Origin of the sequence: Burkholderia sp. 22PA0099, from assembly GCF_047497165.1 — a bacterium.
Lineage (GTDB): Bacteria > Pseudomonadota > Gammaproteobacteria > Burkholderiales > Burkholderiaceae > Burkholderia.
In genome coordinates this window covers 972661-1030331 of the sequence record NZ_CP163164.1, presented here as the reverse complement: position 1 = coordinate 1030331, position 57671 = coordinate 972661, and the positions used below count along the sequence as shown (strand labels likewise).

Here is a 57671-nt window from a genome sequence, read left to right as displayed (position 1 = left end):
TCTGCGCACGCTGCCGCTCGGCGATCCGGCCCGCGACATGGTGCGCGTGACCCGGCGTATCGGGATGGAGGCTGACGGCACGCTACAGGGCAGTAGCCAGATCGACAGCGAAGGCGTGTTCGACCTCAAGGCGCGCAGTGTATTCGCCTCGCTGCCGCCGGGCATGGAGACTCAGGTCGCGGAGCGCATACTCGCCCTGACAGGGCAGGACGGCACCGGCACTTATCATTACACCGCCGTGCGAGATCTCACCAAGCCCTTCGTCTATAGCTCGGAGTTCCGCCTGCCCGAGTACGCGCTGCTACCGGGGCCGGGCGCGATCCCGGTTCCGGCAGGCCTTGGCAGCTTCAATGACATCTCTGCGACGTTTGAATCCGCCGGCCCGGAGTCGCGGCAGTTCCCGATCGCGGTGCCGGCAAGACACGTGATCGAGACCACCGTCCTCACCTTGCCGGCCGGTGTACGGGTTCCGCGCCTACCGACGGCGGTCTCTCTGAACTCGCCGCTGGGAAGTTACAAGGCCAGCTATCGTGCCGACCGCGATGTCGTGACCGTCACGCGCGAACTGCTGTTGCAGCCTTCGGGCCCACTGATCGAGCCTGTCGATTACCCGGCGTTCCGCAAGTTCGCGCTGCTGGTCAAGCGCGACTTGCGAACGCAAATCGTCTATTGAAAATAGGGGGTTACAGTGAGTTCCCGTTTTGCACGGCCCCCTTTCATGATGACAATTGAATCTTTTTTGTTGACAAGAAATATTCAACACATCGTCCAACATGGCGCATTGACTTAATCATCGGCAAGCGCCGGAAACCTTTGCCGCAAGGCGCTCAGGCGCACGAACTTGGTCTTTAGTCAGGGCTCTCGTAGGTGCGCCATAACGCTGCCGTTGAGGGCGAGGTCGCCATGCGCATACACGTTAAATCGATCGGACTAGGCCACCACCGTGACGCTATTTCGCGAAGAAGCCCGGAAAACGCAGCAGGCTCCAATGATCGGCAAGATCGTATTGATCCGGCCCATGTCATTCGGCATACTGACCACTTTTCCACGTGCTCGACTATCGCTCTTGTCGCATTCTTTACATGGGGAAGCTACACGCGTCGTACAACGGTTGACGGTGTAGTCACCCCGAGCACCGGGTTGGTTAAGGTATGGATGCGCAACATGCTGGAAGATGAGTTCTACCGTCAGTTGCAACGTTCAAAAACAAGCCTATGAGCGGGTGCGGTGCGATTGTGCATCATGCCGGTCGCATCGCACGCATCGCTCTCCTCAGAACCGCGTACGCAGCCCGACAGTCGCCACCACCTGCGTGGCCGAACCCGATGCGCCACCCGCCGTATCGATCAACGCCACGTAATGGTGCCCGCTCACACGCTGATAAATCCCTTCGAGATACACGTCGGTGCGCCGCGACAGCGAATAGACCAACTGCGTGTCGATCTGCTGCCATTTCGGCGAACTGCCGTAGGACGCCGAGCGTGTCACGTGCCCGGCCGTGAACACATAGGCCAGCCCCAGATCGAGATGGTGCGCGAGCCGGTAGCGGCCGTTCAACTCGTAGTTGTCGAAACTGACCTGGCCGTTCGAGGAACCGAACGCCTGGCTGCCTTCGAACTGGCTGTGCGAATAGACGAACGCAACGGAACCGGCGCCGGCCTGATAGCGCGCCGCGCCCGCCACCACGCGCTGCACGCGCGCGGCGAGCTGGAAGCCGGCCACGCCGTTCGCGCTCGATTCGGCGGTGTCCAACGCGCCGGCCGTGTTCGTGCTGTTGGTGCCGTCCATCTGCAAATAGCCGGCCGCCAGCGAGAGCGGCCCGTTCGCATAGCGCGCGCCCGCGCTCCACGCGCGGTTCGCGCTGAAGCCGGTGCTGTTCGAAAACGCATAGAGGCCGCCGAACTGCAGCCCCGAGAAATTCGGGCTGGTGTATTTGACGGCGTTGCTGAAGCGTAGCAAGTCGGCCATGTTGTCGTTGTCGTACGGGTGCGCGAAGCTCGATTTGCCGAACGAGCCCGATTCTGCCGACAGCGGCGCCACGTAATCCACCACCGAATCGTATTGACGGCCAAGCGCGGCGAAGCCTGCGTTCGGCGTGCGAATGCCGACATAGGCTTCGCGGCCGAACAGGCGATTGTCCTGGCCGAGCTTGCCGTTCTGGAGGTTGAAGCCGTTTTCCAGCACGAACACGGCGCGGTAGCCGTTGCCGAGATCCTCGCTGCCGCGCACGCCGAAGCGGCTGCCGTTGATGTTGCCGCTGGTGGCTTGCAGCAGCGCGCCGTGTTGCCCGCTCTTGGCAACGTTGTTGGTGTACATGAGGCCCGCATCGATCAGGCCGTAGAGCGTGACCGAGCTTTGTGCATGCGCGAATGGCGAGACGAAGCCCGCGAGGAGCACCCCGGTCTGAATGATTTTTTTGAACATCTGGATGAATTGTCGCTTTAGCGTGTGAGGTGAAAACGGATGCTAAAGACGTGAAATTCGATTCCCAACGTCAGGCTTCGGGAGTCCAAATGAATGAAGTTCGGGTATGGATTGCAGGATGGAATGGATAAGGATATGCGCTCGCGTGATATGGAAATCAGGTGCGAGAGGTGCTGAAAATATCCTTGTCATTCAAATGGATCTGCGAGTTTCAAGCTGTGAATTGCAGGCCGGCGAGACGCGATCGCTTTTAAAGCGCGCTACGTCATTCAGCTAATTGCAATTCTCAATTCCAGATGGCGTGTGGCTGAAATTCGTCACGTTAATGCCATTCAGGCGATACCCAGCGCCTGCAATATCGGCACATGCATGTCGGCGAAGCGTTGCGCTTTCTCTTGCAGTGCCTGACTGCTCTCCTGCCCATCGAGCGCCGCTTCGGCAAACGCGGCCCATTGCGTCGGTTCGCTGAAACCGCGCTGCCGCGCCAGCAGGAACAATTGCGCCACGCGCGGCACCCGCACGCCCGACCCGGACACCGGGCTGACCAGGAACTGCACGTCGCCGCGTTGCGGCGCCTGTTCGCAGATGGCGGCGTTCAGTTGGGCCGATGTGCTCCGCGCGGCGGCAATTCGTGCGTCATCCTGAACGTTCAGCAACACGCCGCTGCCTACCAGCAACGTGACGGCCTTGACCACACCATCGAACGTCAGCCCGTGCGCGTGCCGTTCGATCTCGGCGAGGCTCGTGGGGCGATGGCCGGCCAACGCATCGAGGATCGGCCCGTAAGTGGCTACTGGCAATGCAGCCTCGCCGAGCGCGCCGCGCACCTTCAACTGCACGGCTTCGCGCGGCAGTGCCAGCATCACGCGTTGCGCGCGCAGCGCGGCCTCGCGTGCTTCCGCGCCGAGCGCCGGCGCGCCCTTGATCCAGTAATCGCGACGCATCGAGCGCAGCGTGCAGAAATCGCGCGTCGTCTCGCGCACGACGGGGTCGTCGATCTCCGTCAGCAACGCGCGTTGCGCGGGCGTCAGGTTGATCTCGTCGACGTGATCGCGATAATCGGCCGAGCCCGCATAACGCAGGCCGCACGCACCGAACGTGGCGGCCACTTGCGAGAACGTCAGCGGCTGCCAGTCGCGATTGAAATACTCGTGGGCAAGGTAGTGCGCATCGTCGTCGGACAGCGCATCGATGCGCGCGGCCAGTTGCGGGTTCGCTTGCGCATAGCCGGGTTGCGCGGCCATCACGCGCTGGAGGAACGCCACCGATTGGGCGACCTGCGACAACGCGCGTGTTTCGTCCGACGCCTCGCCGGGCGATGCATGTTGCGCTCCGGCGTGAAAATGGCTGCGCAGCAATTCGCGCACCGGCAGCATCGCGGCCCAGCCCGGCTCGGTGTTGTAGCTGACGTACACCACGCCACCGTGGTTGAGCTTGCGTTCGATGAACTCGGCGAGGCAGGCGCGATGCTCGTCGGCCACCCAGCTCCAGATGCCGTGCAGGCCGATGAAGTCGAAGTTCGGCAGATCGTCGCGCGCGCAGAACGCCGCGAAGCTGTCGGCGCACAACGTGGCCTGCGAGCCGGCCTGCTGCGCGAGTTGCTGCGCGAAGCGCGCGTGCGCGGCGTTGAAATCGGTGCCGAACCAGCGGCTGTCGGAGCCGGCCGCGTGCAGGTTGACGCTGACGCCGTGGCCATAGCCCAGTTCGCAGGCGGTGCGCACCGTGGGCGGCGCGAAGCCCGATTGCAGCAACGGCAGGGGCAGGCGCAGCGGATTCAGTTCATCGCAATAGCCGTAGGTGTAGGCAATCCCGTCGATGTTGCCGGCTGTCCAATCGCTCACGATCCGTTCCGCTTCCCTGAAGGCGCACCCGGCGCCAGGGCCGGGCCGGCGTGAGCCGAAGCCTCTCACGGCGCGGGGCGGCTTGTCCATCGGCGTTGCGAGGGTGTGGATTTCCGCGCGAATCCGCGCCATGGCGGTGGGCCTTCAGCTTGTCATAAGGCGGGCGCGTCTATACACGCAATTCACGCCGAACGAGCGGCGCTTCTTCGAGCAGATCCTGCGGCCGCAGGTGGAGGCGGGGCGGATGGTGTCGGCGGAACGCGTCGCTTACCTGACGGCCGTGAAGCCGGGCGGCCGAGGTGGCTGGCCGAGGCGTGCGCCGCGTTCAACGCAGCGCGATCTGCGCCGCGTCCGCGGCGAGCGCCGCCTCGAACAGCGGCTTGCCCGGCCCGGCCAGCCACGCGTCGAAGTCGAGCAGCGGGCCGAACTCCTGTTCGAGCGCGGGGATATCGGCGCGCCCGGCCAGCCGCCCGTCGTCGAACAATTCGGCGAGGCGGCCCAGGAACGGGTTCTGGGCGAGCAGGCTGTCGGGAAAGCGCGCGTAGCGGATCGGCCGCCCGGCGGCGCGGCTCAGGCTCGCCTGCAGGCTTTCGGCCGTCAGCTGGTCGCCGGCGATTTCGAGCGTGCGGCCCGCGAAGCGCGCCGGCGCGGCGAAGATCTTCGCGACGATCCGGCCGATGTCCTGCGCGGCGATCGTCTGACCGGCCTGGCCCGGCCGCAGGAAAAACGTGTAGGCATCCTGATCGAGACCCATGCCGGGCAGCATCAGCAGTTCCATGAAACCGGCCGGGCGCACGATCGTGCTGGTCAGCGCGAGGCCGCGAATGTGCGCCTCGATGGCCGACTTGCTGTCGAAGTGCCCCATGCCGGTTTTCTCGGGGCCGGCCGCGTTGACCGAGGTGTAGACGAGGTGCTGCACGCCCGCTTCCACGGCGAGATCGGCGATGGTCGTGCCGTAGCGCACTTCCTGCTCGTCGCTCACGTTATAGGCCGCGCCTTGCCCCGAACTCGGCTGCACGCTGAACACGCCGTACGCGCCCTGCATGGCAGTCCTGATCGATTCGAGATCGGCGAAATCGCCGCGCACCAGCTCGATGCCGCGCGCAGCCAGCGCACGCGCCTTGTCCGCCTGCGGATCGCGCACGAACGCGCGCACCGCCCAACCCTGTTCCTTCAGCGCGGCGGCCACCGCGCCGCCTTGCTGCCCCGTCGCGCCGAATACCAGCACGACGCCGTGCGTGCGTTCCCGATCGATTGCCATCTTCGTATTCCTCAGTGTCAGAGGTCGTTGATGGTATACATTTGATACCTGAACGCAATTACGCACCTGAAGGCTACCTGGTAGCCCGGAGTATCCCGCCCATGGCCTCGCTGTCCCCGGAAGACCTCGAACTGAACCGCCTCGTGCTGGAGGAGATCACCAGCAAATGGACGCTGCTGGTGCTCGGCTGCCTGTGCGCCGGGCCGATGCGTTTCAACGCGCTGCGCCGCGCCAACGAGGGCATCACGCAGAAGGCGCTGACGCAGTGCCTGCGCCGTTTGGAAGCGAACGGCTTCATCACGCGCACGGTGGTCAGCACGGCGCCTGTTGCGGTGTCCTATGCAATCTCGCCGCTCGGGCGCTCGCTGGAGCCGCATCTGCAGGCGATCCTCGGCTGGACGGTGGCGCACCGCGAGGCGGTGATGGCGGCGCGGCAGGCGTTCGCCGCGCAAGGGGGCGGGTAGGCGGCCGGGCGCCCGGTTGCGGGCGTATGATCCCCGGGGCCGTCATGGCGCCTTCAACATCCGGACGATCGAGTGCGATGGTCCGGATCTCGCGAGCACGATCTCTGTCATGGATTTGTCCGTTTCCTCCCGCGATGCCACGCCCGCCGTCGAGGCCGGCCCGCGTGCCGGCAAGTGTCGGTTTGCCTTCGTTCTGCTGAACGATTTCACGCTCGTCGCGTTCGCGGCGTTCGTCGACGTGCTGCGCCTCGTCAGCGATTCGGGCGACCGCAGCGGCCGGGTGCGCTGCGACTGGACCTTGCTGACCGAGCAGGCCGGCCCGGTGCGCGCCAGTTGCGGTGCGCAGATCGTGCCCGACGGCGGGTTCGGCGAGCAACCCGATTACGACTACGTGGTGGTGGTGGGCGGCCTGCTCGGCGGGCGCAATCGCGCCTCGCGCGCCACGCTGGCGTTTCTCGCGCGCTGCGCCGGGCGCGGCGCGACCGTGGTGGGGCTGTGCACCGGCAGCTTCGCGATGCTCGAAGCCGGGCTGCTCGACGGGCGAAAGATCTGCGTGAGCTGGTTTCACGCGCAGGATCTGCTCGAAGCGTTTCCGTCGCTCGATCCGCAGCAGATCGTGTCGGACCGCCTGTTCGTGGCCGACGGCAATCGCATCACCTGCGCGGGCGGGCGCGCGTCGGCCGACGTGGCCGCGACGATCCTGCGCCGGCATGTGGACGCGTTCGTGGTGGACAAGGCGCTGCGCATCCTGCAGATCGCGCACCCCGACGACGGCAACGCGCCGCAGGCGCCCGGCGGCCGCTTGCCGGAGCGTTGCCATCCGAAGGTCCGGCGCGCCGCGCTGATCATCGAGCAGCACATCGCCACCGGCATTTCGCCGGCGCAACTGGCCGAGCGGCTCGACCTGTCGGTGCGCCATCTCGAACGGCTGTTCAAGGAATCCACCGGCATGGGGCCGCGCGCCTACTGCAAGCAGATGCGCCTGCAGTTCGCCGCGTGGCTGCTGGCGCGTACCGACAAGCCGGTCGCCGACATCGCGGTGCGTTGCGGCTTCCCGAGCGGCTCGCACCTGAGCCGCGAATTCCGCGCGCATTTCGGGCTGCCGCCGGTGCGCTACCGTGCGCAGGGCACGCAACGGGCGCGGGACGCCGGGGATGCGCCGGCCGCGCACGACTGGCGCGATGTCTATCCGGATCGGATCGAATTCTATTGAGCGCGGCTCGGTGCGTGCCCCCGCTGCCTTCTATCGCGACGGCGCGGACCACGCCACCGCGTCGTGCGGATGCAGGCTTTCCAGATGCCGGACCTGCACACGCGCATCGTCCTGGTCGTGCAACGCGGCCTGGATCCGGCGCGCGGCATCTTCCACGAACATCAGGTTGCCGCCGTTGAGCGCCGCGAAGGCCTGCTCGTCGGCGCGCTTCACGGCCGTCTGCACCGGCGTGCCGACGGCCGCCTCGATGCGCTCGATCAGCGCGAGCAGGCCGAGCTTGGGCGCATCGCGGTCGGTGCCGACCGAGACGCGGGCCTCGCTGCGCTGGCTGTGCGGCGTGGCGAGCGTCGCGTGGCGGCGCAGCCAGGCACTCACGGTGGCGGGGTCCACCGTCGCCTGCCCTTCGAACGCCTGCTGGAAGCCCTGTTCGATCAGTTGCCGCGACAGCGCGGCCGAGCACGGGCAGGTCGACGAATAGCCCACCGTCACTTCGCTTCGCAATGCGAAGCGTCCACCGGCCAGTTCCGCATCGATGCGCACCGGATACGATTTCCAGCCCGACAGCCCTTCGGTGACGAGCGCCGGGCGGCGCGTCAGCAATTCGGCATGCAGGCGCAGCCGCGCGTTGCGTGTTTCGCAGTCCCGATGGCTGTCGATCATCGCCTCGAGCAGCCGCCGCAGGCCGGCCGGCGAGAGCGGGCCGGCCTCGGCGTGTTCGTCGAGCAGCCGGTACAGGCGCGACATGTGGATGCCCTTCACGTGCGGGGCGGGCAGATCGACCTGCAGATCGGCGCGCGCATGCAGCGTGCGCCGGTAACCGGGTTCGTCGAGCGTGACGGGCACATCGATGCCGCGCATGCCCACCCAGTCGAGCGGGCCGAGGTTGGGGGCGAGGTCGGTCAGGGAGACGTCGGGAAGCGCTTCGTTCATACGGAGAACCAAAGGGTGGGGCGGCCCCACCGGCTCACGGCATGGGGCGCGCGTTCAAGTCAGGGCCAATCGGAAAACGGGCTGGGCCAGGCGGCCCAGGCTTGCGGGCCTTGCGCCATTTCCGCGTCGGTCAGCAGGCAGGCGTCGAAGCGGGCGCGCAGCGCGGCCTCGTCCATCTCCATGCCGATCAGCACGATTTCCTGGCGCGCGTCGCCCACGCGGTCGTCCCATTTCGCGCGGATCAGCGCGACGGCTTCGGGGTCGTCCGGCCAGCGTTCGTCGGGCACGGCGGCCCACCAGTAGCCGGCCGGGCCATGACGCGCCACCGCGCCGGCCTGCGACCAGTTGCCGGCCAGCGTCGGATGGCTGGCCAGCCAGAAGAAGCCCTTCGAGCGCACCACACCGGGCCATTCGCTTTCCACCAGCGCGTGGAAGCGCTGCGGATGGAACGGGCGGCGCGCGCGGTAGACGAAGCTGCCGATGCCGTATTCGTCGGTTTCGGGGCGGTGCATGCCGCGCATTTCCTGCAGCCAGCCGGGCGCCTTCGACGCCTCGTCGAAATCGAACAGCCCGGTGCCGAGCACGCGGTCGAGCGGCACCTTGCCGAACTCGGCCGCCTCGATGCGCGCGCGCGGGTTGAGGCCGCGCAGGATCGCCGTCAGCCGTTCGCGGTCGTCGCCTTCGAGCAGGTCGATCTTGTTCAGCACGATCACGTCGCAGAACTCGATCTGCTCGATCAGCAGGTCGACCACCGTGCGGCGGTCTTCCTCGCCGAGCGATTCGCCGCGCGACTGCAGGCTGTCGCGCGAGCTGTAGTCGCGCAGGAAGTTGTAGCCGTCCACCACCGTCACCATCGTGTCGAGCTGGGCGCTTTCGTTGAGACAGCGGCCGTCCTCGCCCTCGAACGTGAACGTTTCGGCCACCGGCAGCGGCTCGGAGATGCCCGTCGATTCGATCACGATCTGGTCGAAGCGGCCTTCCTGCGCGAGACGGTCCACCTCTTGCAGCAAATCCTCGCGCAGCGTGCAGCAGATGCAGCCGTTGCTCATCTCGACCAGTTTCTCGTCGGTGCGCGACAGCTCGGCGCCGCCTTCGCGCACCAACGCCGCGTCGATGTTGACCTCCGACATGTCGTTGACGATCACCGCGACGCGCCGGCCTTCGCGGTTGTTGAGGATGTGGTTCAGCAGCGTGGTCTTGCCCGCGCCCAGAAAGCCGGACAGGATCGTGACCGGCAGCCGGGCGGGCGGGGAGGACGTGAGGGTGTCTTGACTCATCGTGGTATCTCGGGGAAAGGCGCGATGCGGCGGGCCGGGTTGCCGGTCACGGGACGATCCGGCGCCGGGTGATCGAAATGATACGTTATATCATCTCGGTGCGTGCGCGGAGTTTCGACGAGGGGGAATGGCGGGGGCGGGTGGCGGCGGGAGCCGGGCGGGCAACGGTGAATGCCGTTTGTCGCTGGTTCGCCGCGCCTGCGCGCGAGCGGTTCGACCCGGTAGGGATGCGCCGGCGGCCCGCGCGATGTTCGATCCGATCACATATCGAGCGACGCACGCGGCGGCGCGCCGTCAGCCGCCGTCAGCCGTCAGGCCGCGCGCACCAGCCGGTTGCCGCCGAGCGACTTGGCCGTGTAGAGCGCCGCGTCGGCGGCGGCCAGCATGTCGACGAGCGGCGGCACGTCGTGCTCGTAGCGCGCCAGGCCCACGCTGACCGTCGCCTGGATCGGCGTGCCGTCGCGATTGACGGTGACCTCGGCGGCGAAGCGTTGCGCGATGAAATCGCCGAGATCGTGGGCGCGCCGGGCATCGTAGCCCGACAACAGCACCGCGAACTCCTCGCCGCCGATCCGCGCCAGGATCGTGTCCGGCCCGAGCACCGCGCGGGCGACCGCGGCGAACGACTTCAGGACGTCGTCGCCGGCCTTGTGGCCGAAGCGGTCATTGATGCTCTTGAATTGGTCGAGATCGAGCGCCAGCACGGCGAACGGCTGCTTGCCCTCCGCCTTGCGGATCGCCAGCGCGCCTTCCTCGAAGAACCAGCGGCGGTTGCCGAGGCGGGTCAGGTAATCGGTTTGGGCCTCGCGCAGCAGGCGGCTGTGGGTTTCCTCGCGCACCAGCCGCAGCAGCGTCATCGGCAGGATTACCGAATAGAGCACGCCTTCGTACATCGTGATCTGGCTGGCCAGCAGCACCAGCGGCGAGCCGTAGCGTTCGGCCAGCATCGGCAGCAGGAGCATGCGGGCCGCGTACAGCAGCGCGTGCAGGCTCGTGACCACGATCGCGATGCGGCGCGTCTGGAATGCCTTCAGGCTGGCGCTGCGCAGCAGTTCGCGCGCGGTCAGCGCGCTGGCCAGGGCGATCGGGCCGGCGCTGATGTAGAACCACATCGCCTGCGGCCAGTGCGCGCCGACGATCAGCCAGGCCAGCGCGTCGAGCAGCAGCAGGCCGACCGAGAGCCGCAGCACCTTGCGCCCGCTCAGGGCCGCCACGCCACCCAGGATCAGCAGATAGCCGCCGAGCAGGATGAGATTGCTGATGGCCGCCCCCAGCACGCCCGGCAGCGCGGTGCGCGCGAGCACGATCACACATCCCGCGCCGAGCGTCGCGTACCCCGCTGCCAGGATCCGCAATGCCTTGCTGCGCTTGGGGTGTGACGCGTGTTCCCAGAACGTCAGGCCGGCACTGGCGAATAACGTTCCGATCGCGAGGAAATATAGGGTAAGAAGGTCGACGTGCATGACTGACGTGTAGGCCCGGGGCGGTGCTTCGCTGGGGCGAGGCGGCATTTTACGCCTAACGTCGGACAACTCGGAGAACGTCAAATTTGTTCAATTCGGGGCCGGCGCGGCGAGCGCCGCGGCCGGCCGCTGGCGGTCAGGGGAGCATCGGCGGCATGCCCTGCATGGTTTTCGCCCAGTCCTGCTTTTGCTTGGCGAGCCTGGCGATGTCGGCGGCTTTCTGGTCGTCTTTCTTGCGTTGCTCGTCTTCGGCTTTTTTGTCGGTTGAACCGAAGGTGTCGGTGTCGCGGGTGCGGAAGTAGAGCGTGTCGGCCAGAACGTGATCCTGCCAACTGGTCAGCAGGGTGTCGTGAACGAGCATGTCGAACATCGCCATGACGTCGGCGGGGAGGGGGTGCTTGCCGCCGATCCCTTCCTTCCAGGCGTCGACGAGCGCCATCTCGTCATCGGACAACAAGCCATATTCGAGCACGGACGCCGCGATTTGCGCGCCCCCCAAGCCGTAGGGGTCGGGAGGGGCGCTACGGAGTGATTCAGCCGTTTTCTTGCGCTGATCCTGCTTGCCGGCCTTCGCCACGAGCCGGTCGGCGTCGTTCTGCAAGCGCGTCCAGACGCTGGTGAAATCGCGCGGCGCGGTGCCGACGAGATTCTCGAAATGCGTTTCAGCGGCGTCGCGCTCGGCCTTCAGTTTGAGCAAGGTGGCCTGATCCTCCGGCGGGCGCGTCGAGATCATGCTCATGATGACGCCCTGGCGCTGCATTTCGGCGTCGAGTTTGCTCTTGGTGAGCTTGCGCTGATAATCGGCCGCCGCGTAATCGCTGCGCCATTTTTCCACCGGGTCCGAAATCGTCTTGCGGAACTCCGGGTCCTGATAGCGCACGGCGATCCAGCGCAGAAAGATCTTTTCGTGATCGAGGATATTGAGCCCGGCCTTGCGTGGGACGAGCGCCTGGTAGGCGTCGACCAGGTGGCGGATGCGGTATTGCTTGCCTTCGCAGGTGATGGGCGTGGCGATGGAGAACTTGTCGAACGTCAACGCTTTGCCGGCCGCCATTTCCTCCATCGAACTGATCGCCGTGCCGGCTTTCATGGCTTCCAGCAGCATGTCGCGCAGCGGGATGCGCATCAATTCGGCGTTGAAGCCGAGCGATCCCTTGACCGCGCCGCCGACCACATCGCAACTGGTGCCCGGATAGAGGAACTGTTCGCCGCGCGTCTTTTCGAGGCTGTCGAGGCGTTGGTAGCAGCGCTTTTCGTGCGCCGCCGCGAAGTGCACGCAGCGCTCCACGCTGGGGGGCACGTCCAGCGCGCGATCCTTGTAGTCCGTCTTGATCACGTTGATGAACGGCACCAGCCCGACCACCTGGCTCGCTTCTTCCGACATGACGGACGACACCGCGTCGAGCAGGCCAAGGAATTTGATCTTGATCTTGACGCCGTCGATGGCCAGATCGAGGTCGTCGGTCTGCTTGTATTGTGTTGCCAGTGCATTGACGAAGGTGCGTGCGAGCACACAGCCTCGATCGGCGCCGAACACCGACACTTCGATCACGCCGACATGAGGCATTTGTGCCCGCACGGCGTTGTAGGCCGCCTTGAACTGGTCCATCGCGGCGAGCAGGCGGGTATCGATGCCGGTGCCGAAGTACATCGCCATGAAGGCGTTGTCGCGGACGATCGGCACGTTCTCCATGATGATGCCCGCGAACAGGCTGCGCGCGACGGTGCCGAGCGCCTTGAGCGGATTCTTCTTGAGGGCGCCGATCGTATCGTCCTTGGCTCCCTTCAGCACGAGGCTGCCGGCCGCCTTCGAGCGCTGGAGCAGGCGTTCAGAGGATGAAGTCAGCACGTTGGTGATGCGTCGGGCGTCCGCTGGAATTCCCTTGATCTCCTTCTTGATATCCTCGAACGCCTTTTCGAGCGGGCGGAACGAGAATTCCTTGGCGGATTCCTTGAGCGCCTTTTCGGCACGGGATTTCACATCGGCTTTTTCGAGCGGATCCTTGACGCGGAAAAAGGACTTGCCCACCGATTCGGCAGTGGATTTGACAGTGCTGACTACCTTGGCGGTGGCCATCTTGGTTGCCGCGGCGGTCGCATTCTTGATGGCGCTGGCGTCGGAGTCCTCATTGAGCGGCGTGCCGAGGCCCGAGTAGTAGAAGGCGTACCAGAATTGATTGGCAGGACGTAGCGCTTCGTTGTTTTTGCGATGGGCTTCCCACAATCGACAAATGTTGGAGTATTGCGAACTTTCGGGGTCGTCGATATCGCGGTTTCTGCCGAATGCATCGAAGAAAAATCCCATGCGGATCACGGCTCCGCAGGGCAAGCATGTGGCCGCAGGATAGTTGGCGGCATTCTGCTTTGAAACTTGCAGTAAGACGGAAACCGGCGTTGCGTCGTCTGGATCGAGTTTGGATTGACCACCCATGCTATTTCTCCTGCGAGAGAGGAGGCGGAAGCAAGCCGTCCGGAATGGAGGGGACAGCTACAGGCGTGAATTTTCCGCTGGACAATTGCGATTTGACCTTGGGCGGCAATGTTTGAATGGCCTTGGCAAATGCACCGGGCTTGTCCTTGTTCGATTGCAGAATTTTCTGCACATCTGACTGCGTATCGAATCGATCGTTGACGAGCAGATTGAAGTAGGCGTACTGCTCCAGATCTTTCTGATCCGTCAGCCGATATTTGAGCCACGCTGCCGCGACCGCACGCGCCACATGACGGAATTGCTGATATTCATCTTCGCCGTTTCGCTTATTGACCTGGGCCTCGTATTGCCTCATCCATCTCATGACATCGACCATCGGCAGACGGGAAGCGTCATTCAACCCACCGGGAAACTGAAGCTCGACGTGATGATCCGGAAAGAAATGCACCTCCAACAGTCTTTCTCCGATGTGGTCTGGTGATTTTGTGGGCGGCAATGATGCTTTGGCTTCGGCGGAGAAGCGTTTCTTGTCGCCGGTGTGCCACTGATCGACATCGTAGTATTGCCACGTCACCGTAAATTCAGTGCCCTTCAACGAATAGCAACATGTGACGCCCCCACCACCGCCACCCGGCGGATCATCGCCGCCGCCCGTCGCCTTGTTGCCATAGGCATCCGTCACCGTGAAGCGGATCATGTTATAGGGCAGGTAGTTCTGGCCCATGACCGAAATGCCGCTATAAGTCGGCTCCGATTTCCCGCAAGCGGACAACGAGATCATCATCGCGCCAGCGACAAATGCTCGGGCCGACCAGTTCAATATTTTCCTTACATCACGCATTTGAATCGTCCTTCCGATAGATGTTCTGTCCGATGGCGCTCGACTTGATTCGAGCGCGCTCCGGCGTGCTGCCGCTGACGGTTTCGGTGCGTGGTTGAGGCAGCAAGCCATCGGCAATCTCCGGTACCGCAACAGGCACGAACTTGTCGTGCTTCAACTCGGCCATCACGTTCGGCGCCAGCGACCGAATCGCCTTCGCGAACGCCCCAGGCGTGCCCTTGCTCGCCTGCAGCATCCGTTGCACATCCGCTTGCGCGTCGAACCGCTCATTCACCAGCAGACTGAAGTAAGCGTACTGCTCCAGGTCCTGCAGATCCGTCAGCCGATACTTGAGCCACGCCGCAGCAACGACGCGCCCAACATGACGGAACTGCTGATACTCCTCTTCGCCGCTTTGCTTCTTGATTTGCGACTCATACTGCCTCATCCATCTCATGACATCGACCATCGGAATTCGAGACGCGTCGTTCAATCCTCCAGGAAACTGAAGCTCGACGTGGTGATCCGGGAAGAAGTGCACTTCCAGAAGTCTTTCTCCGATGTGGTCCGGCGCTTTCGTGGGGGACATCGATGCTTTGGCTTCGGCGGAAAAGCGTTTTTTGTCTCCTGCGATCCATTGATCGGCATCGTAGTATTGCCACGTCACCGTGAATTCGATGCCTTTCAGTTTGTAGCAACAGGCGACCCGGCCACCACCCTCACCCGGAGGATCATCGCCACCGCCACTTGCCTTATTGCCGTAGGCGTCCGTGACCGTGAAGCGGATCAGGTTGAAGGGCAGATAATTCTGCCCCATGACCGAAATACCACCGTACGTCGGCTCCGACTTCCCGCAAGCCCCCAGCGCCACGACCATCACCGCCGCCGCCACAACCCGGCCAACCACCGCCCCCGCCCTCAACCCGCACCACCCAACCGCGTCAACTCCATCGCATCCCGAATCGCATCCCACTGCGCGTCGCCAATCCCCGCCAGCGCCGCATCGACATCCATCTCCCCACGCTTGACCGCCGCGAGACACGCCTGCACATCGGGATGCTCATCGAACCTTGGCGACACATGCACACCGATCGTCACATACGACAGCACCTGCGCGGCGTCCTCGATCCCATAACCGGCCGCCCGTTCGAGCAACAACACAATCGCTTCGTACAACTCGACATCCGACAGATGATCGACCGACATCGCCATCGTTTCGCGAAACTGCAGCGCAAGCTTGTCGGGATACCCGAGCGCGATCAATCTCGCATGCTGCGTGTCGTCCAGATCAACGAGGCTGTCGCTGCCGATCACGCCGCCATCAGCGCCAACCGCCGCCTCGTTGCGCCACACCACTTCCTTGCGCCATCGATCGCGATACCGCAACGCGACGAACGGCGCGAGAAACCGCTGCGCCTGCGCATCGGACCACACCAGCCGCAGCCGCGCCAGCACATGGTTGTCGAAGAAGAACAGGAAGAACCGGCGCCCGCCCGGCAGTGTGTAGACGACATACTGCCGGCAATGCGCGTCGAGCCGGTCGAACGGCAGCGGCGACCACGCCCACGTCACGGCGTGCAGATCGACCAGGCGTGTCCACAGCTCGTGAAGCAGACGATGCTGCTCGCTGCCGGTGGCCAGCGCCTGCCGGTCGAAGGCGATCAGATGCGGGGCAATGTCGGGATACGCGTCGAGATTCGTCTCGCGCCACAGCGAGGCATGACGCACGCCGTGCGCGGCCGCGAGCCGCGCATCCAGGCCCGGATAACCGCGCGAATCGACGAACGCATACAACTGCAAGGGCAGGCCCTGCGCGGAGCGCTCGGCAAACCCGCCATGCAGGCTTTCCAGGAACGCGGGCCAGTCGTCGAGCCGCGCGGGCGATTCCTCAACGACATCCATCACCTCGGCCGCATCGGTTGCGTCCGCAACCTCGACGCCGTCCTCCTGCATCGCCGCCCCGGTTTCGTTCTGCTCGCTCATCAATCCGCCTCGACCATCGATTCGCGTCCGCTGTGCGCATTCAGCAAGCACTCCTTGCACGTGCCGCCCGGCAGCGCCGGCAGCGGATACGGCATGCTGGCCGGCCCGGCGAACGTGTGCTGCGCGCCCTTCACGTCGATGGTGCCGGGTGCGTGGATCTCGATGTTGCCGCCGCTGATGCGGATATAGGCACCGCCGGACGTCAGCAGCACGTCCTGCTTGGCGGCCACGTCGATGGTGGCGGTGGCGCTCACCAGCTTCAGCGTTTTCTGCGCGGTCAGCTCGATATTGTCGGAATGCGCCTGCACCTCGACCTTGCCCTTGCCGGCGAACAGCTTGATGCCGGCGTTCTGCACGAACAGGCTGAGGGTCTTGCGCACGCTGGCCACGAGCGATTTGCCGACGGCCAGCACCGTGCTCTGGCCGCTGACGAGGTTGATCTGCTCGGTGCCGGCCAGATGCACCGATTGCTGGCTCGACAGCGCGATGCCGGCCGGGCTGCCGAGCAGCATCACCGGCTCCTTGAACGCGTTCGCGCTGCCGGTGCCGCCGCCCGCGGTGTTGCCGCCGGAAGCGGAGCCGGCCACGCTGTTTTGCGTCGCGTCGGTGAACGCCTTCATGGCGTCGTGGCCCTCGGCGAGCGTCTCGGCCTGGTGCGTCTCGCTGACCTGCGACAGCGATTCGATCAGGCTCTCGGCATTGACGAGCTGCTGCTGCGATTCGCGCACGTCGAGCGGCTGGCTGTTCGCGGCCTTCGGATGGGTGGTGAGATACAGCCCCTGCGTGGCGCGCACGGCGCCGTAATCGTCGGTGCGCAGGTCGAAGCCGCTGCCGAGATAGCCGCCGCGCGTGTTGCCGTTCTGGTCGATCAGGTAGCCGAGATGCAGCAGCGAATTGGCGCTGCTGCTGGCGAGGCGCATGCGGTTCTGGCCGGTGGCGTCGTCGAGCACCATTTCGTTGTAGCCGCTGCCGGCGTATTCCTTCGAGCGGTGGCCGGACAGAATGCCGTTGCTGTGCCATTGCGGCTTCACCGCGCCGTTGTACACGCGATGCAGGCAGATCGGCCGGTCGCAATCGCCGCCGAGATAGCCGATCAGCACTTCCTCGCCGACGCGCGGCATATGCACGCCGCCATAGCCGCCGCCGGTGTCCGATTGCGCGACGCGCACCCAGCACGAGGCGCGCTCGTCGCCGTCGTTGAGGCGATCCCACACGAAGCGGATCTTGATGCGGTTCAGCGCATCGGTGTACACCTCCTCGCCCTGCGGCCCGACGACGATGGCGGTTTCGAGCCGCATCTCGGGCTTGGCGTGCGCGAACGGGCTGCGGTACGGCACGGCGGTGCGCTGCGCCTCGACTTCCACGCGATAGAAGCCGGTCGAGCCGTCGTCGTGCGTCACGGCGAACCCGCCGTCGCCGCTGTCGGCGCGCGCCTGCGCCAGTTGCGGCTGCAGGCTGTGCGGAAAATTCGCGTCGTGGTCGGACAGCGGCAGGTTGTTCTCGATGAACCCCTGCACGCGGATCGCGGCGAATTCGCGTTGCGAATCGGCGTCGCGATCGTGCTCGGGATGGCCGGTCAGCGTGAAGCGCCGGCCGGCATCGATGCCGCGCACGCCGCCCGCGCCCGTGAACCGCTTGGCGCGCGATTCCCATTCCTCCAGCCGGATGTTCGACAGCGCCTCGCCGCGATCCTGCGCGGCGAACGTGTAGGCCCCGGTGTATTCGTAGACTTCGGTTTGCTGCGGCAGGCTGCCCTGGTTGTCGCGCGTGGGCAGCGTGGTGCCCTTGGGGTTGGTGGCGGCGGCCGGCGATTTGTAGTCGAACGTGCGGGTGGTATGCGCGCTGCTTTGCAGCGTGCGCGAGCCGGCCCATTGCGTGAACGCGTCGGCTTCGCTGCCGGTGGCGATGCGCGCGAACGTGACGGCGGCCGGGGAAAGGGCGTCGAGCGAATGGATGTCGTCGGTGATCACGAACGTGTGCGACGCGCCGCCCGCATCGTGCCGCCAGAAGCCGAACAGGCCTTCCTGTTCCATCAGGCGGTGCACGAACTGCCAGTCGCTCTCGCTCTGGCGGCAATACGAGCGGCTCGGCAGCGGCTTCGACAGCGCGAACCGATAGCGGCCCTGCGCCTGCGGATGCGCGTCGAACACGGCGGCGAGGATGGCGTCGGTGCCTTGATCCTGCCAATAGCGCATGTCGCTGCGAAAGCGCAGGAAATGCAGCCACGATGCGACCGTCAATTGATAGCCCGACAGGCTGCCGTCCGAACCGAGCCGGCGCGCGGTATGGATAAAGCCATTGACGGGCCGGTACGACATGTCCGCCTGCTGAATCCACAGCGTGATTGACTGCGCGATCAGCGATTTCAGTTCGACATCGGGCGCGGCGGACACCATGTCGAGCGTCATGCTGAAATCGCGGCCCAATTCGGCGTGCGTGACAGCCCGGCGCGGAATCAGGGTGTTATCGGGCAGGCAGGGAATATCCGTCTTCAGCAGACGCCCCTGTTGAATCAGGCCGCCACGAATGGCCTGAGCCAAATCGGTCATGTCCATGCATTTCCCATCGTTTTATCGGTGGCGGGCGCGAGCTTCCCGCACACGTTCGGAGGTAGCGCTCCGAATGGCAAAGCGGCATTTTAGCGGGATTACGAAGGCCTGACGATGGCTGTCGATTCAATAAATGTCAAAACGCCATTTGAATCCGATCAAATGGCGTTTTGAATGGCGGCGAGCGCGAGATAACCTGTCGAATCGAACAGGCGAGTTGAAAACGATTTCGGCCGATATCGAGCGATTCAACGATGAAAATCGAATTCGGATTAAATTACCGATTAGCGGCATTCGATTAAAAAAATCGGTAATAAAGCCCGTCCGGCATTAATCCGCCCGCTTTGCAAACACCTCCTTGAACACCGGCATCGCCGAAAACACGTTCGGCCAGCCCGCGTAGTACGCCAGTTGCGTCAGCATTTCGGCGGCTTCGTCGCGGGTCAGGCCGTTATCCATCGCGCGGTTCAGGTGATACGGGATCTGCGCGACCTGGCCGTTCGCCACCAGCGCGGCGACTGTCACGAGGCTGCGGTCGCGCGGCGCGAGGCCGGGGCGCAGCCAGAGGTCGTTGAACAGCACGTCGGTGGTGGCCTGCACCACACCCGGCGCGGTCGTGCCGAAATTCTCGCCGACGGTGTGCGCGCGTTGGCGTTCGGCCGCCTCGTCGAGCGGCAGTGGCGGCGTATCGACGGGCGACAGTTGGGCCGCGCCGATGCCGCGTTCGCGGCATGTGTCGGCCAGCGCGCCGGCCGCGGCCGTGGCGTTGCCCCAGCCGCCGTAGAACGCCAGATGCGCGACGATCTCGGACAACTCGGCCGGCGTCACGCCGCGATCGAGCGCGAGCGGCGCCTGGCCCCGCAACTCGGCGGCCTGGTTGCGCGCGATCAGCACGGCAACGGTGACGATGCCGCGATCGCGCGGCGCAAGGCCGGGGCGTCGCCACACCTCGTCGAGCACGGTGGCGGTGTAGTGCGCGAGGGCGGGGGAGGCCGCGCCGAGGTCGGCGGGCGTGGGGGTGTCGTGCATGGCGTGAATCCTGGTGGGGGTGGCGCAGGCGCTCAGGGCCAGCGCCGTGCCGGCCGCCGCAAGATGCGCGGCAAAGCGCGCGGCGAGCCGGGGCGGGCGGCGTTCACTCGCCGAGATACTGCGCATCGCTGACCTGGTCGAGCCAGTCGACGTTGCGGCCGTCGAGCGCTTCCTGGATCGCCACGTGCGTCATGGCGGTGGTGGCGGTCGCGCCGTGCCAGTGCTTGTGGCCGGGCGGGCACCAGATCACGTCGCCGGCGCGAATCTCCACGCGCGGCTCGCCTTCGCATTGGGTCCAGCCGCAGCCGGCGGTCACCAGCAGCGTCTGGCCGAGCGGGTGCGTGTGCCAGGCGGTGCGCGCGCCCGGCTCGAACGTGACGCTGGCGCACGAGACGCGCGAGGGCGGCGGCGCGACGTTGAGCGGGTCGATCCGGACGGTGCCGGTGAACCAGTCGTCGGGGCCGCGCATCGAGGGCTGCGAACCGGCGCGCATCAGTTTCATGGGGCTTCCTTGCGAGTCATGGGATGCCGGCCAATGTACCGAGCCCGCGATCATGCGACTAGATGGCAAAATCGGCATGATCCTATGCGTGGGAGCATCAATTGAAAGAGAACCTCAACGACCTGCTGGCGTTCATGGCGGTGGCGCGCGAGCGCAACTTCACGCGCGCGGCGGCGCAGCTCGGCGTGTCGCAATCGGCGCTGAGCCGCACCGTGCGCCTGCTGGAGACGCGCATGGGCATGCCGCTGCTGGCGCGCACCACGCGCAGCGTGTCGCTCACGGCGGCCGGCGAGCGGCTGCTGGCGGTGGTCGGGCCGCATCTGCAGGAAATCGGCGTGGAGCTGGAGGCGTTGCGCGCGATGACCGACCGCCCCGGCGGCATGGTGCGCATCACCACCACGGATTACGCCGCCAACGCCTATGTCTGGCCGCGCGTGCAGCCCTTGCTGCGGCTGTATCCGGAGCTGGAGATCGAGCTGGTGAACGACTACGGGCTGACCGATATCGTGGCGGACCGCTACGACATCGGCGTGCGGCTCGGCGATCAGGTCGAGAAGGACATGATCGCGCAGCGCATCGCGCCGGACATGACGATGTCGATCGTCGGCGCGCCGGGCTACCTGGCATCGTGCCCCGCGCCGGCCACGCCGCAGGATCTGACGCAGCACAACTGCATCAACCTGCGGCTGCCGACGCGCGACTCGCTGCTGGCGTGGGAACTGGTCAAGGGGCGGCGCGCGTTGCAGGTGCGCGTGGCCGGGCAACTGACGTTCAACAACGTCTACCAGATGCTCGACGCGGCGCTGGCCGGCTTCGGGCTGGCCTACGTGCCGCACGATCTGGCCGAGCCGCTGGTGCAGGCCGGGCGGCTGGCCTGGGTGCTGGAGGAGTGGTATCCGACCTTCGTCGGCCACCATGTGTATTACCCGAGCCGCCGCAAGTCGTCGCGCGCGGTGGAACTGGTGGTGGAGGCGCTGCGCGAGGGCTACCGGCCCGAACGCGCCGAAACGCGGCGCGGCGGCGGCAAGGCGCGGCGTTGAGGCCCCGGTGAGGAACCGGCTCGCTCAGGCGTTCATTCCCCGATCAGATGCACGACGACATCGCGCTGATGCGCGATGCGCCGGTGCTCGAACAGGTAGATGCCCTGCCAGGTGCCCAGCACCATGCGCCCCTGCTCGACCGGGATCGACAACTGCACCTGCGTGAGCACCGTGCGCAGGTGCGCGGGCATGTCGTCGGGGCCTTCGGTGTCGTGTTCGTAGCGCGCCGGATCCTCGGGCGCGATCTCCTCGAAGTAGCGTTCGATATCGCGCTGCACCGACGCGTCGGCGTTTTCCTGGATCAGCAGCGAGGCCGACGTGTGGCGGCAGAACACCGTCAGCAGGCCGGTGCGGATCGATTGCTGCTCGACGAACGCGCGCACCTGCCGCGTGAAATCGATCAGGCCGCGCCCGCGCGTGGCCACGCCGATATGCTGGATTGCCTGTTTCATCGTGATGGCTCCGGTGGCGTTCAGCCGAGCGCGGCGAAGCCGTTCGCCTCGATCTGCGCGGCGGCGGTGGGGCGCACCACGCGCGCCACTTCCGCGCCATCGCGCAGGAACACCAGCGTCGGCCACAGCTTGATGCCGAACGAGCGGCCGAGCGGCCGGCCGGGGCCGTCCTCGATCTTCAGGTGGCGCACCTCGGGGTGCGCGGCGAACGCCTCGCGGATCGCCGGCTGCGCGCCGGCGCAGATCCCGCACCAGTTCGCGCCGAACTCGATCACGGTGGCGCCGGCCAGTGCGTCGACGGCGGCGCGGGCGGGGGCATCGGGCGTATAGGGCTGGATGGCGGTCATGTAGGCTCCTTGGAGAAAAACGCAATGCAATGCGGCCGCGTGGGGGCGCGGCCGCAAGCTTCCACTCTAGCGGAAACGGGCCGATGCCGTCGCAGGGCCGCCGGGCCGGCCCGCTCGCGCCGTGCATTTTGCCGGGGACGGGTTCGAAAAAAGTTATCGATGGTTTTCCGTATCGAACCAAAAGGCCTAGCACTGACAAGGCTTTGCTGCGCCGCATCCATTCGAAATAGACGATTGATGCGTGTCGGGGCGGATTGACGCCCGGGCCGCCATCCGCTTTGATACGCCTATTCGCGCCGCGGCGGCCGTTTCGTCCGCGCGCCTCACCACTGGAGCCGCGCATGGCCCGAATCATTGGCGGCATCGCCGCCTCCCACACGCCGACGATCGGTTTCGCGTTCGACAAGAACAAGCGCGACGATCCCGTCTGGGCGCCGATCTTCAAGAACTTCGCACCGCTGGCCGACTGGCTCGAACAGAAGCGCCCCGACGTGCTGCTGATGATCTACAACGATCACGTCACGTCGTTCTTCTTCGATCATTACTCGGCGTTCTCGCTGGGCGTCGGCCCGCAATGGACGGTGGCCGACGAGGGCGGCGGCGCGCGCGACCTGCCGCCGATCGACGGCCACCCGGCGTTCGCCGCGCACGTCGGCCGCTCGCTGATGGCCGACGAGTTCGACATGTCGTTCTTCCAGAACAAGGCGCTCGACCACGGCTGCTTCTCGCCGCTGTCGATGCTGTGCCCGCACGATCCGGCCTGGCCGGTGAAGCTGGTGCCGCTGCAGATGGGCGTGCTGCAACTGCCGATGCCGAGCGCGCGCCGCTTCTACAAGCTCGGCCAGGCGCTGCGCCGCGCGATCGAAAGCTATCCCGAGGATTTGCGCGTGGCGATCGTGGCCACCGGCGGCCTGTCGCACCAGGTGCACGGCGAGCGCGCCGGCTTCAACAACACGGCGTGGGACGCGCGCTTCCTCGACCTGTTCGAGCACGATCCCGAGCGGCTGGCCGGCATGACGATCGCCGATTTCGCGACGCTCGGCGGCTACGAAGGCGCGGAAGTGGTGATGTGGCTGACGATGCGCGGCGCGCTGCCCGCCAACGTGAGCTGCAAGCACCGCAGCTATTACCTGCCGTCGATGGCCGGCATCGCCACGGCGATCTACGAGGGCGCGGAAGACGACGCGCCCGACGCCGCGCAGGCCGAGCGCCAGCGCGCGCGCATCGCGGCCGAGCTGGCCGGCATCGAGAAGCTCGAAGGCACCTACCCGTTCTCGACCGAGACGGCGGTGCGCGCCTGGGGCATCAACGCGTTCCTGCACCGCATGGTGGAGCCGGCGCATCGCGAGGCGTTCCTGGCCGATGCCGAAGCCAGCTTCGAGGCGGCCGGCCTCAGCGAGACCGAGCGCGACCTGATCCGCCGCCGCGATTGGCGCGGCCTGCTGCATTACGGCGTGATCTTCTTCCTGCTCGAAAAGCTCGGCGCGGTGACGGGCGTCTCGAACCTGCATATCTACGCGGCGATGCGGGGCGAAACGCTCGAAGCGTTCCAGGCCACCCGCAACGCGCCCGGCGCGCTGTATTCGGTGGCCGGCAAGAGCGCCGGCGCGCTGGCGTGGGATCAAGCCAAGCCGGGCGACACAACGAAGCGAGACTGAGCGGCTCGCCGCGCAACGGTGCGCGGCGCCGCAATCCATTGATTAAGGAATCCGCATGATCATCGATATTCACGGCCACTACACCACGGCCCCGAAGGCGCTCGAAGCCTGGCGCAACCGCCAGATCGCCGCGTTCAACGACGGCACGCCGATGCCGGCCGCCTCGGAACTGCAGATCAGCGACGACGAGCTGCGCGAATCGATCGAATCAAACCAGCTCGCCAAGATGCGCGAGCGGGGCATCGACCTGACGATCTTCAGCCCGCGCGCCAGCTTCATGGCGCATCACATCGGCGATTTCGCGGTGTCGAGCGCGTGGGCCGCGATCTGCAACGAGCTGTGCTACCGCGTGAGTCAACTGTTCCCCGAGCACTTCGTGCCGGCCGCGATGCTGCCGCAAAGCCCGGGCGTGGATATCGCCACCTGCATCCCCGAACTCGTGAAGTGCGTCGAGCAATACGGCAACGTGGCGATCAACCTGAACCCCGATCCGTCGGGCGGCCACTGGACCAGCCCGCCGCTGTCCGACCGCTACTGGTATCCGATCTACGAGAAGATGGTCGAGTACGACATCCCGGCGATGATCCACGTCAGCACGAGTTGCAACGCCTGCTTCCACACCACCGGCGCGCACTACCTGAACGCCGACACCACCGCGTTCATGCAGTGCCTGACCTCGGACCTGTTCCGCGATTTCCCGACGCTGAAGTTCGTGATTCCGCACGGCGGCGGCGCGGCGCCCTACCATTGGGGCCGTTTCCGCGGGCTGGCGCAGGAACTGAAGAAGCCGCCGCTCGGCGAGCATCTGCTGAACAACGTGTTCTTCGATACCTGCGTCTATCACCAGCCGGGCATCGACCTGCTGACCAACGTGATCCCGGTCGCCAACATCCTGTTCGCCAGCGAGATGATCGGCGCGGTGCGCGGCATCGACCCGGAAACCGGCCATGCCTACGACGACACCAAGCGCTATATCGAAGCGGCCAGCATCAGCGAAGGCGAGCGTTTCAGCATCTACGAGGGCAACGCGCGGCGCGTGTATTCCCGTCTCGACACGGCATTGAAGAACAAGGGGCTTTGATCATGTACGAACTCGGCGTGGTGTATCGCAATGTCGAGCGCGCGGATGCGGACGTGGCGCGCAAGCTCGGCGAACTCGGCTCGGCCACCGTCCACGAGGCGATGGGGCGCGTGGGCCTGCTGCAACCCTATATGCGGCCGATTTACCCGCATGCGCGCGCGGCCGGCACGGCCGTCACCGTGCTGCTGCAACCGGGCGACAACTGGATGATGCATGTGGCGGCCGAGCAGATCCGGCCCGGCGACATCGTGATCGCGGCCGTCACGGCCGCCTGCACGGATGGCTATTTCGGCGATTTGCTGGCCACCAGCTTCCAGGCGCAGGGCGCCGTGGGCCTGGTGATCGACGGCGGCGTGCGCGACGTGGCCACGCTGGAAGAGATGAAGTTCCCGGTGTGGAGCAAGGCGATTTCGTCGAAGGGCACCATCAAGGCGACGCTCGGCTCGGTCAACGTGCCGGTGGTGTGCGCGGGCGCCTACGTCACGCCGGGCGACGTGGTGGTGGCCGACATCGACGGCGTGGTGTGCGTGCCGAAGGCGATCGCCGCCGAGGTGCTCGACAAGGCGCTGGCGCGCGAGGCCAACGAGGGCGCCAAGCGCGAGAAGCTGGCTTCGGGCGTGCTCGGGCTCGACATGTACAGCATGCGCGAGCCGCTGGCGAAGGCCGGCCTGCGCTATGTCGATTGAGCGCGTTGGGTCCGCGCCGCTGACGCTGATTTCGTCGATGGCGACGCGCCAGTTGCTGGCGCGGCTCGCCGCTGCCTATGCGGCCGACACGGGCCGCGAGGTGGCGATCGAATCGGTGGGCGGCGTGGAGGCGGCGCGGCGCGTGAGCGAAGGCGAGGCGTTCGACGTGGTGGTGCTGGCCGGCGACGCGCTGGCGCGGCTTGCCGAGGCCGGGCAGGTGGACGGCGGCAGCCGCGTGGCGATCGCGCGCTCGGGCATCGCGGTGGCGGTACGCAGCGGCGCGCCGTTGCCGGCGATCGATTCCGAGGCGGCGCTGCGCGAGGCCGTGATGCAGGCTCGCACGATCGGCTATTCGACCGGGCCGAGCGGCACGCATCTGGAAGCGTTGTTCGCGAGGTGGGGCGTGGCCGATGCGCTCGCGCCGCGCCTGGTGCGGGCGCGGCCCGGCGTGCCGGTCGCGTCGTTGGTGGCGGCGGGTGAGGTTGAGCTGGGTTTTCAGCAGCGCAGCGAACTGCTCGATCAGCCCGGCATCGCGATCGTCGGTGCGCTGCCCGATGCGGCGCAGGCCGTGACGACCTTCACCGGCGCGATCGGCGCGCGTTGCGCGCGGCGCGATGAAGCGGCGGCGTGGCTCGCGTTCCTGGCTGCGCCGGCGGCGGTCGATATCAAGCAATCCTGCGGAATGGACGCGGCGGCCTGAGCCGGGTTGCTCGGTCGCGCGTCACATCGCGGATCGTTTGGAACAGCGAGGCGGCAGGCGGCGAGAGCCTACCCGCCCGCGTGTTCAGTCGCGTGTCGCATCGCTCGCGGCGTTCAACCCGCCACGCCGCTCGCGTGTCACATCGTGGATCGTGTCGAACAGCGCGGCGGCCGGCGGCGAGAGCCTGTCCGCTCGCGCGTTCATTCGCGCGGCGCATCGCTCGCAGCGTTCACCGCGCCGTGCTGCTCGCGCGCCACATCGTGGATCGTGTCAAACAGCGCTGCGGCGGGCGGCGAGAGCCTACCCGCCCGCGCGTTCATTCGCGCGGCGCATCGCGCGCAGCGTTCACCGCGCCGTGCTGCTCGCGCGCCACATCGTGGATCGTGTCAAACAGCGCTGCGGCGGGCGGCGAGAGCCTGTCCGCCGGCGCGTTCATTCGCGCGGCGCATCGCTCGCGGCGTTCAACCCGCCGCGCTGCTCGCGCGCCACGTCGCGGATCGTATCGAACAGCGCGGCGGCCGGCGGCGAGGCCAGCACGCCCGCGCGCCGGATGATGCCGATCGGCCGCACCGTGCCGGCCAGTTCGATCGGCAGCGCCTTCACTTCGCCATCCTTCAGATCGGCGTCCATCTGCCCCTGCGACACCACCGCCAGCATGGTCGAGCGGGCCAGCAGCCCGCGCACGATCATCGAATCGCCGGTTTCCACGGCCGGCGTCGGCTCGGCCTGCCCGGCCAGCTCGAACGCGGCGGCCAGCAGTGCGCGCGAGGGCGTGTCGCGGCGCGGCAGGATCCATTGATAACCGGCCAGCGCGGCCAGCGACACGCGCCGTTTCGCGGCCAGCGGATGATGCGCGCCGACAATGATCGCGAGCGGTTCCGCGAACAGTTCGTGCACTTCGAGATCGGTGGAGTAGCGCGCCTCGCGCAGCGCGCCGACGATGAAATCGAGGCTGCCGGCGCGCAGCGCCGCGCACAGATCGTCGAACGGGCTTTCGATGGTGCTGACCTGCACGCCGTGCGCGCGAGCGACGAGCCGCGCGATCGCCTCGGGCAGCAGCGAGGCGCGCGACAGCGGCAACGCGCCCACCACCACCTCGCCCGCCAGCGTGCCGTGCGCGGCGGCGATGTCGCTGGCGAGCCGCGCGAGATCGTTCAGCGCGTGGCGGGTGGTCTGGCCGAGCGCGATGGCGCGCGCGGTGGGCGTGAGGCCGCGCGCGGTGCGCAGGAACAGCTTGTCCTGCGCGCATTCCTCCAGCAGCGAGATCGCGGCGCTGACGGCCGGCTGGCTTACGCCCATCTGGCTGGCGACGGTCGGCATGTGGCGCGAGCGCAGCAGGCGGCAGAAGATTTCGAGGCGCTTGTTGTTGAGCGCGGCGGCCGGCACGGCGCGATAGAGATCGCCGGCGAGCGGCTCGGCGGCCTTGCGGCGGTTCCAGACGGACAGGTCGCGCATCACCGAGCGCACGCGCGGCAGGATCGCCTCGGCCGGCGGCGTCGGCACCACGCCGGCCGGCGTGCGCTGGAACAGCGGCGCGCCGACGCTGCCTTCCAGTTCCGCGATCGCGCGCGTGACCGCCGACTGCACGCGGAACAACTGCCGCGATGCACCCGCGAGGCTGCCCGTGTCGATCACGGCGAGGAAGGTTCTGAGGTGTCCGAGGTTCGGCTGCATGGTGCCGCCATGCTACACGAGCACGGCGGCGCGGCAGCGGGGTGGCGGGGCGTCCTGGCAGGTGTTGGGATGACGGTCGCGGCTCGCCGGGCGAGACGCGCTTTCGTGTGTCAGTTCGACCGTGCGCTGGCGGCTGTGGCCGGTCAGGTTCGCCGCGGTTTGCGCGTCAGGCAGACCGCGCGCCGACGGCCGTGGAGTTCGGTTCGATTGGTCGCCGCTCGCGTGTCAGCTAGACCGTGCGCCAGCGACTCTGGCTGGTTTGGTTCGCCGCCGTCCGCCTGCAAACCGGCGGCCGTGGCCGGTCCGATGTGCCACCGTTCGCGCGTCCGCACGTCCGCACGTCCGCACGTCAGCCAGTCCGCACGTCCGGCGGCCGTGACCGGCCCGATTCACCACCGTTCACGCATCAACTCGACCGCGCCCCCGCCGCTCCGGCCGACCGCTCTCCACCATTCGCAGGCCGACGTGCAGCCGCCGCCCCGCTGCGCGGCCCGCCCAGTTCGTTGAGCGGCGTGCGGTAGGTTTCGCGAGCCGTCCAGGCCGACAGCGCGGCCAGCGCCGTGATGATCAGCGTGGCGGTGCCGATCAGCATCGGAATGTCGTGCGTGCCCGGCGGCGCGATGGCCGCGAACAGCGACGGCAGCAGCGCCGTGATCGCCATGCCGATGTTCTGGCCGATCGACATCGCCGACACGCGCGTGCGGGTCGGGAACAGCTCCGGCATGAAGCTCGGGAACACCGCGTTGAAGCCCTGGTAGATCACGCCCCACATCAGCACCGAGGTGACGATCGCCAGCGGCGCGTTCTTGACGCTGATCGCGTACAGATACGCATACGACAGCAGCCCCGCGCCGAGCGAGCCGACCACCACCGGGATGCGCCGGCCGATCCGGTCCGACAGCTTGCCCACGTACGGAATCACCAGCACCGCCACGATGTTGCCGATCAGCGGGATTGCCAGATAGGTGTTCGGATGAAAGCCGATGCCGTACGACGGCTGCACCGCGTAGGCCGCGCCGAAGATGGTCGCCACCATCGCGATCACGGCGGCCGTCGCCATCACGGCGATGCGGATCATGTCGCGCCAGCTTTCGCGGAACGCCACCGCGATCGGCGAGGCCGGGATGCCGCCGTTGTTGTCCTCGTCGACGAACGCGGGCGATTCCTGCACCTTGCGGCGAATCACGAAGCCGGCCGCCAGCACCAGCGCACTGAGCAGGAACGGAATGCGCCAGCCCCAGGCGACGAACGTGTCGTTCGGCATCCAGTAGGCAAGCGGCATGAAGATCGCCGCCGCGAAGATCTGCCCGGCCTGCGTGCCTTGCAGCGCGAAGCTCGCGTAATAGCCGCGCCGGCCTTCGGGCGCCTGTTCGAGAATCATCGAGCTGGCGCCGGATATTTCGCCCGCCACCGCGAAGCCCTGCACGAGACGCAGCAGCACCAGCATGACGGGTGCGGCGATGCCGATCTGGCCGTAGGTCGGCAGCAGGCCCACCGCGAACGTCGACGCGCCCATCAGGAACATGCAGAGCAGCAGCAGGTGCTTGCGGCCGTGCGTGTCGCCGCGCCGGCCCAGCAGGAAGCCGCCGATCGGGCGCGCCACGTAGCCCACGCCGTAGGTCGCCAGCGACGCCACGATCGCCAGCTTCGGGTTGCCGTGCGGGAAGAACAACTGCGGAAAGACCATCGCCGCGGCCTGCGCGTAGATGAAGAAATCGTAGTATTCGAGCGCCGAGCCGATCCAGCCGCTCGCCGTGGCGCGCGTGGTCTGCTTCGCGCGCTCCTGAGGTGTCATGTGTCCGTCGTTCATCGATCGGGTCTCCTGAATAATATTGGAATGCCATCCTCGCGGATGGTGCGGCAGCCGGGCTGCCTGGCGTGCGCTTGCGTGCGCGCTCAGACCTCCAGCGGCGTGACGTTCATGAAGGCGCCCAGGTTGCCGAACTGCGCGAGCGCCATGTCCGCGCCGGTCTGGATTCGGCAGCCGAGGCCGCGCGCGATCTCCAGGAAGCGCGTGATGTCGGGCGAAGTCACCACGTCGGCCACCAGCGCGCCGGGGCGCAGCGTGGCCAGCACCGTTTCGGCCAGCGGCAGCGGCGCGTAGCCTTCCATGCCGGCCGGCGACGCGTTGACCACCAGATCGAACGGCGCGAGCGAATCGAAATGCGGCTCGATGAAGCTGCCCGGGTGATGTTTTGCGAGCAGCGCGCGCAGCCGCTGCGCGCGCGCCGCGTCGGGATCGACCACCGTGACCGAGGCCACGCCGTGCTCGCACAGCGCCCAGCCGATCGCGCTGCCCACGCCGCCCGCGCCGAGCACCAGCGCCTTCGCGCCGGCCGGCTCGAAGCCGTGACCGCGCGCCGCGTTCAGGAAGCCGTCGCCGTCGACGATGTCGCCGACCAGCCGGCCGTCGCATTCGCGGCGGATCACGTTGACGCAGCCCAGCGCCTCGGCGCGGCGGCTCAACGCGTCGAGGCGCGGCGCGATCTGCTGCTTGTAGGGCACGGTGACCACACAGCCGCGCAGGTTGCGCCAGGCACGCAGCGCGCCGATGAACGGCTCGATCGAGCCGCCGTCGAGGTCGATCGGGATCATCGACACATCCTTGTCGTGCCGCGCGAACCAGTCGTTGAAGTTCTGCGGCGATTTCACCTGCGCGATGGGGGAGCCGACGATGGCTACCAGTTCGGTCGTACCGCGAATCATTGAGGCGTCCGGAATTCGTTAGGAACACGACGCTATGGTGCGACCGCCTCGCCCGGCCCGACAACGCCGAAAAATCGAAAATATTGCGATAAGCGGATCGGGATTGCGATAATCGCAGCGTCGTGCCGGTTTCCGGTTCGCTTCGTTTCTCCCGAATCCTCAGATGAAAACACCCGTCATTCACGAACGCGACCTGATCGCCGGCCTGCAGAAAGGCCTCGCGCTGATCCTGCTGTTCAACGACCAGACACCCCGCCTGACCGTGCCCGAGGCCGCGCAGCGCTCCGGCCTGACCAGCAGCGCCGTGCGGCGCTTCCTGCTGACGCTGGTGCACGACGGCTATGCGGAAACGGACGGCCGCTACTACTGGCTGACCGCGAAGAACCTGCGGATCGGCCAGGCCTATGTGGAATCGGCGCGGCTGCCGCGCATGATGCGGCCGATCGTCGAGAAGGTCGCGGCCGAGACGCGCGAGCATGTGTCGGTGGCGGTGCGCGATGGCGACGAGGTCGTGCATATCGTGCGCAGCCGCGTGATGAACGTGTCGTCGCTGTCGATGCGGCAGGGCTGGCGGCTGCCGATGTACTGCACCGGCAGCGGGCGGCTGTGGCTGGCCTCGCTGCCCGATGCCGAGGTGGAGGCGTATCTGGCGCGCGTCGACCGGCAGGCGCTGACGCCCTACACGCGCACCGGCGTGGCCGAGATCCAGGCGATCGTCGGGCAGATCCGCGAGCAGGGCTATGCCGAACTCGATCAGGAATACGAAGTGGGGATGCGGATTCTCGGCGTGCCGCTGACCGACCGCCACGGCCAGATGCGCGCTAGCCTGACGATCACGACGCAGGTGTCGCCGCTGTCGCTCGCGGAGATTCGCGAGCGCTACCTGCGCTATCTGTACGAAGGGCAGGCGCTGCTGCGGCCGATCATGGACACCTGAGCGGGCGCGGCAGCGCGGGGGTGCTTCAGTTTCAGTTTCCGTTGCCGCGCGCGAACAGGTCGTTCATCAGGCTGCCGGGCGGCGTGTCGGGCAGGCCGTCGAAGCGGCCTTCGGCCAGCGATTGCGCCGCTGCCAGGAAGCCGCCCCAGGCCGCGCGCGCCAGTGCGCCGCCCACGCTCACGCGGCGCACGCCCATCGCGGCCACGTCGGCCAGCGAGAATTCCGAAGCGGAACCGATCAACAGGTTGACCGGCTTCGGTGCGACCGCCATCACCACGGCCTCGATCTGGCCGCGCGTGCGGATGCCGGGCGCATAGAGGCAATCCGCGCCGGCTTCCGCGTAGGCGCGCAGCCGGGCGATGGCGTCGTCGAGATCGGGCACCCCGGCGACGAAATTCTCGGCGCGGCCCACCAGCAGCGTGTCGCCGCCACGTTCGTCGATCGCGCGCCGCGCGGCGGCGATGCGCGCCACCGCCACCTCGATCGGCAGCAGCGGCGCGTGCGCGTCGCCCGTCGAATCCTCCACCGACAAGCCGGCCACGCCCGTTTCCACGGCCAGCGCCACGCTCTGCCCGACTTCCTCGGGTGTGGCGCCGAAGCCGTTTTCGAAATCGGCGTTGACGGGCAGATCGGTGGCCTCGACCAGCGCGCGCAGATGCGCGAGCACCGCCTCGCGCGACACGGTGTTGTCGGCGCGGCCCGCCGACCAGGCGAAGCCCGAACTGGTGGTGGCGAGCGCCCGGAAGCCGGCCGCCGCGAGGTAGCGCGCGCTGCCCGCATCCCACGGGTTCGGCAACAGGAAACAACCGCTCGCGTGCAACTCGCGGAAGGCGGCGCGTCGTTCGGCAATCGTGCGTGGCATGGGCATCCTCGGAATCGTGATGGGGCGGGGCCCGTCTGGCATGGGGGTGGCGGGCATCGAATTTGCGCTGCGGGCAGGCCTTGCACGCAATGTGTATTGGCGGCCCGAACGCCAGTCTGCTGCATTTTTGCCGAACGCGTCCGGGCGACGTGTCAGGGCGGCGTGAAATGTCGGTGTCCTGAACCTGCGGCGGCGCGGCGCCCGGCAAAACGCGCTTCAACCCTCATACGACTAGAATCGACGGCACGCCGCATCCGCATTCGCCACCGTCCGCCATGAGAGGAGCCGCCATCCGATGAGCACGTCCTTCCCGTATTCGAACCGCCGCCTGTGCAGCCGCCCAGCCCTGAAAACCGCCGCCGCCGGCGCGTTGGTCGCCGCCAGCCTCGCGGTCGCGCCGCTCGCTCAGGCCGCCACGTTCAGCCAGGCGCCGTACGGCACCACGCGCGACGGTCAGGCCGTCAGCCAATACACGCTGAAGAACGCGCACGGCACCACGGTCAGGTTCATCAGCTACGGCGGCGTGATCACCGCGATCGACGTGCCCGACCGCCACGGCAAGTTCGCCAACATCGTGCTCGGCTTCGCGTCGCTGAAGGATTACGAGGCCTATAACGGCAACATCCATTTCGGTGCGCTGATCGGCCGCTACGCCAACCGCATCGCGAACGGCCAGTTCCAGCTCGACGGCCAGACCTACAAGCTGCCGATCAACAACGCGCCGAACACGTTGCACGGCGGCCCGGACAGTTTCGATTCGAAGGTGTGGAGCGTGAAGCCGCTGCCCGGCAACGGCGCGGGCCCGGACGGCGCGGGCGCCGAGCTGACCTACGTGAGCCCCGACGGCGAAAACGGCTTTCCCGGCACGCTGACCGTGCACGTTACCTACCGGCTGACCGACGACAACGCGCTGCATATCCGCTACGAGGCGACCACCGACAAGCACACGGTGGTGAACCTGACCAATCACACGTATTTCAACCTGGCCGGCGAGGGCAGCGGCAGCGTGGAGGATCAGGAGATCCGCATCGCGGCCTCGCGCTACACGCCCACCGACCGCAATTCGATCCCCACCGGCGAGCTGGCCACGGTGGAGGGCACGCCGCTCGACCTGCGCCGCGCCACGCCGATCGGCCGCCATCTGCGTTCGAGTTTCGAGCAGATGGTGTATGCACGCGGCTACGACCACAACTGGGTGCTCGACCATGGCGGCGAGCGCACGCCGGCGTTTGCCGCCAGCGTTCATGACCCGCACAGCGGCCGTGTGCTGACTGTCGACACCACGCAGCCGGGCCTGCAGTTCTACACGGCCAATTCGCTCGACGGCAGCGCGGTCGGTTCGTCGGGGCACGCGTATCGGCAAACGGATGCGTTCGCGCTCGAAGCCGAGCACTTCCCCGATTCGCCGAATCATCCGGCGTTCCCCACCACGGAATTGAAGCCGGGTGAAACGCTGCACGAGGAGACGGTGCTGCGCTTTTCGGTGCGCTGAAGCCGCTGGATTCAGCGGGCGTCAAAAACGCTGCCCGCTTTGTTCGCGCAGGCCGAATTGAGATTTCAGCGGCAGCCGCTGTTCAGCCGGGGCGGCAGCCGTTACGCTGTCGTCAACCCTCTACTCCTCCCGTTGTTACCCCCGGGGGCCAGGGGCGCAGGCCACGTCGTGGCGGCGCCCCGACTCTTTTTCCCCCATTTCCCCCATTCGCAGAAAGGTTGTGTGAGCAACCAGTTCGGCATCCGCGTCATTTCCCCTTTGCTTCCCGCTTCGCCTCTTCAACCGGGAAATAACTGCCCCTGTCCGGAAATCACCGCCTCGAAATCGTCCTTCAGGAACGGCAGGATCGCGTCGGCCACCGGCTGCAACTGGCGGCTCAGGTAGAACGCGTAGTCGATCGGCGAGCGTATCGTTTCCAGCGGCTCGGGGCCGGCGGTGGTCATCACGTAGCTGATCCAGCCGCCGCGCTGATATTGCAGCGGGCGGCCCTGTTCGCGGTTGTATTCGTCGGCGGTGCGCGCGGCGCGTACGTGCGGCGGCACGTTGCGCTGATACTCGGCCAGCGGCCGGCGCAGGCGCTTGCGATAGACCAGTTGATCGTCGAGTTCGCCGGCCAGCATGCGCCGCACCGTGTCGCGGATCAGGTCGAGGTACGGCTCGCGGCGAAACACGCGCGTGTACAGCTCGCGCTGGAACTGCTGCGCGAGCGGCGTCCAGTCGGTGCGCACCGTTTCCAGCCCCTTGAACACCACGTCCTCGCCGCCGTCGGCGGTTAGCGCCAGGCCCGCGTAGCGCTTCTTGCTGCCTTCCTCCGCGCCGCGCACGGTGGGCATCAGGAAGCGCAGGTAATGGCGCTCGTATTGCAGTTCGAGCGCGCTGTCGAGGCCGAAGCGTTCGCGCAGATGCTCGCGCCACCACGCGTTGACGTGCGCGACGATCGCGCGGCCCTTGACGGCGGCCGACGCGTCGTCGTGCGCCTCGCGCAGCCAGACGAAGGTGGAATCGGTGTCGCCGTAGATCACTTCGTAGCCCTGCGCTTCGATCAGCTCGCGCGTGCGATGCATGATCTCGTGGCCGCGCATGGTGATGGATGACGCCAGCCGCGGATCGAAGAAGCGGCAGCCCGACGAGCCGAGCACGCCGTAGAACGCATTCATGATGATCTTCAGCGCCTGCGAGAGCGGCGCGTTGCGTTGCCGCTTGGCCTGCTCGCGGCTCTCCCACACGCGCTTGACGATCTCGGGCAGGCAATGCCGGCTGCGTGAGAAGCGCGCGCCGAGGAAGCCCGGCACCGAATCGGCGTCGCCGGGCTGCGCGAGGCCTTCCACCAGCCCGAGCGGATCGATCAGGAAGGTGCGGATGATCGACGGATACAGGCTCTTGTAATCGAGCACCAGCACCGAATCGTAGAGGCCGGGGCGCGAATCCATCACGAAGCCGCCGGGGCTGTTCTGGCCGGTCACGTCGCCCAGGTTCGGCGCGACGTAGCCGAGCCGGTGCATGCGCGGCAGGTACAGATTCGTGAACGCGGCCACCGAGCCGCCGGTGCGGTCGGCCGCCAGCCCGGTGACGGTGGCGCGTTCGAGCATGAACGACAGCAGGTCCGCCTTGGCGAAGATCCGCGTGACCAGTTCGCAATCCTTGAGGTTGTAGCGCGCCAGCGCGGGCTTGTCCTCGTCGAAGCGGCGCTGGATCTCGTCCATGCGCTGATACGGGTTGTCGACCGCCTTGCCCTCGCCGAGCAGCGTTTGCGACACGTATTCGAGGCTGAACGACGGGAAGCTCCAGGTGGCCGATTTGAGCGACTCGATGCCGTCGATGATCAGGCGCCCCGCGGCGCTCGCGAACAGGTGGTCGGGCTGCTGGCCGTGCGCGCGCAATTCGAGCGTGCTGCCGTCGCGGCCGAGCCGCAGCGGCACGCCGTATTGCTGCGCGTGCGCGTGCAGCACGCGCAGGTCGAACTGGATCAGGTTCCAGCCGATGATCAGGTCGGGGTCGTGCTGCGCGAACCACGCGTTGAACCGTTCGAGCAGCGCCGCGCGGGTTTCGCAATACACCAGGTGCACGGCGTGGCCGTCGAGCGTGGCCGCGTCGCCGTTGGGCGGGCCGAGCATGAACACGTCGCGCTGGCCGCAGCCTTCGAGCGCGATTGAATACAGCTCGCCGCGCGCGCTGGTTTCGATGTCGAGCGACACGCCGCGCAGCGCCGGGCGGTAGTCGGGGTCGGGCTTCAGTTCGGCGTCGGTCAGCAGGCCGGGGCCGGCCGGCGTGCCGCGAAAGCGCACCGGCGCGGTGATGAAGCGCTCCATCGTGTAGCGGTCGGGCGGCGAGACATCGGCTTCGTACACGTCCACGCCGTCTTTCGCGAGCCGCTTCTGCAACGCGCCGAGGTGGCGATGGCGGCGGCCGTAGAGGCCGAGCACGGGGCGCTGGCGGAAATCGCGCAGCGCGAGCGGGCGCAAGGCCACGCCGCTTTCGCCGGCCAGCACGCGTTCGGCGGCCTCGCGTTGCGCGGCCGGCACGAACGCCACCGATTCCTGCGGACGCAGGCGCACCCGGCGCGAGCCGCTGCCGGTGGCGAGCCAGAATTCGATCTCGACGCCGGCGGCGGTGTCCCGCCAATGACGGGTCAGGATGAAACCCTGCTCGAATTCGGTCAAAACGCGTGCTCGTGATGGTGAAGGTGCCTCAGGCGGCGGATTGTAGCGCCTGCATGGCGGTCGCGCCCGGCGCGCGAACCGAAGCTCGACCCGAAGCTCGACCCGAAGCCCGACCCGAAGCTCGACCCGAAGCTCGACCCGAAGCCCGACCCGAAGCCCGACCCGAAGCCCGACCCGAAGCCCGACCCGAAGCCCGACCCGAAGCCCGACCCGAGGCCCGAGCGCCACCACGCCGGCCGCGCCGGGCAGGCTCGGCCGACGGCGGCATTCTTTGCCATAATTCACCCCCGAATCGGCGGCCCGCCCGCCGCTGCACGACAGGCCGTCTGCCGCGCGGCCCGCTTCGCCCGAACAAGGATCGCCCGTGGAACTGAGACAACTTCGCCATTTCGTCGCCGTCGCCGAGGAGGCCAATTTCACGCGCGCGGCCGAGCGCTGCCACATCGTGCAGTCGGCGCTGTCCACCTCGATCCGGCTGCTCGAAGAGGAACTGGGCGCGAAGCTGCTGGTGCGCACCACGCGGCGCGTGAGCCTGTCGGCGGCCGGCACGGTGTTCCTCGATCGCGCCCGGCGCGCGCTCGACGTGCTCGACCGGGCCGCGCTGGAAGTGGCCGACATCACCTCGGTGCGCAGCGGCAAGCTGTCGATCGGCACGGTGCAGAGCCTGCCGCAGTTCCTCGAACTGCCGGGGTTGCTGTCGCGCTTTCATCAGACGCATCCGGGCGTGGAGGTGCGGCTCGTACAGGGCGCGGCGCCCGAGTTGAACGAGAAGGTGGGCGCGCATGAACTCGATCTGGCGATCCTGCCGATCGAGGAGCGCAACGAGCGCCACACGTCGCACATCATCGCCTGCGACGAGATGGTGCTGGCCTGCGAGCGCGGCCATCCGCTCGCGGCGGCCGGCGCGGTGCCGCTGGCGCGGCTGGTCAAGGAAGCGTTCGTCGATTTCGTGCCGGGGCAGGGCACGCGGCGGCTGGTCGATCGCGGCTTCGCCGAGGCGGGCCTGCAGCGGCGCGTGGCGTTCGAGATCGGCGATCTCGACACGGTGCTGGACCTGGTCGGCCAGGGCCTCGGCATCGCGCTGCTGCCCGAGGATGTGGTGGTGCGCCGCCCCGAGAGGCTCGCCTGCGTGCGGCTCGAACGCGCCGAGTTGTGCTGGGAGCTGGTGGTCACGCACGCGGCCTCGGCGTCGGGCGATGCCGCCGACGTGCTCGACCCCGCTCCGGCCGCGTTCCTCGACATGCTGATGGCCGAAACGGCCGATCAACGCTGACGCCGTTCCGGCTGTTTGCCGGACCCATTTCCGCATCAATTACAAATTGCCTTCGTAAGCATTCTTTGTGCTTTCGCGCGTGCCGTCGCGCCACGCCGTTGCTGCGCGGCGGCGCGCGGTCGTGGCGCACTGCATCGGCTCATTCCACATACTGGGCGTGGCTCGCCCTGAGTCATCGTATAACTCACCCATCCTTTCAATTACTGAAAGTCAGTCTGTCGGATAGACAAATTCGGGCCGAAACTGCCGAATAGAAATGAAAGAATAAGAAGTGAAAATGAAATAAATGAGTTTTTCATAAAAATCAACAACTTAAATCATATCGAAAAGCTGTCAAGTCAAGGTTTCAACAAAAATGACACAGAGATTTCCCTAGGAATATGCAATTCAGCATTGTTGAATTTTGCACTTGCGTTATAGGATGACTGACTAGATGAGGGACTCCAAGCACACGGATACTCGACCTCACCTGGAGACCGGCCCGCACTCGCAAGGGCGGCCGATAACGCATAACGCTGACCGCCTGCGGGGTGCAGGCGCTTTGGAATCACAGGGGACGCAATGAAGAAACGCATCATGGTGGCAGCAACGCTCACCGGCCTGACCGCGGGCGTCGCACACGCTCAAAGCAGCGTGACGCTGTACGGGATCGTCGATACGGGTATCGGCTGGCAGAGCAGCCAGGCCTCGCTCGGCGCGACCAGCGGTGGCAAGTCGGCCGTCAAAATGGTCAACGGCATCTGGGCGGGCAGCCGCTTCGGCCTGAAGGGCTCGGAAGATCTCGGCGGCGGCCTGAAGGCCATCTTCCAGTTGGAAGAAGGCTTCAACAGCGCCACCGGCGCGCAAGCCGTGTCGGGCCTGATGTTCAATCGTCAAGCCTATGTGGGCCTGTCGGACGCACGTTTCGGCAGCTTCACGGCCGGCCGTCAGTACACCGCGTACTACACCGTGCTGTCGCCGTACAGCCCGACCACCTGGCTGACGGGCGCATACGGCGCGCACCCGGGTGATATCGACTCGCTGGATACCACGTACCGCGTCAACAACTCGCTGGTGTACATGTCGCCGACCTACGGCGGCTTCACGTTCGGCGGTTCGTACGCATTCGGCGGCACGCCGGGCAGCACCAACAACGGTTCGACCTGGAGCGTGGCCGGGCGCTACGCGATGGGCCCGGCTGGTCTGGCGGTCGGCTTCATGCGTCTGAACAACTCGACGGTGGGCGGCGGTGCGTGGGGTGCGAACTCGACGGCATCGAACGGTGGTGCCGAGCCGAGCGTGTCGGGCATCAACAACGGCTATCAGTTCGCGGCAGCGCAGCAGCGCCTGGCCGTGACGGGCGGCTGGACGTTCAACTCGCAGTGGGACGTGACGGCTTCGTACTCGAACGTGCAATACATCCCGGGCTCGGGCTCGAAGTTCACCAACACGGCGATCTTCAACACGGCCGGCGCGGTGCTGCACTTCAAGCCGACCCCGACGCTCGACCTGGCGGCCGGCTACAGCTACACGCGCGCCACGCTGGCGAACGGCGTGCAGCACGCAGCCTACTACCACCAGTTCAACCTGTCGCAGTACTACAGCCTGTCGAAGCGCACTGGCCTGTATGCGCTCGAAGCCTATCAGCGCGCCGGCGGTCAGACGCTCGCACTGGGCGGCAGCATCATCAAGGCTACGGCCGACATCGGCGACGGTCAGAACAGCGCACCGTCCTCGTCGCGCAGCCAAGTGGCAGTGGGCGCGGGCATCATCACGCGCTTCTAAGCGGCAAGGTGTGTGCGGGGCGGCGTGAGCTGCCGCCCCGGCAATTTCCGGTATTTGCAGTAGAGGGTTCGCCATGGCGAGCCTTCTTTTCGCCGTCGCCGCGTTCACGCGCCGACGGCGTTTTCTTTTGGGGCGCCGCGCTCGCAGGTGCGCGGAACACGCGCTTGATGTCGCTCCAATTCGCAACTAACGGCCTATCCCGCGCGGCCCCGTCGAACCCGCGCCGCGCCCGCGCGCACGAGGCGGCGGGCGCGGCGCGCAACGCGGCTTACTCGTCGTCCATCAGGCGGACCTTGACCTTCTTGCCCTTGACCTTGCCGCCATTGAGCTTGCGCAGCGCATCGCGCGCGACGCTGCGCTCCACCGCCACGTAGGTCGAGAATTCGGTCACGTTGATCTTGCCGATCTGGGCGCTGGAGAAGCCGGCGTCGCCGGTCAGCGCGCCGAGCACGTCGCCCGGGCGGATCTTCTCCTTCTTGCCGCCGAGGATCTGCAGCGTTTCCATCGGCGGCAGCAGCGGCTCGTTGCTGGCCGGCGTGAGCGAGGCCAGCGGCGCCCATTCGACCTCACGCCCCTGCGCCTGCTCGATGCCGCCCACGCGACCCATCTCGTTCATGCTGGCGAGACTGAGCGCCCAGCCTTCCTGATCGGCGCGGCCGGTGCGGCCGATGCGGTGCACGTGCACTTCCGGGTCGGGCGTCACGTCCACGTTGATCACGGCTTCGAGCTGGGCGATGTCGAGGCCGCGCGCGGCCACGTCGGTCGCCACCAGCACCGAGCAACTGCGGTTGGCGAACTGGATCAGCACCTGGTCGCGCTCGCGCTGGTCGAGCTCGCCGTGCAGCGCGAGCGCGTGGAAGCCCTGCGCGCTCAGCACGTCGAGCAGGTCGCGGCACTGCTGCTTGGTGTTGCAGAACGCGATCGTGCTGGCCGGCCGGTAATGGTTCAGCAACTGGCCCACGGCGTGCAGGCGCTCGTTGTCGTCCACTTCGTAAAAACGCTGACGGATCTTGCGCGCGTCGTGCTGCTCGACCAGCTTGATTTCCTTCGGGTTGCGAAGGAACTGGCGACTCAGCTTGGCGATGCCGTCCGGGTAGGTGGCCGAGAACAGCAGCGTGAGCCGCTCGGACGGGCATTGGCGCACGACGATGGCGATATCGTCGAAGAAGCCCATGTCGAGCATGCGGTCCGCTTCGTCGAGCACCAGCGTGTTGAGCGCGCCGAGCGCGAGCGTGCCGCGTTCGAGGTGATCCATGATGCGGCCGGGCGTGCCGACCACGATATGCGCGCCGTGCTCCAGGCTGGCGGCCTGCGGGCGCATCGGCGTGCCGCCGCACAGCGTCAGCACCTTGATGTTTTCCTCGGCGCGCGCGAGGCGGCGGATTTCCTGGGCGACCTGGTCGGCCAGTTCGCGGGTCGGGCACAGGATCATCGCCTGCACGTCGAAGCGGCGCGTGTCGAGGCGCGCGAGCAGCGCGAGCGAGAACGCGGCGGTCTTGCCGCTGCCGGTCTTGGCTTGCGCGATCAGATCCTGGCCGGCGAGCGCGACCGGCAGGCTGGCGGCCTGGATCGGCGTCATCTCGGTGTAGCCGAGCTGCTCGAGGTTGGCGAGCATCGCGGGCGCGAGCGCGAGCTCGCTGAACGGGCGGGCGGGTGTGGCTTGGGTCATCGTGGCTCCTGGCTCAGAACGGGCGGCCTTCGATCTGCTCGTAGACGGGGTTGCCGTCCTCGTCGTCGTAGCGATACAGATAGTTGCGCGCGCCGCACAGCGGGCAGCGGAACAGGTCGCCCTGGCCCTCGTCCTTGATGACGACGTCGGCGAGTTCCCACGGCGTGCCGCAGCTCTGATTTCTGCAAGTAAACAAGTTCTTCTCCAACGGGATGCGGGGGCGCCCCGGCTGGCCGGGAGGCGGACGTGCGCCGCGCGGCAGCCGCCCGCGGCAACCTGGCGGAAGCCGGATCGGGGCGGGTGGGCGTGGAGCGGGGCGTCGGGGCGCGGATGGAATGGAGGCGATCGGTCGATCGCGCGTGCCGCGATTTTAACGGATGCGCGCGCGGAGGCCGGCGATTTCGATTCCCCCTAAGCGGCAGACTGGAAATGATTTGTAAGACTGTTGCGGCGACGCACGGCTCACGGTATTCTCCGGACCCAACCCACCCTGCATTCGAGTGCGTCGCTCGCACCCTGCAGGGCCGCCCACCGGCTCCCGGCCGGCGCACCCCACAACGAGAACCTGAGAGACGGCGCGGCAGCGCGAACCGGGTTTCCCTGCTCCGCGCGGCGAAACCGTTCCATGCAGCTCCCGCCGGCGCGGCACGACCGCGCAACATCATCGTTGCGGCAATCAGACAGTTCACGATTGCCATTTTTCAGAAGCCGCTATCGCGGCTTTTCTTTTTTCCGGCGAATGGCGCGGGCCGCGCCGCATTCGATTTATTTCGCGCCCGATCGGAGTACGCCATTCGAGCGGTCGGTCTATTTACACGTACCGCTCGATAAGGTTTTCAAATGCAGAAAACCATTCGAATGACGCCCGGCTATTGTTGGTAGAAACCCGAGAGCGCCTGTTGGCAAGGCGCTGGGCGAATCCACATGGCATGTTGCGATACACAATATCGCCGCATTGCCCGCGATATAAATGTGCATTTATCACGCATCGCCATTTCGTTTATGTAGAATGACATCCCGACAGTTTACGAATTGAAGTGGGCATCGCGAAACACACCGGACAACGAATCATTTGAACCCGCCGGTGCGATGCCCAACGGCGCGTGACACCCACGCCGCGTCGCGCATCATCCAGATAACTGGAGCCTGAGAGACCGCGCCCCGCGCGCCGGGCAAGCCCCGGCGCGCGGCAACGCGCACCCGGTATCGGCCATTTTGCGGCCTCCCTCGATCACCCTTGTTCGAACGCCACGGCCTTGTGCGCCGGCTTGCGGCTGCGCGCGGCGATCAGGCATTCGGCCGCTTGCCACGCGTCGCCGGCAGCCTGCTCGCGCTCGCCCGCGGTGGCCGCGAGGATCGCCCCATCCAGCAACATCACGAGCTGCCGCGCGAGCGGCCCGGCCTCGGCCGGCGCAACGAGTTCGCCGAGCAGATCCTGCATGAAGCGGCGCAAGCCTGCCTTTTGCGCGAGCGCGAGACGGGCCGGCTCGCCGTTATCGCCGTTATTGCCGTGGAATTCCGACCACGCGCCCACGAACAGGCAGCCCGTGAAATCGGGCGAGGTGAACCAGCCGTGGTGCCAGTCGAACACCGCGCGCAGACGCTCGACGGCGGTGCCGTGCGCGCCGGCCGCGTCGGCCATCGATTGCCGCGTGGCGCCGGCCCGCTGCGACAGCACCTCGCAGATCAGGTCGTGCTTGGAGGGGAAATGGCGGAACAGCGTCATCTTGGCGACGGCCGATTCCTTGATGATCCGGTCGATCCCGACGGCGTGATAGCCGTGGGCGGCGAACAGGCGAGTGGCGGTGTCGACGATGCCTTGCTTTTTTGCGCTCATGCCTCGGGCGTCCTGTGGTCGCCCGGGCTGGCCGGCGCGCCCGGAGATCGAGCGTCGCATCCCGCCGGGCGCGTCAGGCGGCGCGGGGCGGGAAACCGGGCGAGACGCACAGCCTACCGTGGAAGCGAGCCGTCACGGCCCGCCGTGGCGCGGCCGCGACGCAGGGCGCGCGCCGACTTGTTGTGGTCATGGAAGCGGGGGCGCGAGCCGAAGTCGCGCCGGGCCGACGCTCAGGCAGCGGTTTCGGTGTCGCCGCGCTTGTTGTTGCGCTTGGCGTCGTACATCGCCGCGTCGGCGATGCGCAGCAGCGTGTCGATATCGGTGTCGCGGGCCGTGACGGGCGCGATGCCGACGCTCGCGCCGACCGTCGCGACGATGTCGCCGCCCAGTTCGATCGGCTTGGCGATTTCCAGCGCGATGGTGCGGGCGAAGTCGCGCGGCGTGCCGTACGCGTCGCATTCGTCGACGATCACGAATTCGTCGCCGCCCATGCGCGCCACCAGCGCGTCCTTGCCGGCGAGCCGGCGCAGCCGTTCGGCCACCTGCGCGAGCAGCATGTCGCCGGCCTCGTGGCCGTAGGCGTCGTTGACGGGCTTGAAGCCGTCGAGGTCGAGATAGAACAGCGTCATGCCGGCGCGCATGCGCGTGCGCACCTTGCCGTTGGCGGCCTGGAACAGGCCGGCGCGGTTGAGCAGGCCGGTCAGCATGTCGTGATGCGCGCGGTGGTTGTTCTCGCGCTCGGCCTTCATGGTGGAGATCAGCATCGCGTTGAGGCGGCGCGCGGCGACGCTCATCGCGAACAGGTAGAACGGGATCTGGATCAGCGACAGCCACAGCACCTTTTCGCCCGACAGCAGCGAGCCGAGCGCGCACGGGCCGAGCGACAGCACGATCATCACGGCGACCAGCCGCGGCGCGGCGAAATTGCGGAAGCAGATGCCGCCCACCATCGCGGCGGCCGACAGGAACGAGAGCGTGGCCGCCACCCAGTCGCCGCTCAACGCGCTGATGAACGCGCCATAGCCCACCGATGCGCCCCACAGCGGCGCGAGGTTCAGATAAAGGTCGGTGGGGGTATCGCGGTGTTGGAGCGCGCGGCGGCGCGACAGCACCAGCACCACCAGGCGGATCGCGCAGATCAGGATTTCGCCGATCAGCCAGATGCGGAACGGCAGCGAAGGGTGACGCGATTCGAGCGCCCAGGCCACGGCGATGGTATTGAATACGCCGCCGAAGAAGATCGGCAGCGTGCCGAACAGGGTGCCGACGAGCGCGACGCGGATTTCCGGCGGCATGTCCTGGCCCGGTTCGGCCAGCCATCTCGCCAGCCGCCCGCGAGGCAACGAATACACTTCGGTCCTGCTCTGCACTTGACGTACCTTCGTCGGATCGCGGCCGGCACACGGCGAGCCGGCGGCGCTTATTTGGAATCGGACAGGCGATGGAGGTGGCTTGCATGCCGTGCCTCGAAGAGGCGGCACGCCGTCGGACCCCGCCGTCCGCCGTGGCGGACGGTTCCGACGCTCGCGCGGGCGCCGAGCACCCTGCCTGCGTGGCGGCGCTGTTTGCGCCGTATGCAAGTCTACCAGCCCGGAGGCGGGGCGAAAAACGCGGTTCGATGATTCGGTTTGCTCGATGTTGCCGGCACGATCGCGTGGGCGGCGTGCCCCGGCGCTGCCTGCCTTGCCGGGGCGCGACGCCCGGCCGGCGCTAGAATGCCTGCTTCGCGCCGCCCCGCCTTTTGCCCTGTTCGCCGCCCATCATGTCGCGCTCCGCTCGCCACCACCGCCTGCCGCCGCTGAACGCCCTGCGCGCGTTCGAGGCCGCCGCGCGCCACCTCAATTTCCGGCTCGCCGCCGAAGAGATCGGCGTGACGCAAGGCGCTGTGGCGCAGCAGGTGCGCCACCTGGAGGACGTGCTGCAGCGCCGGTTGTTCGAGCGGCTGCCGCGCGGGCTCGCGTTGACGGCCGATGGCCGCGCCTATTTCCCGGCCGTGCAGCGTGCGTTCACGATCGTTGCGGACGCAACCGATACGCTGACCCGCCAGGCCTCGACGCTGACCATCACCACCGCGCCGTCGTTCGCGTCGAAGTGGCTGATTCCACGTCTCGCGCGTTTGCGCGAATCGCATCCGACGCTGGAAGTGCGGGTGATCGCCGATGAAAAACTGGCGACGTTTCGCGGCGATGGCGTGGATATCGCGATCCGGCTCGGCAAGCCGCCGTTCGGCAAGGGCCTGGCGGCCGAGCTGCTGTTTCCGCTCGACGTGTTCGCGGTGGCCGCGCCGGTGCTGCTCGACGCTTCGCCGCCGGTGCGATGCGGCAGCGATCTGGCCGCGCATGTGCTGCTGCACGATGCGCATGACCTGTGGCCCGAGTTTCTCGATGCGCTGGCGGCGGGGCCGGGTGTCGACGCGGGCAAGGGGCCGCGTTTCAACCAGTCGTCGCTGGCGATCGACGCGGCCATCGACGGGCAAGGCATCGCGCTGATGAGCGAGCCGCTGGTCGAGCGCGACATCGCGGCCGGGCGGCTGCGCCGCGTGCTCGATTTTTCGTTCCCGTTGTCGCTCGGTTTCTATGTGGTGTATCCGCAAGCGACGGCCGACACCGAGGCGCGGCGCGCGTTGCGCGAATGGCTGCTTGCGCAGCGCGACCAGGATCGGCGCAGCCATGGGACGGACGCGCTGCGGATCTGAGTGGGGCAGGCGGTGTAGCGCTGGGTCGCTCGGGACGGTTCAGGGGTGCTGAGGGTGCTGAGGGTGCTCAGGACGCTCAGGGCGCGACCCAGCCGCCTCGCCAGCCTTGTGCGCCATCCGCGCTCCGTGTGTTCGCCACGCCTTGCGTGCTCCCGATGCCCGCAGCATTCCCGGCGCCTCCAGCGCCTTGCCCACCCTCCGCGTCATACACGAAGCGTGCGCGGCGGTGGCCATCCGCCGCCAGATCGAGCCAGTCGATCGCGTCGATGCGCACGTCGATCACGGCAAACTGCGCGAACCCTTCCATCGCATCGATCTCGGCCCCGTCCGGCGCGGCCGGCGGATGTGCGTCGGTCGGCTCGGCCACCGGCGTGCCCGGCGGCAGCGGCGCGCGATAGAGGATCAGCGTGCGCGGCCGGCTCGATCGCCAGATCGCGAGCCGCTCGGCTTCGCTCGCGCGCAGGCTGGCGACGCCTTCGGCGCGGATCTGCAAGCCGTTGGCGAGATCGCAGCCGACCAGCGCGAGGCGGCCGTCGCGGGCGATTTCGGCGGCCTTGGCCGAGCGCGCGTCGGTATGGAACATCAGCGTGCGGGCCGCGCGATCCACGCCGCGCAGCACCACGGTGCGCACCTGCGGCGCGCCGTCGAGGCCGAGCGTGGCCGCCTGCAGCATCGTGAACGGCGAGCGCTCGCGGCCCGCGTTCGCGCCTTCGTCGAGCAGGTTCCAGATGCGGTCGAGCAGATTGATCATGGCGGGCAGCGGCAAGAGGGAACGGCACACGATAGCGGGCCGCTCCGGCGCTGTAAACGAATCTCGCCCCGGCGTCGCGCCCGGGCCGCAATGGGCCGGGTGCGACGCTGGGGCGAGGGGGGCCGCGCGAGCTTGCCGCGCCGGCAGCAGGCCCGAGCAGGCCCGAGCGAACCCGAGCGAACCCGAGCGAACCCGAGCGAACCGGCGTGACGCCGGCTCGTCAGGCAACGCGTCAGACCGCCGTGTTGCGGCGTTGCAGCAGCGAGCCTTGCTGTTGCTGCGCCGAGGTGCCGGTGGCGACCGGCAGGATCGGGCCGCCGTCGGCATCGCTGTCGTCGCTGTGATCGACCTCGTGCACCGACGCGTTGCCTTCCGTCTTCTTGGTGCTGCCCATCTGCGCGAACGGCGCGTACATCACCATGCCGAGCAGCAGCGCCACGGCCAGGTTGTTGACGTTGGTCTGCGCGCCTTCGCTGAGGCCGGTGGTCTTGTCGGCGACGATCTGCGAGAGCAGCGTGCTGGCCGTAAACAGCGTCGCGCGGGCCGGGAACGCACCGGTGGCGGTGTTCTTCAGCTCCTCGAGCGTCGGCATGTGGAGCGAGGCCTTCAGGGCCGGTGCGCCGCCGGCGGTGATCGAGTTCGACACCAGGTCGTCGGCCACTTCGCCGAACATGTTCCAGCCGGCGCGCTCGGCCGAGTGGTCCGTCTGCAGCACCTGGCCGGCCGCGCCCGCGCCCGACGGGCTGGACGTGTACGACATGCCCGAGCCCACCACCATCTGGTCGGCCACGTAGGCCGTGCCGGCAGCTTGCGATTGCGCGAAGCTCGGCGTCTTTTCCTCCTTCGGATCGAGCTTGACGAACTGCTGCACGCCGTCGCGCATCGCGCAATACAGCACGAACGCGCCCAGGCTGGCCGACGCGCCGGCCATGCTGCCGGTGCCGACCGCGGCCAGGCCCATCACGCTGCCCACCGCCATCAGGGCGAGGCGCGAATTGCGGCTGGTGTTGGTGGCGATGCCCTTTTCCTTGTCGCGCATCATGCCGGTGACGAGCAGCGCGATCGGCGCGGCCGTCAGCATCAGGCCGATCATCGATTTCACGTCCTTCGACACCTTGTCGTCGCTAAGGAGTTCGCCGAGCTTCTGGCCGGTCAACTGACGCAGGAACGTCGGGCCGTAGACGGTCGGGATTCGCGCGACGATCGAGTGCGCGGCCGAGGTCACGAACTTGCCGACCGGATTCTCGAAGTTGTTGTTGACGATGTCGTTGGCGAAATCGAGCACGCTCTGCACCATCTTGCGTTGCTCGGGCGTGCTCGGCTCGGCGCTGTCGTCGGTGCCGATCGCCTGGTGCAGCACGGCCATGTTCGCGTCGAGGCGCACCGGGTCGTGCGACACGTCGAACGCCTCGATCATGTCGTGCATCTGCGCTTCGAGCTGGCTCAGGCCTTCCGATCTGAACTCGGCCGGCGCGTCGGTGATGTCCGTCTCGTGGATGCTGTGCAGGCTGTGGAGGCTGACCGAATCGGTTTCGCCGAGCATCGTGCGCTCTTGCTGCGTGGCGTGCGTGGGATGCGTCGGGCGGCGCTGCATGCGCGGCGGCGGCGGGTGCTGGGCGTTGCGGCGCGCGGCGGCGGCCGCCGAGCTGGACGCGGCGGTCGACGACGATGCGGTGGTTTGCGTCTGCGGGCGCGTGCGCACGCTCAGGCGCGAGCCGCCCTCCTGACGCTGCGAGGTCAGATCCGACAGCGCGTTGTTGCCGGCGCGCGTGGTAGGCGCGTTGGTCGTGTTGTGGGTGGTGGTGTGATCGGTCGGGGTGGACGACTCGCCGATGGGCGGCGTATTGGTGCGCCCGGAGATGCTGTTGGTTGCCATGAGGCCCTCTCGTAAGGATCGAGTCGCCGGTGCATGGCACATGCATCGACCTGATCCAGTGTTCCAGTGTTCGGCAACAGTAGCGAGATGGGGCGCGCGCCGGCGGCAAAACGCGAACGTGCGTCGTGCATGACGAAGAGGCCGCCGCGCGGGAGGCCGATCCGACATCTGCATTACATCGTGGCGTGCTGGATGCGGGGACGCATCAGGCGCGCGGCGGCGGGTCCTGTTCATCGCTCGCGTCGAAGCTGTCGCGGGCGTCGAAGAACGTGTCGCCGTCCTGGTCGATGTAGGGCGTTTCGGGTGGGCGCGTCGGCGGAGCGGCGGTGCTCGCGGCGCTCGTGCGGGCGGTGCCGGGGCCGGTGCTGCTGCCGGGCGTGGGCGGTGGCGGTGCCGGGCGCGTCGGCGGCGCGGTGCGCGGGGTGGCGGTGCCGCTCAGTGCGTCGAACGACTGGAAGCGCGACGCGGTGCTCGACCCGGCAGCGGACGTCGGATCGAGCAGGCTGTCGAGGCCGGTGCGGGCGCCGGCCGCGGGCGGGGGCGGACGCAGCGGCGAGCGCGGCGGGATGGCGGGCGCAGGCGGCGGCGGGCGCAACGGCGAGCGCGCCGGGATCGGCGGCAGGGCCGATTGCGGACGGCGTTGCGATGTCGATGGCGCGAGCGGCGGCGCGATGGGGCGCTGCTGTTGCTGCGTGTCGGTTGGGATCGCAGGCGGGGTACGCGTGGGAGCGGGCGGCACGATCGGCCGTTGCTGTTGCCGCGCGTCGGTTGGGATCGCAGGCGGGGTACGCGTGGGAGCCGGCGGCACGACAGGCTGCTGCTGTTGCCGCGCGTCGGTCGGCACAGCAGGCGGAGTGCGCGTGGGCGCAGGCGGCGCGACAGGCCGTTGCTGTTGCCGCATGTCGGTTGGGATCGCAGGCGGGGTGCGCGTCGGAGCAGGCGGCGCGACAGGCCGTTGCTGTTGCCGCGCGTCGGTCGGCACCGCAGGCGGAGTACGCGTGGGCGCAGGTGGCACGACAGGCCGTTGCTGTTGCCGCACATCGGTTGGCACTGCAGGCGGCGTCCGCGCGGGCGGCGGCGGCCGCATCGCCGAGCGCGGCGGCACCACGGGCGGCACCGGCACCGCAGGCACCGCAGGCGGAGGCACCACCACGGGCGGCACCACCACCGCCGCCGCCTGCCGCTCCTGATAGCGCTCGAGCTTGTCGAGATCCGCGAAATCGGCCGACTCCGAGACGATCTCGTGCTCGCCCGACACCTGCGTGACCGACGTCGCGATCAAGCCCGCGTTGAGGCCCGTGCGCGTGGTGATCGCGTTCTGTTCCTTGACCTTCAGGTCGGACGCGATCCACGACGCCGGGTTCGTCATGATGTCGTCGATCCGGCGCGCCACGCTCGCGGTCGGCTGGCCGTGCACGGCGTCGCTGGCGGTCAGCGCGTCGATCTGCCTGGCCGCGCTGTCGCGCAACCGGAAGCGATGGAAGAACGTCTGGTTCGGCGCCGAGTTGGCGCGCGCGTCGCCGAGCAGCGTGTCGATCTTCCGGTCGGCCGCCTCGTGCGCGGTGGCCCAGTGCGCGGGCGTGGCGGTATCGACATCCACGCCCTGCGCCTTGAGCGACTTCAGCGCATACAGGTCGCGCCACGCGCCCGCCTGCGCGTCCACCGCGTGCGTGAACGTCTCGGCCGACTTGTATTCGACGTCGACCAGGCACGAGCGCGGCACCAGCTTGCCGTTGTCGCGCGCGATCTGCACGCGCGATTCGATGCCGGAATCGGTCAGCGCGAGGATCGCCGACGGCGTGTCGATCGACGACAGCCCCAGCCCCACGTCGTGCGCCTTCGGCCCGAGCGACACCGAGCCGCTCAGGCCGCCGGTCAGGCGCGCGACCCAGCGCGCGCCGCTGCCCGAGCGATGCTGCTCGACCTGCAGCGCGCCGGCGTCGTCGTGAACCTCGCGCGTATGGCGGCGCGTGGCCGTATAGCCGGCGCCCACGCCGATGCCGGCCGACAGCGGCGTCTTGGGAATCCCGCCGTACACGCCCACGTCCACGGTGCCGCCGCGGCGCACGGTGTCGTCGATGCCGTCGGTCCAGCCGACCGAGATGTCCGGATCTTCCAGGAACTGGTCTGCCAGGCGGTTCCAGGTGTCGCCCTCGTTGCCGGTGCGCGCCGTCGCGGAGCTGTCGACCAGATGCTCGAACAGCGCCGCGTACTTGGTTTCGAGCGTGCGGTCGTCGAAGTTGGAGCCGTCGGGCAGCACGCGCCGCGCCACCCGCAGCGACACGCCGCTCGGCTCGTTGCGCTCCTGCTGGTGCAGCACGGCCTGGGTCGTCACGCCCGCCCGCAGGTAGGACAGGCCCACGTCGAAGTCGTAGCCCACGCGCACCCCGAGCCCGGCCTGCGCGCTGATGCCCTTGGCGGTGCCCATGAAGATTTCCGAGCCGTAGTTGCTGCGCGCGAACTCGACCAGAGCCGAGCGGTTGCCGGCCGCGCGAAGGTCCACGCGCGGCTGGATCGGCACGCCGTGCACGCTGAGCAGCTTGCCGACGTTGGCCGACAGCCCGCGCGTGCTGAAGCCGAACCGGTTGCCGTCCTGCATGCGCAGCCGCGCGCCGGACGGGATCGTCCTGACCACCTCGGACAGCGCCGCCACCACGCCTTCCTGGCCCGGCGTGGCGACTGTTTGCGGCAGGTTCTTGGTGTCGCTCCTGAGCGTATCCACCGCGCCGATGAAATCCGCGTCCTCCACCCCGGCGCGCTGCGTCCAGCCGGCGATGCGCTGCGCGTTGAACGGCACCGTGCCGAGCGCGCGGAACGCCGGGTCCTGCTGCGCGTTGCGGCCCGACCAGCCGGCCGTGTCGCGCAGCATCGCGTCGCGTGCGGGCATCAACTCCGGGGTGGCGGACAGATCCTCGGTGGCCAGCGCGTTGCGCATCTCGTTGGCCTTCGCGACGATCAGCCTGGTTTGCGCGGCATCGGGCTGGCCGGTCTTGAAGCCGCCCTGATCGAACCAGACATGCAGCGCCGCCAGCTCGGCGATCGAGTGGCCCGGCTGCGCGTGCGTGAGCGTCGCGGCGGGCTGCATCATGGGCCGGTCGAGCAGCGCGCCGCGATGCTCGGCCAGCTTGGCGAGCGACTTTTGTTCCTTGGCGATGGTGGCGCGCGTGACGTCCTGCGTGCCGCCGCGCAGCGCGGCCAGCGGCGCGCGGTGCTTGCCGACCGAGCGCGCGGCGAAGGTCTTCCAGCGCGTCTCGCCCGCTTGGTCGAGCGCCTTGCCGGTGAACTTGTGCAGACGCGAGCGCGTCTTCGCCAGCGGCGTGCCGGGGCCGTCCTCGCGATAGTGCTGGCGCCACGCGAAGAAGTCGCCCTTGTGCGCGGCGCTCATCTGCGCCACGCCGTGCGTGTTCGCGGTGGCCGCCGCCGAAAACGCGCGCGCGGCCAGCGTGGGCGTGCCGCCCGCCGCCACGTTGCGCGCCTGCACCGCGCCGGGCGCGGGGTCGTTGGCGGGCGTCAGCGCGTCGTGCGGGCCGGGATCGGCGTGATCGGCCGCTTCGAGCATGGTGCGCTGCGCGTTGATGCGCAGCGGCGTGTCGTCGGGGCGCGGGCCGCGCAGCACCTGCAGCGCGTCGAAGCCTTCCTCGGTGCGCGACAGGGTGCGCGCGGCGAGCCAGGCGCGGGCGCGCGTCTCGTCGATCGGCTGCCTCGCGCCGGCCGGGTTCGCGCTGGTCGATTGATCCATCTGCGAGAAATCGAGCCGCGACATTTCATCGAGGATCGCGCGCGCGTCCGTGGAACTTGTTGCGCCCGCGCTGCGCAACGCGATGGCCAGCAGCGCGCCGCGTTGCGTGGAGGGCGCGGCATCGGGCGCGCCGAGCCCCGCGAGGCGGCCGGCCAGGATCGCGTTGTCGCCGCCGTTCACGCGCTGCACGCCGGCCGGCTCGGGGAACCAGACGTCGACCTGGGTGCGCAGCGCGTCGGGGCTGTCGAGCGATTCGATCCGCATCGCCTGCTCGTCGGCATCCTCGTGATCGTCCTCGGGCACGGCGGGCAGCGCGCCGCTCAGTGCCGCGCCGGCCTTCTTGCCCGCGCGGCGGCGCAAGGCCTCGGCGTGCGAGGCCTTCGGGTCGGCCGCGTAGCGCGCGCCGCCGGTGACGTATTCGCTGGCGCCGATCGGCCGGTTCGCGCTGATGCGCTGATGGAACGGCGTGGACAGTTCGGAGCTGGCGGCCTGCACGTGCGTGACGACGCTGGCGGCCACGCCGCGCGAGGCGCCCGCTTGCGTGCGAGCTGTGTTCGGGTTGGCGTTGTGGCCGCCCGAGCGCGAGAACATCGCCTTCAGGCGGGTGGTGCCCAATTGGCGGCGTGCGGCATCGTGGTTCGGTGCGGGATGGGCCGGGTCGCCCGCCGTGCGCGCGTCGGCCGGTGCGTTCTGCCGGGTCGCATCACGCCGGTTCGGCAGCGGCGCGGCCGGCTGCGTGGTCGGTGCGGCCTGCCCCGGCACCACGTGCGCCACGCCGGGCACGCCGCGCGTGGCCGGCTGCTGCGGCTCGGCGGGCGCGGTCCCACCGATGCGGGCGAGGACGGACTTGAACGACGGCATCGAGGCTCCGTGGCGCCATGCGGGCCTCGCGCTTCATCGCGAGGCCCGCATGTTGGGATGGAGTGCCATGCTAGGGCGCCTGCGTGACATCCATTAGTCACGACCCTCACGGTATCGGAAGCCATGTCGCGCCATGCGAAGCGGGCTACGCCGGGCGCGACTTCTCAGGGCGTGCCGTCGAGCGCGTCGAGATCGGCGCGGATTCGTTCGACGATGCGATAGGCGCCCTGCTCGGTGGCGCAGCGCAACGCGGTGAGCAGCGCGCGGCGCGTGAGCTCGGACGCCTCGCCGCGCGCCCGCGACAGCCGCCCTTGCAGATGCAGCAGCCAGGGCAGCGTCCAGCGTTCGCCGGTGCGGTCGGCGCGGCGCGCGGCCTGCGCGATGCCGTTCGCGAGCGTGTCGGCCAGCACCGGCTCGGCCTCGAACGGAATCGACGGCAGCAGCGTGGTGACGAATGCCAGCTCGACGGGCGGCACGCGGTGCGATTCGAAGCGCCCGGCGATTTCCGCGACCAGGGCGCGCGCGGCCTGCCGATCGCCGGATCGGCCCACCAGCCAGCGTTGCACGTCGAGGCCGGTGCGCAGCCAGCGGCGCGGCGCGGCCGAGCTGGCCAGCTCGACGAGCGCCGCCGCGTAGGCCTCGGCGCGTGTCACGTCGTCTTCCACCACGGCCAGCGCGCAGGCGTGGCGCAGCGCGACGCAGCACGACAGCGGTTCGTTGTCGGCGGCCATCAGGTCGGGGATCTCGCAATCGCGCGGCGTGCCGCCCACCAGCCATTGCACGGTGGACAGCGCCGCGTTCGCGATCAGGTGCAGCGACAGGCCGTGGCGGGTGGCCAGCGCGCGTGCCTCGCGCACCACTTCGGGCGGGTTGGCGGCGTCGCCGGCGGTGCCGCCGAGCAGCGGAATCGCCTGATGCAGATCGCCCGTGTAGGCGCGCAGCATGCCCTCGATGAGCTGTGCGTTGTGCTGCGCGGCGGGCCAGCGCGCGGCGTCGGCGATCTCCGAATACTTGCGCGACAGCTCGCGCGCGCGCTCGGTTTCGCCGCGGATCTGCGCGCGGAAGAACAGGTGCAGCAGCGCGCGCAGCCGCGTGGAATTGTCGGCGCAGGCGCTGGCGATCTCATAGGCGCGCTGCCATTGCAGCGCGGCCTCGCTGGCCGCGTTGCGCTTGCAGGCCAGCGCGTTCGCGAGCGCCGCCGCCACCCGCATCTCGGGGCGAATTCGGCGCACCGCGCCGTTGTCGCCGCATACCGCCACGCGGCGCGCCCAGCCCACGTATTCGTCGCCGAGCACGAGTCGCACCCACAGCGGCGCGGAATGGTCGAGCAGGTCCGCGCCGAGTTCGGGCTTGCCGTTGTCGATGCTCCAGTCGAGCGCGGCGCGCAGGTCGGCCAGATCGTGACGCACCGAAGGGGGCGCGAGAAACGGCCCCGCGCCGAAGCGGCGCGCCATGCTGCGCGCGATCTGCGCCGCGTGCAGCGCGCCCGGCGTGGCGCGTTCGGGCGTGCGCGCGAGCGTCGCCAGCGCGAAGCGGCGCACCGAGGGCGGCAATTGCAGGCGCAGTTCGCCGTCGCATTCCACCTCGTCGACGAGGCCCGCCGCCACCAGGTTGCGCAGCCGCCGGCCGGCCACCTCGGCCGGCGTGTCGTCGAGGCTGAGCGCGCGGTCGAACGCCACCAGCAGCTCGATCCCCGTGGCTTCGTCGAACGCGCCATGAAACAGCCCGAGCCGGCGCAAGGTGCTGCGCGTGCCCGCGTCGAGCCGGCCGTAGACGAATTCGACGCACGCCAGTTGCAGATCGCCATGCGGCAGCAGCCGGCGCCGCGCGCCCGAGCGCTGGGTGAGGAAGCGGTCGAGTTCGGTCGCGGCGCCGACGAACGTCGAGCGCACCTCGCCGCTGGCGGCCAGCGCGACGGCCAGATCGGCGGCCAGCAGTTCGACCGGATGCGGCATGCCGTCCACGCTCGCGCAGATCGACGCGGCGGCGGCCAGCGCATCGGCCGGCAGGCGCGTGGCGCCGGGCGAGCCATCGCGGCGCTGGCGGCGCAGGAAGGCCGAGAAGAACAGCGCCAGTGCATCGCTGTTGCCGGCGTCGTCGGGCTGGTGCGCGTCGGCCGAGACGCCGAGCGGCGCGACGGCGATGGTACGTTCGCCGAGCACCGCGAGCGGCGCGTCGCCGGTGGCCAGCACGTGCACGCCGAGCGCGGCGGCCGTCAACTGCTCGATCACGCGCGCCACCGCATGCCGCAGCGGCGAGACGTGATCGATGACGATCAGCAGGCGGCGTTCCCGCAAGGTGTCGGCGAGTTGGTACGCATCGAGTTCGCCGCCGGCGGTGTCGACGTCGAGCGCATCGGCGATCGCATGTACCACGCGGTCGGGCGTCGAGAGCGTGGCGAGCGGCACGTAGGCCACGCCGTCCGGGAAGCCCGGCGCGAGGCCGCGCGCCGCCTCGATCGCGAGGCGGGTCTTGCCGATGCCGGCCGCGCCGGTCAGCGTGACGGTGCGCGCGGCCGGCACGGTGGCCAGCAGTTCGGCCAGCTCGGCGTGACGGCCGACGAACGGCGACGGGTCGTGCGGCTGGGCCTGGGCGAGCGTGTCGCGCGCGAGCGGCGCGGGCTGGAGCGGTGCGTCGTCGAGCGGAGCGGGGCTGTCGGCGGGCGCGGCGGCGGCGTCGCGGGCCGGGCGTTCGCCGCCGTCCACGTCGGGCTGATCGACCACCCGCAGGTCGCCGGCGAAGCGGTAGCCGCGGCCCGGCACGGTTTCGATCAGGTCGCGATCGTCGCCGAGCACGCGCCGCAGCGCGGAAATCTGGGACTGGACGGTATTGGCGTCGACTTCGAGGCCGGGCCACGCCGCTTCACGCAGCGCGGTGATGGCCACCGCGCGGCCGTTGGCGTCGATCAACAGGATCAGGATGGCGAGCGGGCGCGCGCCGATCGAGACGATTTCGCCGTCGGCGATCAGCAGGCCCGCATCGCGCAGCAGCCAGAAGCGGGAAAAAGCGATCGTGCGGCCGGCCGGGGTATCGGACGGCGCGAGCACGCTGCGCCGGTTGGGCGCGCGTGGGGAATCGGATTTCGACATCGGGGACTACACGGGACGCCTGACTCGGGTTGATCGGCCGAGCGGCGCTGGACGGTCATGCGCGCAACCAGACGTACTCCCCGGAGGCGATGCCGTCGAACATGTCGTCGCTCGATTCCATGATGTTGCGCCGCCAGTAGCGGCCATGCTCTGCGTAATGGGCGAGCAGGTCGGCCAGTTCCGCACCGTCCACGCCGCTGTCGAACGGAATGCGCAGTATCAGTACCACGTTCCCGGTATCCGTGTCGATCCCCATTTGTGCCTGATCCTGCGCGTAAACCAGCAGGTTCGCTTCGAGCATCAGGCGGAAAATCGTCAGGGTTCTGCCGGCGGTGACGGTTCCGTAATGGAAGTTCGCGTACATCGCGTCGATGTCGTTATCGAAGTAATCGAGGCGGACGTCGAAACCTTCGACCTCGATCGCGCGCGTGGTCAACACGTCCTGCACGTCGGGCAGGCCGATGACGGCGCAGAGATCCTCGATCAACCAGGTATAACGGTCTGAGCTCATGCGATGGACTGGGCTGGACTGGGAAGGCCGGGTGGGGGGGACAACGGAAAACAAAAAGGGCGGCCGCCCGAAGCCGGGCGAAACCGCCGCCACGACGGCGCCGCGTGACGCGACGCCCGCGTGTGTCATTAACCGCCTTGCGATGCGCTTTTGACGTTGCTCGCGCCGCTCTTCATCACGTTCGCCAGCGAAGCCGCCATGCTCTGTTGGAGCTGCATCTGCGCCGAAGCGAGCGTCATCTGGTTCATCTGGTTGCTGATGCCTTGCATCTGCGATTGCGTCGATGCCGAATCGGCCGAGCCGGCTGCCGAGTTGGCTGCGCCGCTTGCAACGTTGCCTGCCGTGCTGGCCAAACTGGAGGCCGAGCCGGCCAGCGAACTGATATTACCGAGAGAAGGCATGGTGTTACCTCGCGAGTCTAGGAAGTTCGGTTTTCGAAGGAACTACAGGTGTTGCCACTGCGATGCCGGTCCGGTTCCGTCACGCCGTGGCGGGCACGGAGCCGGGCAGCGTTCGAAGGCGGCGTGCCGCCCGCGAATGGGTTACGACGCGTTCGCGCGCTGCTCCTGCAGCTTGGCGAGCGCGCGCGAGGTCGCGAGAAAGCCGCGATACAGCTTCGCGAGATTGCTGCGGTCGAGTTCGTTGGTCGACGGGGTCGCGCCGATCTTCTCGGCGGTCGCGTCGAGCGCCGCGCGCAATGCGTTGACGCGGGCCTGGCTGTCCGGCGCGTTCAGCAGCGTGCGGATGTCGTTGAAATCCTTGGCGTGCGGTTCGAGCGGTTCGTACATGATTTCGATCCCTGTGGTGACGTGTCGGCTCAGCTCGCGATCGGCGAAGCCGGCGGCCGGGACGATGATTCGGCCCGGCGCGCCGGCGGCGCATCGGGGCAGCGTGCCGATGCGAGCATCGGCGCATACGAGCGGGCCGGTGCGCCTTGCGGCGCGGCTGCGGCCGGTACGTCGGCTGCCGCGGACGGCAGCGGCACGAATTCGTTGGCGTTGCTCGGCGGCTCCTGCGGGTTGGCCGCGTTGCGCGCGCTCTTGGTGTTGCGTGCGCCGTGGGCGCGGTTGCCGGCGTTGCCGCTGTTGCGGCCGGCCGTGGCCGGTGCGTTGCCGGTAGCCGTT

Annotated in this window: 45 protein-coding genes (2 of these 45 only partly in view); 13 read left to right on the top strand and 32 right to left on the bottom strand. The window is 68.0% G+C overall.

The genetic code is table 11. The annotated features are described in order from the left end of the window. Positions 1 to 673 carry the end of a DUF3857 domain-containing protein gene (locus tag AB4851_RS04505; protein WP_414448611.1) on the top strand. The gene continues 1211 nt to the left of window position 1, outside the view, so 673 of the gene's 1884 nt are visible here — the last part of the coding sequence; its start codon lies off the left edge, out of view; the stop codon is at positions 671 to 673. 599 nt (positions 674 to 1272) lie between these two features. Here AB4851_RS04505 and AB4851_RS04500 read toward each other — a convergent pair. The 3 genes from AB4851_RS04500 to AB4851_RS04490 form a co-directional block, all read right to left on the bottom strand. Beyond that, positions 1273 to 2424 carry a porin gene (locus AB4851_RS04500; RefSeq protein WP_414448610.1) on the bottom strand — a complete coding sequence of 384 codons (1152 nt, stop codon included), beginning with the start codon at positions 2422 to 2424 and terminating at the stop codon, positions 1273 to 1275. A gap of 332 nt (positions 2425 to 2756) precedes the next feature. Next, the gene (locus AB4851_RS04495) at positions 2757 to 4265 is read right to left on the bottom strand and encodes a class I SAM-dependent methyltransferase (protein ID WP_414448609.1); all 1509 of its coding nucleotides are present in this window, start codon (positions 4263 to 4265) and stop codon (positions 2757 to 2759) included. A gap of 325 nt (positions 4266 to 4590) precedes the next feature. After that, positions 4591 to 5526, bottom strand: a complete 936-nt coding sequence (locus AB4851_RS04490) for an NmrA/HSCARG family protein (RefSeq protein WP_414448608.1) — start codon at positions 5524 to 5526, stop codon at positions 4591 to 4593. 101 nt (positions 5527 to 5627) lie between these two features. Between AB4851_RS04490 and AB4851_RS04485 the strand changes: the two genes are divergently transcribed. Together AB4851_RS04485 and AB4851_RS04480 are read left to right on the top strand one after the other, a co-directional pair. After that, positions 5628 to 5990 (top strand): winged helix-turn-helix transcriptional regulator, encoded by a 363-nt coding sequence (locus AB4851_RS04485; RefSeq protein WP_414448607.1) that lies wholly within the window; start codon positions 5628 to 5630, stop codon positions 5988 to 5990. Positions 5991 to 6099: 109 nt separating this feature from the next. Beyond that, positions 6100 to 7203, top strand: coding sequence for a GlxA family transcriptional regulator (locus AB4851_RS04480; RefSeq protein ID WP_414448606.1), 1104 nt, complete (start codon positions 6100 to 6102; stop codon positions 7201 to 7203). A gap of 30 nt (positions 7204 to 7233) precedes the next feature. Here AB4851_RS04480 and folE2 read toward each other — a convergent pair whose 3' ends face one another. The 10 genes from folE2 to AB4851_RS04430 form a co-directional block, all read right to left on the bottom strand. Beyond that, entirely contained in the window at positions 7234 to 8133 is a 900-nt protein-coding gene (gene folE2, locus AB4851_RS04475) for a GTP cyclohydrolase FolE2 (protein WP_414448605.1), read from the bottom strand. A gap of 59 nt (positions 8134 to 8192) precedes the next feature. Next, a complete protein-coding gene (gene zigA / locus AB4851_RS04470; protein WP_414448604.1) occupies positions 8193 to 9410 on the bottom strand; it encodes a zinc metallochaperone GTPase ZigA in 1218 nt (405 codons plus the stop codon). Between the two features lie 311 nt (positions 9411 to 9721). Further along, positions 9722 to 10873: a diguanylate cyclase domain-containing protein gene (locus AB4851_RS04465; protein WP_414448603.1), complete on the bottom strand. Its 1152-nt coding sequence runs from the start codon at positions 10871 to 10873 to the stop codon at positions 9722 to 9724. A 136-nt stretch (positions 10874 to 11009) separates the two neighbouring features. Beyond that, positions 11010 to 13304: a hypothetical protein gene (locus AB4851_RS04460; protein ID WP_414448602.1), complete on the bottom strand. Its 2295-nt coding sequence runs from the start codon at positions 13302 to 13304 to the stop codon at positions 11010 to 11012. A 1-nt stretch (position 13305) separates the two neighbouring features. Next, positions 13306 to 14145 carry a hypothetical protein gene (locus tag AB4851_RS04455; RefSeq protein ID WP_414448601.1) on the bottom strand — a complete coding sequence of 280 codons (840 nt, stop codon included), beginning with the start codon at positions 14143 to 14145 and terminating at the stop codon, positions 13306 to 13308. After that, positions 14138 to 15001 (bottom strand): hypothetical protein, encoded by an 864-nt coding sequence (locus tag AB4851_RS04450; protein WP_414448600.1) that lies wholly within the window; start codon positions 14999 to 15001, stop codon positions 14138 to 14140. The genes AB4851_RS04455 and AB4851_RS04450 overlap by 8 nt, the downstream gene beginning before the upstream one ends. 41 nt (positions 15002 to 15042) lie before the next feature. Beyond that, positions 15043 to 16107 (bottom strand): DUF4123 domain-containing protein, encoded by a 1065-nt coding sequence (locus AB4851_RS04445; protein ID WP_414448599.1) that lies wholly within the window; start codon positions 16105 to 16107, stop codon positions 15043 to 15045. Continuing rightward, complete coding sequence (locus tag AB4851_RS04440; RefSeq protein WP_414448598.1) at positions 16107 to 18662, bottom strand: type VI secretion system Vgr family protein; 2556 nt, start codon at positions 18660 to 18662, stop codon at positions 16107 to 16109. The genes AB4851_RS04445 and AB4851_RS04440 overlap by 1 nt, the downstream gene beginning before the upstream one ends. Positions 18663 to 18986: 324 nt before the next feature. Beyond that, positions 18987 to 19685: a carboxymuconolactone decarboxylase family protein gene (locus AB4851_RS04435; protein WP_414448597.1), complete on the bottom strand. Its 699-nt coding sequence runs from the start codon at positions 19683 to 19685 to the stop codon at positions 18987 to 18989. Between the two features lie 103 nt (positions 19686 to 19788). Continuing rightward, complete coding sequence (locus tag AB4851_RS04430; RefSeq protein ID WP_414440773.1) at positions 19789 to 20187, bottom strand: cupin domain-containing protein; 399 nt, start codon at positions 20185 to 20187, stop codon at positions 19789 to 19791. Between the two features lie 134 nt (positions 20188 to 20321). Between AB4851_RS04430 and AB4851_RS04425 the strand changes: the two genes are divergently transcribed. After that, positions 20322 to 21227 carry a LysR family transcriptional regulator gene (locus AB4851_RS04425; protein ID WP_414449134.1) on the top strand — a complete coding sequence of 302 codons (906 nt, stop codon included), beginning with the start codon at positions 20322 to 20324 and terminating at the stop codon, positions 21225 to 21227. Positions 21228 to 21259: 32 nt separating this feature from the next. On the opposite strand, the gene AB4851_RS04420 is transcribed toward AB4851_RS04425, so the two are convergent. Together AB4851_RS04420 and AB4851_RS04415 are read right to left on the bottom strand one after the other, a co-directional pair. Beyond that, the gene (locus AB4851_RS04420) at positions 21260 to 21679 is read right to left on the bottom strand and encodes a secondary thiamine-phosphate synthase enzyme YjbQ (protein ID WP_414448596.1); all 420 of its coding nucleotides are present in this window, start codon (positions 21677 to 21679) and stop codon (positions 21260 to 21262) included. Positions 21680 to 21699: 20 nt separating this feature from the next. Beyond that, entirely contained in the window at positions 21700 to 22026 is a 327-nt protein-coding gene (locus AB4851_RS04415; protein WP_414448595.1) for a thioredoxin family protein, read from the bottom strand. Positions 22027 to 22367: 341 nt separating this feature from the next. On the opposite strand from AB4851_RS04415, the gene AB4851_RS04410 reads away from it, so the two are divergent. Genes AB4851_RS04410 through AB4851_RS04395 form a run of 4 tightly spaced genes read left to right on the top strand, consistent with a single transcriptional unit; the run spans position 22368 to position 26151 of the window. Then, positions 22368 to 23684, top strand: coding sequence for a gallate dioxygenase (locus AB4851_RS04410; RefSeq protein WP_414448594.1), 1317 nt, complete (start codon positions 22368 to 22370; stop codon positions 23682 to 23684). Between the two features lie 55 nt (positions 23685 to 23739). Beyond that, positions 23740 to 24765, top strand: coding sequence for an amidohydrolase family protein (locus AB4851_RS04405; RefSeq protein WP_414448593.1), 1026 nt, complete (start codon positions 23740 to 23742; stop codon positions 24763 to 24765). Positions 24766 to 24767: 2 nt separating this feature from the next. Beyond that, positions 24768 to 25451: a 4-carboxy-4-hydroxy-2-oxoadipate aldolase/oxaloacetate decarboxylase gene (gene ligK / locus AB4851_RS04400; protein ID WP_414448592.1), complete on the top strand. Its 684-nt coding sequence runs from the start codon at positions 24768 to 24770 to the stop codon at positions 25449 to 25451. Next, entirely contained in the window at positions 25441 to 26151 is a 711-nt protein-coding gene (locus tag AB4851_RS04395) for a substrate-binding domain-containing protein (RefSeq protein ID WP_414448591.1), read from the top strand. Before ligK ends, AB4851_RS04395 begins: the two co-directional genes overlap by 11 nt. Positions 26152 to 26583: 432 nt before the next feature. On the opposite strand, the gene AB4851_RS04390 is transcribed toward AB4851_RS04395, so the two are convergent. The 3 genes from AB4851_RS04390 to AB4851_RS04380 form a co-directional block, all read right to left on the bottom strand. Beyond that, the gene (locus tag AB4851_RS04390; protein ID WP_414448590.1) at positions 26584 to 27825 is read right to left on the bottom strand and encodes a LysR family transcriptional regulator; all 1242 of its coding nucleotides are present in this window, start codon (positions 27823 to 27825) and stop codon (positions 26584 to 26586) included. A 406-nt stretch (positions 27826 to 28231) separates the two neighbouring features. Continuing rightward, complete coding sequence (locus AB4851_RS04385; protein WP_414448589.1) at positions 28232 to 29635, bottom strand: MFS transporter; 1404 nt, start codon at positions 29633 to 29635, stop codon at positions 28232 to 28234. An 86-nt stretch (positions 29636 to 29721) separates the two neighbouring features. Continuing rightward, positions 29722 to 30531 carry a shikimate dehydrogenase family protein gene (locus AB4851_RS04380; protein ID WP_414448588.1) on the bottom strand — a complete coding sequence of 270 codons (810 nt, stop codon included), beginning with the start codon at positions 30529 to 30531 and terminating at the stop codon, positions 29722 to 29724. Between the two features lie 163 nt (positions 30532 to 30694). On the opposite strand from AB4851_RS04380, the gene AB4851_RS04375 reads away from it, so the two are divergent. After that, positions 30695 to 31468, top strand: coding sequence for an IclR family transcriptional regulator C-terminal domain-containing protein (locus tag AB4851_RS04375; RefSeq protein WP_414448587.1), 774 nt, complete (start codon positions 30695 to 30697; stop codon positions 31466 to 31468). Positions 31469 to 31499: 31 nt separating this feature from the next. Here the strand turns inward: AB4851_RS04375 and AB4851_RS04370 are convergent, their stop codons facing one another. Continuing rightward, positions 31500 to 32330, bottom strand: coding sequence for an isocitrate lyase/PEP mutase family protein (locus tag AB4851_RS04370; RefSeq protein ID WP_414448586.1), 831 nt, complete (start codon positions 32328 to 32330; stop codon positions 31500 to 31502). Positions 32331 to 32625: 295 nt separating this feature from the next. Here AB4851_RS04370 and AB4851_RS04365 point away from each other — a divergent pair, with 295 nt between their 5' ends. Further along, the gene (locus AB4851_RS04365) at positions 32626 to 33822 is read left to right on the top strand and encodes an aldose epimerase family protein (protein WP_414448585.1); all 1197 of its coding nucleotides are present in this window, start codon (positions 32626 to 32628) and stop codon (positions 33820 to 33822) included. A gap of 278 nt (positions 33823 to 34100) precedes the next feature. On the opposite strand, the gene AB4851_RS04360 is transcribed toward AB4851_RS04365, so the two are convergent. After that, a complete protein-coding gene (locus AB4851_RS04360) occupies positions 34101 to 36482 on the bottom strand; it encodes a DNA polymerase II (RefSeq protein WP_414448584.1) in 2382 nt (793 codons plus the stop codon). 364 nt (positions 36483 to 36846) lie between these two features. On the opposite strand from AB4851_RS04360, the gene AB4851_RS04355 reads away from it, so the two are divergent. Next, the gene (locus AB4851_RS04355) at positions 36847 to 37755 is read left to right on the top strand and encodes a LysR family transcriptional regulator (RefSeq protein ID WP_414440788.1); all 909 of its coding nucleotides are present in this window, start codon (positions 36847 to 36849) and stop codon (positions 37753 to 37755) included. A 561-nt stretch (positions 37756 to 38316) separates the two neighbouring features. Then, the gene (locus AB4851_RS04350) at positions 38317 to 39519 is read left to right on the top strand and encodes a porin (RefSeq protein ID WP_414448583.1); all 1203 of its coding nucleotides are present in this window, start codon (positions 38317 to 38319) and stop codon (positions 39517 to 39519) included. 268 nt (positions 39520 to 39787) lie between these two features. Here AB4851_RS04350 and dbpA read toward each other — a convergent pair whose 3' ends face one another. The 4 genes from dbpA to AB4851_RS04330 all read right to left on the bottom strand — a co-directional run bounded on the left by dbpA (position 39788) and on the right by AB4851_RS04330 (position 44395). Then, positions 39788 to 41188, bottom strand: a complete 1401-nt coding sequence (dbpA, locus tag AB4851_RS04345; RefSeq protein WP_414440790.1) for an ATP-dependent RNA helicase DbpA — start codon at positions 41186 to 41188, stop codon at positions 39788 to 39790. Between the two features lie 13 nt (positions 41189 to 41201). Further along, the gene (locus tag AB4851_RS04340; RefSeq protein ID WP_206129094.1) at positions 41202 to 41384 is read right to left on the bottom strand and encodes a hypothetical protein; all 183 of its coding nucleotides are present in this window, start codon (positions 41382 to 41384) and stop codon (positions 41202 to 41204) included. A gap of 1035 nt (positions 41385 to 42419) precedes the next feature. Then, on the bottom strand, positions 42420 to 43025 hold the full coding sequence (locus AB4851_RS04335) for a TetR/AcrR family transcriptional regulator (RefSeq protein ID WP_414448582.1): 606 nt from the start codon (positions 43023 to 43025) through the stop codon (positions 42420 to 42422). Positions 43026 to 43255: 230 nt separating this feature from the next. Then, complete coding sequence (locus AB4851_RS04330; protein WP_414440792.1) at positions 43256 to 44395, bottom strand: diguanylate cyclase domain-containing protein; 1140 nt, start codon at positions 44393 to 44395, stop codon at positions 43256 to 43258. Positions 44396 to 44787: 392 nt separating this feature from the next. Here AB4851_RS04330 and gcvA point away from each other — a divergent pair, with 392 nt between their 5' ends. After that, complete coding sequence (gene gcvA, locus AB4851_RS04325) at positions 44788 to 45720, top strand: transcriptional regulator GcvA (protein ID WP_414448581.1); 933 nt, start codon at positions 44788 to 44790, stop codon at positions 45718 to 45720. 76 nt (positions 45721 to 45796) lie between these two features. Here gcvA and AB4851_RS04320 read toward each other — a convergent pair whose 3' ends face one another. The 8 genes from AB4851_RS04320 to AB4851_RS04285 all read right to left on the bottom strand — a co-directional run. Further along, positions 45797 to 46471 (bottom strand): pyridoxamine 5'-phosphate oxidase family protein, encoded by a 675-nt coding sequence (locus tag AB4851_RS04320; protein ID WP_414449133.1) that lies wholly within the window; start codon positions 46469 to 46471, stop codon positions 45797 to 45799. A gap of 232 nt (positions 46472 to 46703) precedes the next feature. After that, positions 46704 to 48347, bottom strand: coding sequence for a hypothetical protein (locus AB4851_RS04315; RefSeq protein WP_414448580.1), 1644 nt, complete (start codon positions 48345 to 48347; stop codon positions 46704 to 46706). A gap of 205 nt (positions 48348 to 48552) precedes the next feature. Further along, the gene (locus tag AB4851_RS04310; RefSeq protein WP_414448579.1) at positions 48553 to 52947 is read right to left on the bottom strand and encodes an autotransporter; all 4395 of its coding nucleotides are present in this window, start codon (positions 52945 to 52947) and stop codon (positions 48553 to 48555) included. Positions 52948 to 53111: 164 nt separating this feature from the next. Then, positions 53112 to 56036, bottom strand: coding sequence for an ATP-binding protein (locus AB4851_RS04305; RefSeq protein WP_414448578.1), 2925 nt, complete (start codon positions 56034 to 56036; stop codon positions 53112 to 53114). A gap of 55 nt (positions 56037 to 56091) precedes the next feature. Continuing rightward, positions 56092 to 56547: a CesT family type III secretion system chaperone gene (locus tag AB4851_RS04300; protein WP_206131310.1), complete on the bottom strand. Its 456-nt coding sequence runs from the start codon at positions 56545 to 56547 to the stop codon at positions 56092 to 56094. A 128-nt stretch (positions 56548 to 56675) separates the two neighbouring features. Beyond that, positions 56676 to 56948, bottom strand: a complete 273-nt coding sequence (locus AB4851_RS04295; protein ID WP_414440798.1) for a hypothetical protein — start codon at positions 56946 to 56948, stop codon at positions 56676 to 56678. A 141-nt stretch (positions 56949 to 57089) separates the two neighbouring features. Continuing rightward, entirely contained in the window at positions 57090 to 57335 is a 246-nt protein-coding gene (locus AB4851_RS04290; RefSeq protein WP_206131309.1) for a type III secretion protein, read from the bottom strand. A 29-nt stretch (positions 57336 to 57364) separates the two neighbouring features. After that, on the bottom strand, positions 57365 to 57671 hold the end of the coding sequence (locus AB4851_RS04285) for a type III secretion protein (protein WP_414448577.1). Its footprint extends 1184 nt past the window's final position; the window shows 307 of its 1491 coding nt (coding positions 1185–1491); its start codon lies off the right edge, out of view; its stop codon occupies positions 57365 to 57367.

What these genes read in the sequence shown, in the direction of transcription:
- AB4851_RS04465 (WP_414448603.1), bottom strand. Translation starts at nt 10,873, where the DNA reads ATGCACGTCGACCTTCTTACCCTATATTTCCTCGCGATCGGAACGTTA.
- AB4851_RS04315 (WP_414448580.1), bottom strand. Translation starts at nt 48,347, where the DNA reads ATGGCAACCAACAGCATCTCCGGGCGCACCAATACGCCGCCCATCGGC.
- AB4851_RS04410 (WP_414448594.1), top strand. Translation starts at nt 22,368, where the DNA reads ATGGCCCGAATCATTGGCGGCATCGCCGCCTCCCACACGCCGACGATC.
- AB4851_RS04405 (WP_414448593.1), top strand. Translation starts at nt 23,740, where the DNA reads ATGATCATCGATATTCACGGCCACTACACCACGGCCCCGAAGGCGCTC.
- gcvA (WP_414448581.1), top strand. Translation starts at nt 44,788, where the DNA reads ATGTCGCGCTCCGCTCGCCACCACCGCCTGCCGCCGCTGAACGCCCTG.
- AB4851_RS04290 (WP_206131309.1), bottom strand. Translation starts at nt 57,335, where the DNA reads ATGTACGAACCGCTCGAACCGCACGCCAAGGATTTCAACGACATCCGC.
- folE2 (WP_414448605.1), bottom strand. Translation starts at nt 8,133, where the DNA reads ATGAACGAAGCGCTTCCCGACGTCTCCCTGACCGACCTCGCCCCCAAC.
- AB4851_RS04395 (WP_414448591.1), top strand. Translation starts at nt 25,441, where the DNA reads ATGTCGATTGAGCGCGTTGGGTCCGCGCCGCTGACGCTGATTTCGTCG.
- AB4851_RS04415 (WP_414448595.1), bottom strand. Translation starts at nt 22,026, where the DNA reads ATGACCGCCATCCAGCCCTATACGCCCGATGCCCCCGCCCGCGCCGCC.
- dbpA (WP_414440790.1), bottom strand. Translation starts at nt 41,188, where the DNA reads ATGACCCAAGCCACACCCGCCCGCCCGTTCAGCGAGCTCGCGCTCGCG.
- AB4851_RS04430 (WP_414440773.1), bottom strand. Translation starts at nt 20,187, where the DNA reads ATGAAACTGATGCGCGCCGGTTCGCAGCCCTCGATGCGCGGCCCCGAC.
- AB4851_RS04335 (WP_414448582.1), bottom strand. Translation starts at nt 43,025, where the DNA reads ATGAGCGCAAAAAAGCAAGGCATCGTCGACACCGCCACTCGCCTGTTC.
- AB4851_RS04305 (WP_414448578.1), bottom strand. Translation starts at nt 56,036, where the DNA reads ATGTCGAAATCCGATTCCCCACGCGCGCCCAACCGGCGCAGCGTGCTC.
- AB4851_RS04350 (WP_414448583.1), top strand. Translation starts at nt 38,317, where the DNA reads ATGAAGAAACGCATCATGGTGGCAGCAACGCTCACCGGCCTGACCGCG.
- AB4851_RS04295 (WP_414440798.1), bottom strand. Translation starts at nt 56,948, where the DNA reads ATGCCTTCTCTCGGTAATATCAGTTCGCTGGCCGGCTCGGCCTCCAGT.
- AB4851_RS04420 (WP_414448596.1), bottom strand. Translation starts at nt 21,679, where the DNA reads ATGAAACAGGCAATCCAGCATATCGGCGTGGCCACGCGCGGGCGCGGC.
- AB4851_RS04310 (WP_414448579.1), bottom strand. Translation starts at nt 52,947, where the DNA reads ATGCCGTCGTTCAAGTCCGTCCTCGCCCGCATCGGTGGGACCGCGCCC.
- AB4851_RS04425 (WP_414449134.1), top strand. Translation starts at nt 20,322, where the DNA reads ATGGCGGTGGCGCGCGAGCGCAACTTCACGCGCGCGGCGGCGCAGCTC.
- AB4851_RS04380 (WP_414448588.1), bottom strand. Translation starts at nt 30,531, where the DNA reads ATGATTCGCGGTACGACCGAACTGGTAGCCATCGTCGGCTCCCCCATC.
- ligK (WP_414448592.1), top strand. Translation starts at nt 24,768, where the DNA reads ATGTACGAACTCGGCGTGGTGTATCGCAATGTCGAGCGCGCGGATGCG.
- AB4851_RS04300 (WP_206131310.1), bottom strand. Translation starts at nt 56,547, where the DNA reads ATGAGCTCAGACCGTTATACCTGGTTGATCGAGGATCTCTGCGCCGTC.
- AB4851_RS04365 (WP_414448585.1), top strand. Translation starts at nt 32,626, where the DNA reads ATGAGCACGTCCTTCCCGTATTCGAACCGCCGCCTGTGCAGCCGCCCA.
- AB4851_RS04390 (WP_414448590.1), bottom strand. Translation starts at nt 27,825, where the DNA reads ATGCAGCCGAACCTCGGACACCTCAGAACCTTCCTCGCCGTGATCGAC.
- AB4851_RS04320 (WP_414449133.1), bottom strand. Translation starts at nt 46,471, where the DNA reads ATGATCAATCTGCTCGACCGCATCTGGAACCTGCTCGACGAAGGCGCG.
- AB4851_RS04370 (WP_414448586.1), bottom strand. Translation starts at nt 32,330, where the DNA reads ATGCCACGCACGATTGCCGAACGACGCGCCGCCTTCCGCGAGTTGCAC.
- AB4851_RS04385 (WP_414448589.1), bottom strand. Translation starts at nt 29,635, where the DNA reads ATGAACGACGGACACATGACACCTCAGGAGCGCGCGAAGCAGACCACG.
- AB4851_RS04480 (WP_414448606.1), top strand. Translation starts at nt 6,100, where the DNA reads ATGGATTTGTCCGTTTCCTCCCGCGATGCCACGCCCGCCGTCGAGGCC.
- AB4851_RS04435 (WP_414448597.1), bottom strand. Translation starts at nt 19,685, where the DNA reads ATGCACGACACCCCCACGCCCGCCGACCTCGGCGCGGCCTCCCCCGCC.
- AB4851_RS04455 (WP_414448601.1), bottom strand. Translation starts at nt 14,145, where the DNA reads ATGCGTGATGTAAGGAAAATATTGAACTGGTCGGCCCGAGCATTTGTC.
- AB4851_RS04445 (WP_414448599.1), bottom strand. Translation starts at nt 16,107, where the DNA reads ATGAGCGAGCAGAACGAAACCGGGGCGGCGATGCAGGAGGACGGCGTC.
- AB4851_RS04500 (WP_414448610.1), bottom strand. Translation starts at nt 2,424, where the DNA reads ATGTTCAAAAAAATCATTCAGACCGGGGTGCTCCTCGCGGGCTTCGTC.
- zigA (WP_414448604.1), bottom strand. Translation starts at nt 9,410, where the DNA reads ATGAGTCAAGACACCCTCACGTCCTCCCCGCCCGCCCGGCTGCCGGTC.
- AB4851_RS04440 (WP_414448598.1), bottom strand. Translation starts at nt 18,662, where the DNA reads ATGGACATGACCGATTTGGCTCAGGCCATTCGTGGCGGCCTGATTCAA.
- AB4851_RS04375 (WP_414448587.1), top strand. Translation starts at nt 30,695, where the DNA reads ATGAAAACACCCGTCATTCACGAACGCGACCTGATCGCCGGCCTGCAG.
- AB4851_RS04460 (WP_414448602.1), bottom strand. Translation starts at nt 13,304, where the DNA reads ATGGGTGGTCAATCCAAACTCGATCCAGACGACGCAACGCCGGTTTCC.
- AB4851_RS04485 (WP_414448607.1), top strand. Translation starts at nt 5,628, where the DNA reads ATGGCCTCGCTGTCCCCGGAAGACCTCGAACTGAACCGCCTCGTGCTG.
- AB4851_RS04490 (WP_414448608.1), bottom strand. Translation starts at nt 5,526, where the DNA reads ATGGCAATCGATCGGGAACGCACGCACGGCGTCGTGCTGGTATTCGGC.
- AB4851_RS04450 (WP_414448600.1), bottom strand. Translation starts at nt 15,001, where the DNA reads ATGGTCGTGGCGCTGGGGGCTTGCGGGAAGTCGGAGCCGACGTACGGT.